This window comes from Campylobacter concisus (assembly GCF_015229955.1).
Taxonomy (GTDB): domain Bacteria; phylum Campylobacterota; class Campylobacteria; order Campylobacterales; family Campylobacteraceae; genus Campylobacter_A; species Campylobacter_A concisus_AT.
This window is the reverse complement of record NZ_JAAKYZ010000002.1, coordinates 167,519-225,189: the sequence shown is the minus strand read 5'-3', so window position 1 is coordinate 225,189 and position 57,671 is coordinate 167,519. Positions and strand designations below refer to the sequence as shown.

The 57,671-nt window shown below is 37.7% G+C and carries 54 protein-coding genes, 1 tRNA gene, 1 other RNA gene and 3 pseudogenes (2 of these 59 running past the window's edge); 16 read left to right on the top strand and 43 right to left on the bottom strand.

From position 1 onward, the window contains the following. A protein-coding gene (gene dcm, locus G6W45_RS05450) for a DNA (cytosine-5-)-methyltransferase (protein ID WP_194167777.1) crosses the window boundary here: on the top strand, positions 1-541 show its end. 641 nt of this gene lie to the left of the window's left edge; only the last 541 of its 1,182 coding nucleotides appear in the window; the start codon falls outside the window, past its left edge; the stop codon is at positions 539-541. A gap of 2 nt (positions 542-543) precedes the next feature. Here dcm and G6W45_RS10085 read toward each other — a convergent pair whose 3' ends face one another. From G6W45_RS10085 to G6W45_RS10075, 3 genes are all read right to left on the bottom strand, one after another. Next, positions 544-858 carry a hypothetical protein gene (locus G6W45_RS10085; RefSeq protein WP_009295470.1) on the bottom strand — a complete coding sequence of 105 codons (315 nt, stop codon included), beginning with the start codon at positions 856-858 and terminating at the stop codon, positions 544-546. Continuing rightward, positions 800-1,081 (bottom strand): DUF4368 domain-containing protein, encoded by a 282-nt coding sequence (locus G6W45_RS10080; RefSeq protein WP_430746637.1) that lies wholly within the window; start codon positions 1,079-1,081, stop codon positions 800-802. Before G6W45_RS10080 ends, G6W45_RS10085 begins: the two co-directional genes overlap by 59 nt. 121 nt (positions 1,082-1,202) lie before the next feature. Further along, positions 1,203-2,387, bottom strand: a complete 1,185-nt coding sequence (locus G6W45_RS10075) for a recombinase family protein (protein ID WP_194167776.1) — start codon at positions 2,385-2,387, stop codon at positions 1,203-1,205. A gap of 74 nt (positions 2,388-2,461) precedes the next feature. Between G6W45_RS10075 and G6W45_RS05430 the strand changes: the two genes are divergently transcribed. After that, entirely contained in the window at positions 2,462-3,457 is a 996-nt protein-coding gene (locus G6W45_RS05430; protein WP_430746636.1) for a Cj0814 family flagellar-dependent secreted protein, read from the top strand. A gap of 116 nt (positions 3,458-3,573) precedes the next feature. Further along, positions 3,574-4,410, top strand: a complete 837-nt coding sequence (locus G6W45_RS05425; RefSeq protein WP_194167775.1) for a Cj0814-related protein — start codon at positions 3,574-3,576, stop codon at positions 4,408-4,410. 80 nt (positions 4,411-4,490) lie between these two features. Here G6W45_RS05425 and G6W45_RS05420 read toward each other — a convergent pair whose 3' ends face one another. The 4 genes from G6W45_RS05420 to G6W45_RS05405 all read right to left on the bottom strand — a co-directional run bounded on the left by G6W45_RS05420 (position 4,491) and on the right by G6W45_RS05405 (position 9,582). Beyond that, on the bottom strand, positions 4,491-5,279 hold the full coding sequence (locus tag G6W45_RS05420; RefSeq protein WP_194167774.1) for a Cj0814-related protein: 789 nt from the start codon (positions 5,277-5,279) through the stop codon (positions 4,491-4,493). 13 nt (positions 5,280-5,292) lie between these two features. Beyond that, positions 5,293-6,474, bottom strand: a complete 1,182-nt coding sequence (locus tag G6W45_RS05415; protein ID WP_194167773.1) for a Cj0814 family flagellar-dependent secreted protein — start codon at positions 6,472-6,474, stop codon at positions 5,293-5,295. Between the two features lie 96 nt (positions 6,475-6,570). After that, a complete protein-coding gene (locus G6W45_RS05410) occupies positions 6,571-8,325 on the bottom strand; it encodes a response regulator (RefSeq protein WP_194167772.1) in 1,755 nt (584 codons plus the stop codon). 105 nt (positions 8,326-8,430) lie between these two features. Continuing rightward, positions 8,431-9,582 carry a Cj0814 family flagellar-dependent secreted protein gene (locus G6W45_RS05405; protein WP_194167771.1) on the bottom strand — a complete coding sequence of 384 codons (1,152 nt, stop codon included), beginning with the start codon at positions 9,580-9,582 and terminating at the stop codon, positions 8,431-8,433. Between the two features lie 421 nt (positions 9,583-10,003). Here G6W45_RS05405 and G6W45_RS05400 point away from each other — a divergent pair, with 421 nt between their 5' ends. Further along, the gene (locus tag G6W45_RS05400; RefSeq protein WP_103648543.1) at positions 10,004-12,145 is read left to right on the top strand and encodes a tyrosine-type recombinase/integrase; all 2,142 of its coding nucleotides are present in this window, start codon (positions 10,004-10,006) and stop codon (positions 12,143-12,145) included. Positions 12,146-12,604: 459 nt separating this feature from the next. Here G6W45_RS05400 and G6W45_RS05395 read toward each other — a convergent pair whose 3' ends face one another. From G6W45_RS05395 to G6W45_RS09930, 15 genes and pseudogenes are all read right to left on the bottom strand, one after another. Further along, on the bottom strand, positions 12,605-13,117 hold the full coding sequence (locus G6W45_RS05395; RefSeq protein WP_034965947.1) for a hypothetical protein: 513 nt from the start codon (positions 13,115-13,117) through the stop codon (positions 12,605-12,607). Between the two features lie 119 nt (positions 13,118-13,236). Further along, positions 13,237-14,310 (bottom strand): ABC transporter substrate-binding protein, encoded by a 1,074-nt coding sequence (locus tag G6W45_RS05390; RefSeq protein ID WP_009649437.1) that lies wholly within the window; start codon positions 14,308-14,310, stop codon positions 13,237-13,239. 17 nt (positions 14,311-14,327) lie between these two features. After that, positions 14,328-15,275, bottom strand: a complete 948-nt coding sequence (locus G6W45_RS05385; protein WP_009649659.1) for an aldo/keto reductase — start codon at positions 15,273-15,275, stop codon at positions 14,328-14,330. A 23-nt stretch (positions 15,276-15,298) separates the two neighbouring features. Next, positions 15,299-16,084 (bottom strand): ABC transporter ATP-binding protein, encoded by a 786-nt coding sequence (locus G6W45_RS05380; protein WP_009649680.1) that lies wholly within the window; start codon positions 16,082-16,084, stop codon positions 15,299-15,301. Continuing rightward, positions 16,081-17,103, bottom strand: a complete 1,023-nt coding sequence (locus G6W45_RS05375) for a FecCD family ABC transporter permease (protein ID WP_009649720.1) — start codon at positions 17,101-17,103, stop codon at positions 16,081-16,083. Before G6W45_RS05375 ends, G6W45_RS05380 begins: the two co-directional genes overlap by 4 nt. A gap of 73 nt (positions 17,104-17,176) precedes the next feature. Next, positions 17,177-17,407: pseudogene (locus tag G6W45_RS09820) on the bottom strand (IS3 family transposase); the annotation flags it as partial. Positions 17,408-17,508: 101 nt separating this feature from the next. Then, positions 17,509-17,811: a hypothetical protein gene (locus tag G6W45_RS05370; RefSeq protein ID WP_034965946.1), complete on the bottom strand. Its 303-nt coding sequence runs from the start codon at positions 17,809-17,811 to the stop codon at positions 17,509-17,511. Positions 17,812-17,908: 97 nt separating this feature from the next. After that, positions 17,909-18,807, bottom strand: a pseudogene (ttdA, locus tag G6W45_RS09995) (L(+)-tartrate dehydratase subunit alpha). After that, entirely contained in the window at positions 18,800-19,150 is a 351-nt protein-coding gene (locus G6W45_RS05355) for a ribosomal maturation YjgA family protein (RefSeq protein ID WP_242039069.1), read from the bottom strand. The pseudogene ttdA and the gene G6W45_RS05355 overlap by 8 nt, the downstream one beginning before the upstream one ends. A gap of 158 nt (positions 19,151-19,308) precedes the next feature. Beyond that, positions 19,309-20,055 carry a nickel pincer cofactor biosynthesis protein LarB gene (gene larB / locus G6W45_RS05350; RefSeq protein WP_103593795.1) on the bottom strand — a complete coding sequence of 249 codons (747 nt, stop codon included), beginning with the start codon at positions 20,053-20,055 and terminating at the stop codon, positions 19,309-19,311. Next, complete coding sequence (larE, locus tag G6W45_RS05345; protein WP_194167770.1) at positions 20,042-20,821, bottom strand: ATP-dependent sacrificial sulfur transferase LarE; 780 nt, start codon at positions 20,819-20,821, stop codon at positions 20,042-20,044. The genes larB and larE overlap by 14 nt, the downstream gene beginning before the upstream one ends. Then, positions 20,793-22,211 carry a nickel pincer cofactor biosynthesis protein LarC gene (gene larC / locus G6W45_RS05340; RefSeq protein WP_009649430.1) on the bottom strand — a complete coding sequence of 473 codons (1,419 nt, stop codon included), beginning with the start codon at positions 22,209-22,211 and terminating at the stop codon, positions 20,793-20,795. The genes larE and larC overlap by 29 nt, the downstream gene beginning before the upstream one ends. 53 nt (positions 22,212-22,264) lie before the next feature. Then, positions 22,265-23,155: pseudogene (locus G6W45_RS05335) on the bottom strand (lactate racemase domain-containing protein); the annotation flags it as partial. 156 nt (positions 23,156-23,311) lie between these two features. After that, entirely contained in the window at positions 23,312-23,587 is a 276-nt protein-coding gene (locus tag G6W45_RS09935; RefSeq protein ID WP_194167769.1) for a transposase, read from the bottom strand. After that, complete coding sequence (locus G6W45_RS09930) at positions 23,577-23,984, bottom strand: transposase (RefSeq protein WP_275944602.1); 408 nt, start codon at positions 23,982-23,984, stop codon at positions 23,577-23,579. Before G6W45_RS09930 ends, G6W45_RS09935 begins: the two co-directional genes overlap by 11 nt. Positions 23,985-24,036: 52 nt before the next feature. Between G6W45_RS09930 and G6W45_RS05320 the strand changes: the two genes are divergently transcribed. Both G6W45_RS05320 and G6W45_RS05315 read left to right on the top strand, forming a co-directional pair. Next, entirely contained in the window at positions 24,037-24,276 is a 240-nt protein-coding gene (locus tag G6W45_RS05320) for a restriction endonuclease (RefSeq protein ID WP_196780149.1), read from the top strand. Between the two features lie 303 nt (positions 24,277-24,579). After that, positions 24,580-25,794, top strand: a complete 1,215-nt coding sequence (locus G6W45_RS05315; RefSeq protein ID WP_194167768.1) for an ATP-binding protein — start codon at positions 24,580-24,582, stop codon at positions 25,792-25,794. A gap of 41 nt (positions 25,795-25,835) precedes the next feature. Here the strand turns inward: G6W45_RS05315 and G6W45_RS05310 are convergent, their stop codons facing one another. The 12 genes from G6W45_RS05310 to dnaG form a co-directional block, all read right to left on the bottom strand. Further along, the gene (locus G6W45_RS05310; protein WP_194167767.1) at positions 25,836-28,286 is read right to left on the bottom strand and encodes an aminotransferase; all 2,451 of its coding nucleotides are present in this window, start codon (positions 28,284-28,286) and stop codon (positions 25,836-25,838) included. Then, the gene (locus tag G6W45_RS05305) at positions 28,276-28,638 is read right to left on the bottom strand and encodes a plasmid mobilization relaxosome protein MobC (protein ID WP_103649243.1); all 363 of its coding nucleotides are present in this window, start codon (positions 28,636-28,638) and stop codon (positions 28,276-28,278) included. Before G6W45_RS05305 ends, G6W45_RS05310 begins: the two co-directional genes overlap by 11 nt. Positions 28,639-28,787: 149 nt before the next feature. Continuing rightward, positions 28,788-29,336 (bottom strand): hypothetical protein, encoded by a 549-nt coding sequence (locus tag G6W45_RS05300; protein WP_103649244.1) that lies wholly within the window; start codon positions 29,334-29,336, stop codon positions 28,788-28,790. Beyond that, entirely contained in the window at positions 29,314-29,616 is a 303-nt protein-coding gene (locus G6W45_RS05295) for a hypothetical protein (protein WP_103649245.1), read from the bottom strand. The genes G6W45_RS05300 and G6W45_RS05295 overlap by 23 nt, the downstream gene beginning before the upstream one ends. Before the next feature lie 973 nt (positions 29,617-30,589). Then, a tRNA-Met gene (locus tag G6W45_RS05290) sits at positions 30,590-30,666 on the bottom strand. Positions 30,667-30,771: 105 nt separating this feature from the next. Beyond that, a complete protein-coding gene (locus tag G6W45_RS05285; protein WP_194167766.1) occupies positions 30,772-31,761 on the bottom strand; it encodes an argininosuccinate synthase domain-containing protein in 990 nt (329 codons plus the stop codon). Positions 31,762-31,820: 59 nt separating this feature from the next. Next, positions 31,821-33,044, bottom strand: a complete 1,224-nt coding sequence (pepT, locus tag G6W45_RS05280; protein WP_194167765.1) for a peptidase T — start codon at positions 33,042-33,044, stop codon at positions 31,821-31,823. Positions 33,045-33,055: 11 nt separating this feature from the next. Beyond that, complete coding sequence (dcuC, locus tag G6W45_RS05275) at positions 33,056-34,366, bottom strand: C4-dicarboxylate transporter DcuC (RefSeq protein WP_194167764.1); 1,311 nt, start codon at positions 34,364-34,366, stop codon at positions 33,056-33,058. A 14-nt stretch (positions 34,367-34,380) separates the two neighbouring features. Then, complete coding sequence (gene pepE / locus G6W45_RS05270) at positions 34,381-35,079, bottom strand: dipeptidase PepE (RefSeq protein ID WP_194167763.1); 699 nt, start codon at positions 35,077-35,079, stop codon at positions 34,381-34,383. After that, positions 35,076-36,395, bottom strand: coding sequence for an amidohydrolase (locus tag G6W45_RS05265; RefSeq protein ID WP_194167762.1), 1,320 nt, complete (start codon positions 36,393-36,395; stop codon positions 35,076-35,078). The genes pepE and G6W45_RS05265 overlap by 4 nt, the downstream gene beginning before the upstream one ends. Before the next feature lie 10 nt (positions 36,396-36,405). Next, positions 36,406-37,641, bottom strand: coding sequence for a M20 family metallo-hydrolase (locus tag G6W45_RS05260; protein ID WP_194167761.1), 1,236 nt, complete (start codon positions 37,639-37,641; stop codon positions 36,406-36,408). Between the two features lie 104 nt (positions 37,642-37,745). Then, positions 37,746-39,422 carry a DNA primase gene (gene dnaG / locus G6W45_RS05255; RefSeq protein WP_194167802.1) on the bottom strand — a complete coding sequence of 559 codons (1,677 nt, stop codon included), beginning with the start codon at positions 39,420-39,422 and terminating at the stop codon, positions 37,746-37,748. A 55-nt stretch (positions 39,423-39,477) separates the two neighbouring features. Between dnaG and G6W45_RS05250 the strand changes: the two genes are divergently transcribed. The 4 genes from G6W45_RS05250 to aroC are packed head-to-tail and all read left to right on the top strand — an operon-like array spanning position 39,478 to position 42,665. Next, entirely contained in the window at positions 39,478-40,509 is a 1,032-nt protein-coding gene (locus tag G6W45_RS05250) for a tetratricopeptide repeat protein (RefSeq protein WP_196780144.1), read from the top strand. Next, positions 40,487-40,921 (top strand): ribonuclease HI, encoded by a 435-nt coding sequence (gene rnhA, locus G6W45_RS05245; protein ID WP_107695792.1) that lies wholly within the window; start codon positions 40,487-40,489, stop codon positions 40,919-40,921. Before G6W45_RS05250 ends, rnhA begins: the two co-directional genes overlap by 23 nt. After that, the gene (gene rnc / locus G6W45_RS05240; RefSeq protein WP_194167759.1) at positions 40,918-41,589 is read left to right on the top strand and encodes a ribonuclease III; all 672 of its coding nucleotides are present in this window, start codon (positions 40,918-40,920) and stop codon (positions 41,587-41,589) included. The genes rnhA and rnc overlap by 4 nt, the downstream gene beginning before the upstream one ends. An 8-nt stretch (positions 41,590-41,597) precedes the next feature. Next, positions 41,598-42,665: a chorismate synthase gene (aroC, locus tag G6W45_RS05235; protein ID WP_194167758.1), complete on the top strand. Its 1,068-nt coding sequence runs from the start codon at positions 41,598-41,600 to the stop codon at positions 42,663-42,665. 82 nt (positions 42,666-42,747) lie between these two features. Here aroC and G6W45_RS05230 read toward each other — a convergent pair whose 3' ends face one another. Beyond that, positions 42,748-43,338: an autotransporter outer membrane beta-barrel domain-containing protein gene (locus G6W45_RS05230; protein ID WP_194167757.1), complete on the bottom strand. Its 591-nt coding sequence runs from the start codon at positions 43,336-43,338 to the stop codon at positions 42,748-42,750. 261 nt (positions 43,339-43,599) lie between these two features. On the opposite strand from G6W45_RS05230, the gene G6W45_RS05225 reads away from it, so the two are divergent. Next, complete coding sequence (locus G6W45_RS05225) at positions 43,600-44,862, top strand: Y-family DNA polymerase (protein WP_194167756.1); 1,263 nt, start codon at positions 43,600-43,602, stop codon at positions 44,860-44,862. Beyond that, entirely contained in the window at positions 44,852-45,160 is a 309-nt protein-coding gene (locus G6W45_RS05220) for a YolD-like family protein (RefSeq protein ID WP_149714768.1), read from the top strand. Before G6W45_RS05225 ends, G6W45_RS05220 begins: the two co-directional genes overlap by 11 nt. A 31-nt stretch (positions 45,161-45,191) precedes the next feature. On the opposite strand, the gene G6W45_RS05215 is transcribed toward G6W45_RS05220, so the two are convergent. The 6 genes from G6W45_RS05215 to typA form a co-directional block, all read right to left on the bottom strand. Further along, positions 45,192-47,633, bottom strand: a complete 2,442-nt coding sequence (locus G6W45_RS05215; protein ID WP_194167755.1) for a molybdopterin-dependent oxidoreductase — start codon at positions 47,631-47,633, stop codon at positions 45,192-45,194. Between the two features lie 20 nt (positions 47,634-47,653). Then, positions 47,654-48,223, bottom strand: coding sequence for a hypothetical protein (locus G6W45_RS05210; protein WP_194167754.1), 570 nt, complete (start codon positions 48,221-48,223; stop codon positions 47,654-47,656). Positions 48,224-48,650: 427 nt separating this feature from the next. Beyond that, complete coding sequence (locus G6W45_RS05205; protein ID WP_194167753.1) at positions 48,651-49,340, bottom strand: tetratricopeptide repeat protein; 690 nt, start codon at positions 49,338-49,340, stop codon at positions 48,651-48,653. A gap of 19 nt (positions 49,341-49,359) precedes the next feature. Further along, positions 49,360-50,262, bottom strand: a complete 903-nt coding sequence (gene proC, locus G6W45_RS05200) for a pyrroline-5-carboxylate reductase (protein ID WP_194167752.1) — start codon at positions 50,260-50,262, stop codon at positions 49,360-49,362. Beyond that, positions 50,259-50,699, bottom strand: coding sequence for a ubiquitin family protein (locus tag G6W45_RS05195; RefSeq protein ID WP_242039068.1), 441 nt, complete (start codon positions 50,697-50,699; stop codon positions 50,259-50,261). The genes proC and G6W45_RS05195 overlap by 4 nt, the downstream gene beginning before the upstream one ends. A gap of 468 nt (positions 50,700-51,167) precedes the next feature. Next, the gene (typA, locus tag G6W45_RS05190; RefSeq protein ID WP_084109967.1) at positions 51,168-52,970 is read right to left on the bottom strand and encodes a translational GTPase TypA; all 1,803 of its coding nucleotides are present in this window, start codon (positions 52,968-52,970) and stop codon (positions 51,168-51,170) included. A gap of 161 nt (positions 52,971-53,131) precedes the next feature. Between typA and G6W45_RS05185 the strand changes: the two genes are divergently transcribed. The 3 genes from G6W45_RS05185 to G6W45_RS05175 are packed head-to-tail and all read left to right on the top strand — an operon-like array spanning position 53,132 to position 56,852. Further along, on the top strand, positions 53,132-54,529 hold the full coding sequence (locus tag G6W45_RS05185; protein WP_194167750.1) for a flagellar hook-length control protein FliK: 1,398 nt from the start codon (positions 53,132-53,134) through the stop codon (positions 54,527-54,529). 8 nt (positions 54,530-54,537) lie between these two features. Continuing rightward, entirely contained in the window at positions 54,538-55,245 is a 708-nt protein-coding gene (locus G6W45_RS05180; protein ID WP_021090228.1) for a flagellar basal body rod modification protein, read from the top strand. Positions 55,246-55,250: 5 nt separating this feature from the next. Then, the gene (locus tag G6W45_RS05175; RefSeq protein ID WP_194167749.1) at positions 55,251-56,852 is read left to right on the top strand and encodes a flagellar hook protein FlgE; all 1,602 of its coding nucleotides are present in this window, start codon (positions 55,251-55,253) and stop codon (positions 56,850-56,852) included. Positions 56,853-56,897: 45 nt separating this feature from the next. Here G6W45_RS05175 and G6W45_RS05170 read toward each other — a convergent pair whose 3' ends face one another. After that, entirely contained in the window at positions 56,898-57,323 is a 426-nt protein-coding gene (locus tag G6W45_RS05170) for a hypothetical protein (protein ID WP_072595304.1), read from the bottom strand. Positions 57,324-57,435: 112 nt separating this feature from the next. On the opposite strand from G6W45_RS05170, the gene ffs reads away from it, so the two are divergent. Beyond that, positions 57,436-57,533, top strand: an RNA gene (ffs, locus tag G6W45_RS05165) — signal recognition particle sRNA small type. Here ffs and G6W45_RS05160 read toward each other — a convergent pair. Beyond that, positions 57,520-57,671, bottom strand: the final stretch of a protein-coding gene (locus G6W45_RS05160; RefSeq protein ID WP_087586503.1) for an HD domain-containing protein. 1,084 nt of this gene lie beyond the right edge of the window; the window shows 152 of its 1,236 coding nt (coding positions 1,085-1,236); its start codon lies off the right edge, out of view — the gene reads right to left on this strand; the stop codon is at positions 57,520-57,522. The two genes, ffs and G6W45_RS05160, sit on opposite strands and share 14 nt — an antisense overlap.

The following is a 57,671-nucleotide window of genomic DNA, read 5'->3' as shown; positions in this document are numbered from 1 at the left end:
TGTTCATTCTATTATACTTAAAGCAAAAGACTTCGGTGTTCCACAAAATAGAGAGCGTATTTACATTGTTGGATTTGATAAGGATAAAATAGATAACTATAAAGATTTTTCTTTTCCAATTCCTCCCTGCCCAGATGTTTCTGTGGGAAATATTTTAGAGCAAAATGTTGATACTAAATACACCATTTCAAATGCACTTTGGCAAGGTCATCAACGACGAAAGAAAGAACATAAAATAAAGGGAAATGGATTTGGTTACACATTGTTCAATGAAAACAGTCCTTATACAAATACATTATCTGCAAGATATTATAAAGACGGGAGTGAAATACTTATTGAGCAAAAAGGAAAAAATCCACGAAAACTAACACCTCGTGAAGCTGCAAGACTTCAAGGCTTCCCCGAAAACTATATCATTCCTGTAAGTGATACTCAAAGTTACAAACAGTTTGGTAATTCTGTTGCCGTTACTGTTATCCATGCAATTGCAAATAACATAATTGATGTACTTGATACCTGTACTAAAAAAGAGATTGACTAACTTCAATCTCTTTTTTCTAACTTATTAACTTGTATACCTGCCCTTTTCAGAACCTTTAATTTTTCTTGTTTTCTCTGTTCTCTCCTTGCCTTATACCTTTCCTCATATTCCTGTTGTTTTCCATTTACTTTACGCTTTAAGTAGTTTTGATGAAGTCTGTCTTTTCTTTCCTTGATTTTTCTCTCTTCTTCCTCAATTTTTAATCTTTCTTCTTCTTCAGTCAATTCTTCTTTTGGTGGCTCATAGTTACCGATAAAATTAAAATATATCTCTATTTTTTTGCTTTGATGTTTGACTACCTTTTCTATTCCTTTCATGAACAATAATCTTTTCTACAAACTCATTTATCATTGTAGTTGTAAGTTCATCAAAATTTTCATATCGGCTTATTAGAGATATAAACTTTTTCGCCTTATCTGTTTCTTTTTCATATCTTGATATTGCAAACTCTAAGTCTTTAATTTCTTTGCTTAAAGCTATTTGCTCTGTTTCATATTGACTGTTAAGTATCTCATATCTATTACTTGGTATTTTTTTCAAGTATCATATCTTCGTAAATACGGCACATCAATCGTTCAAGTTCCTGAAGCCTGTTTTTACTTTCCATTAATCTTATTTTTTTCTTTTCTATCTCTACTTTTTCCTTTTCTTCCATTTCATTTTAAATGGAACGGATAAAGGCTTCGTGATCTTCATTAAGATATTTTTTAATGTCTTTTAAGGTTTCCTGTATAAGGTTTAAGACTGCTTCCGCTTTTATCCTGTGAGTAGATGGACAAAGCGTTCCACAGGGTACTTTCGTGTAAGCACTGCAAGTGTAATAGGGAATATTTTTGTAATTACTTGTTCTATGAACATACATTTTACTGCCACAATCTGTATAATACATAAGCCCAGTTAAAGGGTGATATTCTCCCCAACCATCGGGATACCTTTTTACATTTCCTCTTATCCTTTGCACATTATCAAAGGTTTCTTGGTCTATAATTGCCTCGTGGGTATTTTCAAATATCAGCCAGTTTTCTTCAGATACATATTTGCTTTTCTTATCCTTGAAATGCTTTCTTGTTTTGAAGTTTACAGTATGACCTAAATATTCCTGTTTCTTTAAGATACTTACAATTGTAGAACTGCACCAACGATAAGGATGTTCAAACACTTTGCTTTGATGTAGTCCATATCCTAATTTTTGCTGATGGTAAGCAGGTATATCTACTTTTTCACTTTCCAATATCTTTGCTATTCGATACGGACCATTGCCTTGCATGGTCAGATTGAATATTCTCCTTACTATCTCCGCTGCTTTTTCATCTACAATCCACTTATCTTTGTCTTTTTCATCTTTGATATATCCATAAGGTGGAGAGCTTGCCGTATGCTTTCCGCTTTCCCCCTTTGACCTGAATGTAGATTGTATTTTTCTTGAAGTATCTCTTGTATACCATTCATTCATAATATTTCTAAAAGGGGTAAAATCATCTTCTCTATAAAAGCTATCTACATTATCATTGATAGCAATGAGCCTAACTCCCTTTTGTCTTAAGATTTCCATACATTGACCGACTTTAAGATAGTCTCTGCCAAGTCTACTCATATCTTTTACGATTATACAACCTATTATATTACCTTGATTAACTCCGTTCATCATTGCCATAAAGCCCGGTCTATCAAACTGTGTTCCGCTTATTCCATCATCTGTAAAATGTATGATGTTGCTTAAATTATTTTTACCTGCATATTCTTCAAGGATTTTCTTTTGATTTACAATAGAATTGCTTTCTCCTTGAAGTTCATCATCACGACTTAATCTCTCATAGAGTGCTGTTATCTTTTCATAATTCCTCATTTTTACCCCCTTTCTCTTAGTTTCTTAAATAAAAAAGAATTAAGAAGTACATATTTCACTAATATAGTGATTAAGTGTTCTCCTTAATTCTATTACTCCAAGAGCCAGCTAAATTTACTTATACCACTTCTTCACAAAACAGCCTCATCTCTTTAATTTTCAGTGATCTTCAAGCTTACGGCTACACAGTGGATAAAGCTGGGTTTATGGGAGCTGATTTTAACAAAGCAGCCAGCTTGCCACAGGACTTTAAAATCCACAAAAGCACGCTTGATGAGCTTAGTAGATTTTCTGGGCGCAACCATGTGCTAAATCGCATCAAGAGCAAAGACGAGCAGATAAAGATCTTTGATAACATCGATATGGCCGACACTATAAAGCACTACTACAGACTATTTGATCAAATGACCTCTGCTTTAGGCGATTATAAAAAGAGCTACACCCTTGCAGATATAAGCAAACTACCAAAAGGTTACAGCACAAAAGGTACTCACTATGATGCCAAAGGACATTTGCTAAAAGATCTATCAAACTCTACTATCTCAAACATCTACTCTAGCACTGATGATCTAAATAGCGCTAAAACTCTTAGCAAGGAGCTTTCAAGTGCAGGCGTTAGGCTCATAGTAAAAGAGGTTGATTTTACGATGAGCGAAGCAGGTGATGAGTTTAGCTTTAACCCTGATATCTCTTTTTATAAGTCAGATGAAGGTTATAGTAAAGAGGCTCTTTTTATGGGATTTTTACGCAGTTCTAGACCGCTACCAAGTGATAGTGCAAAGACTAAGCTAAGTAGTGCTGCACTAAATGATATATCAAGCACTGGAGAGCATAAAGAGTACTTTGTGGATTTTGAAAAAATGGGTAAAGATAACGAGAGCATAAAAGCACTCATAAAAGAAAGACTTAAAGAGCTAACGTTTTTAATGTATGCAAGATCAAAGAACATTAAGGCAGAAAGTGCCACTTCAAACGAATATGAGAAATTTAAGCCAACTAGCGGGGATTTAAATTCTCTAGCAAATTCTTGGAGCGAGAGGATAAGTTCTATTAGTAAGACTTTTGTGTAGAGAGAAGTCATATATAAACTAAATTGTTAAAAGGTCGATTTACAAACTAAGAAAATTTCACTCAAACAAATTTTGAAAAATAGTTGAGTAGTTTAAAACTTACTAAGGATAGTAAAATGCAAATTTCTAGCTCACCATATCCTTATCTGTCTAGAGAACACATAGCTAGTGAGATGGGGTTTAAATTTAACGATATAAACGAGATACTTAGTAACGATATGGGATATGGTATGAGCTTTCCTAAATACGCAAGGCTTGATAGAAAAGCTCAAGCTGAGGCTTATGATAGGCACATATATCCGCTATCTGGCTTTACAAAAGGTGATGAAGCAAAAGTCACTATCATAGGAAAGCTTAGAGGCTATGATCCTGATTTTACAAGCGAGCAGTTATCAGATCTTAAAAATTTCATAAATGAAAGCAAGGGTTTATTTGTTGAATATATACAAGGTCAGCAAGCAAAACCAGACAACGATAAGCCAAAAATTTTAAGAGATACCCCATACACTGTAAATGAATTTTTAAATGAGTATCGTGGCAATCGCCAACTGCTATTTATGCAAAACTCAAGGACTGTTGATCTGCTTGATAGTGATATGAGCGTTGATGAGTTTAAAGAGGAGTGGGCTAAATATGCACTAAAAGAGCGGTTTAATATAACTTTATCTGGCGAAGATGCTAAAAATGCTGTCAATATACTAAAAGAGATGAATAAAAAGGGCTTTCAGGATATAGAGAGCGTTGAAGAAGAAAAAGACGACACCAAAGAGAAAAAATTTACTCCTATCCAGGCTGAAAGTAAAAACACTGAAACTTATGACATTACTAAGGATGAGAAATTTTCATATTTACTCAAGCTTCAAGAACTTGAGAGAGAACGAGGTATCGATGTGCTTCGCATTATGCAAAAACTTGAAGAAAATGGTAAAAAGGTTGTCGATAAAAAGGTTTAAATTATCTTTATATCTAGCACAAGCCGCTGCTAAGTTATCCTATGACAAGTTAGATGGTGATCCTCGTTCTGCTTTATCTATCAAGCCATCTTATTTAAAATTTGCTTCTTGTCTATCTTTTGCATAAGCTCTAAGACATCTATGCCTCTTTTTTCTTTAAATTTTAAAAGCTCTCTTGCAAAGAGAAATTTCTGATCCTTGTTTATATCATAGGTCTCATACTTCTTCTTAACCTGCATAGGTTTAAATTTTTTCTCAGACTGCTCTTTGGCAAAATTTGCATTATATTCTTGCTCTTCTTTGATTATCTGCTTTCTTTGTTCTTCAACATCTTTTGTTGCTTTTTCTCTTGCTTTGGCAAATAACGTTTTAAATTCATCTATGCTTAGATCGGTTCTATCTAAAAGACTAAGCGACTCCTTGTTATTATTTGGATAAAGGGAGGACATAGTTTCCATAAAAGCATCTAGTTCATCTTCTTCTTTTGTGCCAATACCAACCATCAGTCCAGATATTGTTGGTTTGCCATCAACAGAGTTGGTAAGCAACCAGTCCATGTGAGATTGTAATACATTGATTTCAAATTCCTCTAAGTTTTCTGGATATTTTGATAATAAAGCTCGCCTTTCATCAATGGTATAGCTATACTTTTTTGAAAGCATATTGTCTATCTTCTCTATGGTTTCTGTTATCCAGTTTTCACTACTTCTGTCTTCTTTGATGTATTTTTCAACATTATCAATTATTAAATTTTGCATATATGAATCAATTAGAGCCTTTTCTTGCTCCTTTGACATTTTTGCATTTTCTTTTTGGATAGTGTTATCTTGTATCGGTGTGTTGCTAAGTCCGTTTATGCTAGTTATCATTTCAGTTCCCCCTTTACGCCTTTATATCAACATCTCTTTTTATACCAAGCATATCTACTAGGTATTTTCCAGCTGGGTTTTCATTTAGCTCTTTTACTAAATTTAAAGGCGGCATACTAAATTTTAAAAAACTATCCATAAAGTCTTTGCTCTTTTTACCATCTTTGTCTATCTCACCAAAGAGTAGCTTTAGCATTTTTAGATTATGCTCCATCATCTTTTTAAATGAGAGTTCGTCTTCTTCATATCCCCTACGTCTATCTTCAGGAGTGCTCACAAAGCCACTTTGTAAGTCGATATAGACAAAGTCTCTTTTAGATCTGATGTAGTCTTGCATATATTTAGGCATGCCAGCTATGTCATTATCAGTAGCATTTATAAAGCCAGGTCCAAATTTCATCTCACCCATTAGATTAAACAGCTCAAATGCTCTATTAAATTCTTTACTATCTATGCTCTTATCATAGCCTTCTCTTTTGCCTTGTACTGTTGTCTCGCCCTCTCTTACATCAAGGTTGTTGTTTATGACGGCTGCTATAAGTCCGCCTTTGGTTATTGAGCCATCTTTATTAGTGTATTTCTCTCCATGCGGATCCATAAATACACCACTTCCCACACTCTCCTTGCCGCCATTGTTGTTGTTAAAGATATCTGTTGTTGGCTTTAGTGGCTGCCTGCCATCTCCGCCATCAAAGCTTGGGTTGAAAAAAAGCGTGCTTATCATCTGCTTATTTGACTCTTTGCCGTTAAAATCAGCCGCAGCCGAGCCAAATTCATGAATGGAGTTATGGATCTTGGTTACTTGCATACTTTGGCGGTTATACTCAAAGCCTTGAGAGAAATTTCTTATCTCATCTAAGCTAAAGCTATCTTTTGAGTTTAGTGTGTCTTCGCCAACTACTTGGGAGAGAACTTTGTAGGCATTATTTACAGTTTTTAGTATATCGATGCTGTCAAAAACCCTTTGCATATAGTCAGGCTGCGTCTCTATCCTGACTAAAGACTCCAGTGTGCTTGAGTGAATTTTATATCCGCTTGGTATGCCAGCTTGCTTATTAAACTCATCTGTAAAGTAGCCATCCTTATCTACCTTGTAGCCTAAAACCTCTGAGCTAGTTTGGTTGGTAGAAGCTTTGGTTGATACCTTTATGTTCTGCTCTAAATTCAAGGGGTAGCTACCAAGTGTGTTTATCATCTAATATCCTTTTAGCTTTAACTCACACCAAAGATATCGTCTTTTTTATGAAAAGATTTATTTTGCCAAGGCTTTTTAGTCTGCATAAATTTACTCCTAAACTCTCGTATCTACCTTTTTATAAAGCCTATCTTTGCTAGATAGTTCCTTAAATTTGAGGTCGTTTTCAAGATAAGTGATGTTATAAATTTCTTTAGTGGTGATGCTTTTGCCGTTTTCAAGTCCGATTAGGAATTTACTTGTAAATTTATCAGAGAGGTTTTTAACTAGCTTTGCTCCAAGCTCTTTTAGGCTAGATATCTTATCATCTTGCTTTATGCCTATATCCTTAAAGTCAAGTCTGTTTAGTTCTACATCATTCATGCTCTTAGCATCTAAATTTATACTTGCTCTTTTACTATCTTTGTCATCTTTGCTGATTAGCTTGCCAGTGTCGTTATAAATTTCTTTTACCTCTAGCTCTCTTCCGCTATCAAATTTAAGCGTGATAGTGCCATTTTTGTTTAGCTTCATAGCTATTACGCTATCTGTGTCCTTTAGAGCAGCTGCAGCCTTGCTCGTATCACTCTCAAAAGCATGCTTTACTCTTTCTAAATTTTCTAGGCTAAACTCAAGCCCAGTTGTTTTTTCAAACTCACTCTCCATAGCGATCATATAAGATGACTTTGTGGCTTTTAGCTTTGAGATGAGATCATCTGCGTCTTCTACATCATTTTCTTTTAAATTTTTGCTTATCCACTCTACGTCTTTGCTGTGAGCGCTAGACTCTTTTTGGTAGTCGTTATAAAATTTCATAAAGCTATCTTTTTGATAGCCTGCGTATGAAAAGCTCTTATCTTGTTTAGATCCAGATGGTTTTATGATAGGGTTAAACTCACTAAGCCTTTTCTTGCCATCAAAGCCAACTTTCTCATAGGCAAAGTTGTTTAAGCCGCTCTCTTCGTTAAATATCTTATTATCCCTAAGATCTACCCAGCCGTCTTGGTCTGCATGATCTTTGAAAAATTTATTAGTCTCTTCTTTGCCTATCTTTTGGTAGCGATACTCGGCTGAAAATAGAGTATAAGGGTTTGAGTTGTTTAAACTAACTCTATAATCAACCGTGTTTTTGCTAGCAAAGTCCATAGCCTCATGGCTTAAATTTCTAATATCTTTTTTAATAAAGTCGTTAAGGTTTATCTCGCTTACAACTTCGCTTAGTTTAAAAATTTTCTCATTTCCGTCTTTATCGTAGCCTCTAACCTTTAACTTATCAAAGTATTTATCACCAGAATTTATCACTCCGTCCTTGTTGCTATCAAAGTTAAATAAAAATCCATTTGCATCTAGCTTGCCTATGCCTAGTTTGTCATTATCGTCATAAAGATCCAAAAAGACCTCCATGTCACCCAGTGAGGTTTTTATCGTTTTTTCATAGGCGTAGTCATTTAAATTTGTAAATTTAGTATCTGCTGCTGCAATGGGCTTAATGGGAGTTTTTGAATTTATAGATGAAAAATAGGTGCTAGTTTGATCCACTTTCCTTAGTGCTGAGGCATCTTTGCCAAAGAGATATTTGTTTTCAAAGTCTTTTTTGTCCCAGTTTCTTCTTTGTATATCCACATAAGAAAAAGCATCGTTTGTCCCACTATCTGCTTTAGCATACTCTGACTTCACGCCACTGGTGCTAGCACCTTGGATGATAGAGTAAGTGCTATTTGAGATAAGCTTAGTAGCGATGTCTTTAAGCTCAGACTTTAAATTTGTATTGTCTAAAGTTTGCACTCTATCTACGCCAAGAAGGACCCTTGAATAGATCATATTTTTGGGTAAATTTATATTTATGGGCTCTAAATTTGGTGATATATTCATTTTAAATCCTTTTAAAATATATATCTTATATCGGCAAATATAAAAAATATTTAGTAGTATGGGAGCCAAAAGGGCTTAGAGCGAATGCCTACTATGTTATATATTTTATAGCTCTCTTGCCTTCGTCCTCTCATCAAATTCTTTTAAAACATCCATTATCTTGCTTGCTAGTCCCTCAAGCGTTTGATCTTTTTTAAGCTCTAAATTTCTAAGCTTTAAAATCCTAGCTAGTATATCTTTTAGATCTTTCTTGCCAGATAGTATCTCATCATAATAAGCCTTTGGTATGCCTATCTCACTTCTATCTTGTTTTGTAAGTATTAATGAACTTTTATACACACTAAGAGCCTCGTCAGTTATCCTTGTTGTGCCACCTTGTAGCACAAGACCTTGCTCGTTTTTTAAAAATGCGACAAAGATTTGCTCCTTTGTATAGCCTTGTTCGTTATCATATACAGACATATCAGGCTTGAAGTCATATCCAGCACTACTAACCCACATATAAGGGATAGTGTGCTCAGTTGTCATCACTTCTGGAGAAAAGTCAAGGAAATTTCCATTAACCCTTATATTTATATCTTTTAGATCATTCATTAGCTTACGTGCATCGTCTGCGTCTTGAGCTGTTCTAAATACATGAGTTATCTTTTCATTGCTTCTATCAGTTAGTCCATCTATCTCGTCACTTGTCATCCTACCCATTAGGTATTCGAAATGATCCATTTTTTTATCTTTTGAAAAGTAACCCTTTGGCATCTTTGCTAGATCTTCATTTGAGTAAAATTCTTTACCCTTGCTAATAACTCCAGCTGAAATTTGATCAAAAATTTTATAGTATTGCTTTATGGTATTTGCTAGATCGATATTTGCAAAACTATCCTCTCCAAAGAGTTGGTTATCTTTTTTTGTTTCCATTGAAAAATTTATACTATTTGGGTGTTTTTGATTGTGCAGCACTATCGCATCAAGTGTGCTTTTGTGGATTTTAAAGTCTTGTGGCAAGCCTGCTGCTTTGTTAAAGTCAGCTCCCATAAATCCTTTAGCATCTACACTATATCCATAGCCCTCTTGTGAAGTAAATTTGGCCTGGTAAAGAGAACCGATAGCGTTAGATGAAACAAAGTCGTTTTTGGGGATAATGGTTTGGTCTATCAAATTTATATTTGGAGTTTTAGGTAAGAAATTTACAAAGCCTTCGCTTTTTGTCTGTTTTTGGTAGTGCTGTTTTGTTAAGATGGAGTTATAAGAGACTTTCATAGCTTACTCCTTGAAATTTAGCTTCAAAGAGTAAGCAAAAGTTGTGCCGTAAAATTTAAGCTAGATAAATTTAAGTTTGCTCACTTTGAGATATAAATTTTATCTATCAGTAAAAATAAAAGCAAATTTATAGAAAGCATCTTGTAAAATAAAACAATCCTGAAAAAATGTACCGCTTTTTATAAAAAATGTACCATACTTTTAGGAAATTTTAAAGAAAGGGAAACTGCAAAAAGGGCAGTTAAAGTATCGATAAGTAGGACATCTATGGTGTCACGGGGGAGACTTGAACTCCCGACCTCCGGCTTATGAGGGTTTAAAAATAAACCTTGCGTAAGCACCAAAAAGACGTCACACAGCCAGTTTCACACTAAATATCTGCTACATTTTGCTACAAAGTTATATTGCATAGGTAACAAAGATGCAATATCTAGTCAAACGAAATGACATATACTACTTTAGAGTAGCTATCCCACTATATTTGAGGCCTTATTTTGGTAATAAAACCGAATACATAACCTCCTTCCTCACAAAACGCTTTGATACAGCAAAAAATCGTGCTAAGATCTACTCTATAATTTTTAACGCGATCAAAAAGGCATGGAAGATGAATTTGAGCAGCGAACTTATAGAGCACTTGGTGCTTATGCTTTTAAAAGCCAAGGAGGCCAAAAGTATCAAAGAGCATGATATGCTTGGCAGATATATAAATTTAGATGGACTACTATCACTAAATTTGTTTTTAAAACAGAGTTTAAAAGAAGATAGCTTACCCAGTGTCATATCAAAAGAGGTTGATGAGATCTGCAAAAAGCTATCTTGCGCTGACTCTCACACCAAAAAGCTTCTTGGCAAAAGAGTGCTTGAGGCAACGATAGATAATATAAATCACATATCATATAAGATGTGCAAAAACCAAAAGCTACTAAATGATAAGCAACAGGCATTTGTGCCATTTGGCAAAAAGCATAAGAGCACAAATTTAGATGATGGCACCAAAGACGAAATAGTAAAAAGCATTAAAGAGGCTAACATAGATAGCTATCAAGACGACATAGAAGCTTTAAAAAAGCAGGATTTGGTGCTGCCTTTTACTAAAAAGTCTTTAAAGCACTCTGTTTGCGAGTTAAGAGATTCTATAAATGAGCTAGCTAAGCAAAAAGGCGCACTCACACAAAACGATATCCTAAGAATATTTGGTTGTGAGTTATTGCCAGATGGAGATAATGAGCTAAGTGATGATCTAAAATTTGGGTATGGAAATTTAAATGATCCTAACTTTGGTGGTCAGGTAAAGTTATACAAGGCAGATAAATATGAAGATAAGGGCATAGTTTTAAGTGACATTGAGGCTAAAGACCTTGAGATAGATGATACAAGTGATGCTAGTGGCATGACCTTCAATGAAGCTATAAATTTCTTTCAAAAGCTCTTCTCAAATAGAGCTAAAAGTCTTAGATACAAACTAGACTCTTCTACTAAAAATGAGAGTAAAGCTAACTTGGTCACGCTAAATAGCGCATTTAAAAACTATATATCAAACACAAGCATTTCAAATAACTGGAGTGATAGCACATTTGGCCTTGTTAGACATGTAGGGCGGTTAATGTCTATGAAATTTGGCGACGAGCTAGACATCAAAAAGATAAAAAGAGATGACTTACTAAATTTTAGAAATGTCTTACTACAACTACCAACCAAGCTCTCTCAAAATAGTCTCTATAAAGATAAGAGCCTAGATGAGATCATAGCTTTAGCAAAGGATAGACCAAAAATTTCTAAATCAACCATCAAGAAGTATATTGTTAGAGTTAGTGAGTTTTTTAAATACTGCTACGATAGTGACTATATAGATAAGAATCCAGCTATAGATCTACAAATAAACATAAACCAAGATGATGTTACAAATAAAAACCCTTATGAAGATAGTGACGTAAATGTACTTTTGGATATTGTTAGTAAGATTAGATCAAGTGGTGACACTAAAAGTCAAAGGATTAGCAAAGATGAGCTATTTTTCGTTACTCATATAGCAGCTTACTCTGGCATGAGACTAAATGAGATAATACAGTTAAACACAGATGACATAGTTGAAAAATATAACATAGTATGCTTTAGTTTAAATACAAAAATAGATGTAAAAACAGGTAAGAGTAAGACTTTAAAGACTAGAAACTCTGTAAGGATAGTTCCTATCCACTCTAAGCTAAATAGCATTGGGCTATTTGAATTTATAGAGAATAAAAAGAAGCTAGCTAGGAAATGCGGCAAAGCAGTTAGGTTATTTAGCTGTGATAATAAAGACTTTTCTGAGTATTTTAGAAAGAAGATCAATACTAAAGTTATAAAAGATGATGATAAGACAAGGACATTTCACTCATTTAGACACACTTTCATAAACAAGCTCATTCAAAGTGGTCAAAGGGTTGAACATATAGCTGCCCTTGTAGGGCATGAACAACAATACAAGATCACCATGAACACTTATGGAGAGCCAGTAACTCCAAAAATTCTAAAGGATCTAGTTGAAGAGGTAAATTTTTATCAAGGAGGGGAAGGGTGAGCGTAGTAAACTATTTAGAATGATGGGATTGTTAACATAAATAGTAAAGGTTGATTTATAATTTAAGGTTATTTAAGATTCTGAAATTATGCTTAATTTTATGACTTTTTAATATTTTGCTATATGTTATTTTATTTATCTTAAACGGATCAATAAACAACGAAAAGCATAACCTGAACCAGCTTGCATATATATTCTATATATGGTATTTGCTATCAAAAAGCCATCTTGTATTTCATCTGGGCGAGGATACTTTTTGTCTGACAAGTCAGACAAAAACACCTCGTTAGGGATAATCCCTAAAACCCCATATTTATTATACAGCCTAAAAAATTACTGTATTTTTTCCATAAGAACCAAACACTAATAACTCAAACGCATCTTTATTTTCAAAAAAATACCCTCCTTACTGGTTTGTCCAGTAAAGAGGGCACATATCAAAACCCTTCTCTTTTTCTTTTATAGAACTTTTGCGTTATATACTTCTTCGGGCTTAGCGGCCAATAGTCTTGCTGCCATATCTTTTTTCATCTGAATCAAAGTAGTCTCTTCTTCTTCACTTCTATCTTCTTTTCTTGATAATTCAATAAATTCTTTTAGTACAAAACCTGGCTTTATGGTTATAACGACTGTTTTATCTCTATACTTGAATTTAAAATAATATCTTCCATGGGGACTTTCTAAGACTTCTTCAGCTTCTTTTAAATTAATATCAACGGAAATTCTACCACCTGTTACGCATCTTGTTACCATTTCAAAAGCATCTAGCCCTCCCGGTCCCGGAAATGCTGTAATAAGATATATCTCTCTTCTTTCTAATAATTTCCCATCATCTAAAAGTGGAAAGGCTCTACTCATGACTTGAAATGCATGAGCTACTCCCCCAGGATAACCTACACCATGATAGTTTAGTAAATCATCAAAGCTATATTCTAATTCATGTCCTTTTTCTAATACTTTTATTTTATCCATGTTTCTTCCTTTCTTGTTAAAACTACTTCCTCAATATTGTAGCAACTTCATCATCTGATAATTTGTAATCATATTTCTAATACTTTTATTTATCCATGTTTCTTCCTTTCTTGTTAAAACTACTTCCTCAATATTGTAGCAACTTCATCATCTGATAATTTGTAATCATATACATATTCAAAGAAATTCTTTAACTCTACTTCCATGTCCATATCTGAAAACAATTGTGGATACTGTATTTTTGCAGCCCATTTAACTGTAAGCGGAGTTTCAACCCCAGGAGGATCCCACCTATAAACACCTATAGGAATTTTGTATACTTGTTTGTTAGCTACAGCTTTAATTGTTGACCAGTCTCTACCTTCCTGCTTATTTTCAATAAAGTCTTCCGGCATTAAGTCTGAATGATTTCCTAAATAAATGATATCAGGGTTCCATACAATCATCTGCTCCATGTCCACTTCAGCCAATTTACCCTTAAGCTCGTGGGCCGGATTATAGGCTCCACTTGGTTTCATCCAATGGTCGTATGTTTTTACAGCTATTTTCATGTCACTATAAAACTCTATAACTTTTGGTTTATCTTCATCTTTTATTTCAGCTAACTTTGATGTTACTTCATTAATTCCTTTGTCCATATATTCAACTAATAAGTCGCCACGTTCTTTCTTTTGAAGTACTTCAGATATCATTTTTATATTTTCTTTTATACTGTCAAATTCTGCCCTCTTTAAAGCTACTACCTTAAGTCCTGCAGCTTCCATTTTTTCAATTTCTTTCTCAATATTCGAATAAATAAACACTACATCCGGTTTTAGCTTCAATAACTCTTCCACGTTAACAACTGAGTCTTTTGAACACCATTTAGTATTCGCATTAGCTAGTTGTGGATACATGTTTTTTAAAACACTTTCTTCAAAAGCTTTAATAGAAGATGGGTTGCATCCTACAATTTTATCTGTCTTTCCATCAATTGCATATATTATAGACGGAAGAGGCTTGTCCACCGTTGCAATTCTTTCCGGTGTTTTTTCAAATTTAATCGTTTTTCCTCTAACATCAGTAACCGAGTATTCGCTTTCTTTTACCTCTTTAACTTCTTGCACTTGACTAGCTTCTTTTTCGCTGCCGCCACAAGCATTTAAAATTAATGCTAGTACTAAAAATAATAATAAACTAATCCTTCTTTTCATTTTTCCTCCTTTGAAAATTATACACTTAGTGGATAAACTCCAAACAAATCTGCAACTTCTTCTCTTAATATATGAGGTCTTTGTCTAAGAGCTTTGCCAACTTCTATCTTTCTTTCTAAATCAACTTGATTAATTCTTTCTTTTAATTTTCCTTCTTGTTCACTCCTTTCTTTAGCAGAGTAAGGTTCTTGATATAGGGTTTTAATAGCTTCATTAATTTCATCTTTTGAATTAAAGGTTCCCAGTACAGAATCTATAAAAGGAAAGGACAGAATATATGCATATGCCGCTTGAACCAAAGTTTGGTCTTCTTTTATACGAATAGCGTTAAATATATCTTCATAAAGCAACAAGTCTCCTGTTGCCAGCGGATTCATAGCTATTGTCCCTATATCTTTTTCATGAGTCTTCATTATTCCTTTTAATCTGTATTTGGAATTAATTATATTAAAGCCCTGTAAACTATAATCAAATTTATACTCCCCAATCATCTCAATTAGTTCTTTATTTTGTAAGTGTGAAGAAAAAGTAATATGCTTAATAAGTCCTTCTTCTCTTGCTTTTTCCATCTCTCTTATAGCTCCATAGTTTTTAGCTCCTCTCCATTCTTCAAAAGATTTTACACCCCAAAGACAAGTAAAGGAGTCAATACAACTTATTCCTAAATTCTTCAAAGAATTTTCAAGATTTTTTCGAAATGTTTTAGAATCTCCGGCATGTGTCTTTGACATAATATAAAATGGTTTTTTATGCTTCTTCATTTCTTTTATGGCTGTACCTAATATAAGTTCTGAACAATTGTTTCCATAAGTATCGCCGGTTTCAAAGAAATTTATTCCTTGTTTATATGCATAGAAGAAATTTTCTGCATGTTTATCTATATCTTGGGGATTCTTTAAGTGATGACTTCCCATAGATATTCTTGAAATTTGTATGCCTGTAGATCCTAATTTTCTATATTCCATTCATTAACCTCCTTCTAACAGTTCTATATGGTTTTATAAGGTGCAACTGTTTTGTATTCAACTTCTTCTGCTTGAAAAACTAAAATTTTAGCTTTGATCTGAAAATACTTTTGTAAGTTATCTTCAGTAATGGCTTTCGAACTTTCATCAAAGGTTGTTTTGTAGTCACTACCGATAAACAAAGTTTTGTCAGATATCTGCAATGCATGACTAGGAAAATGAGTGTTTATTATGCAAGCAGATTTTTTATTTACATTTATATGTTTAATTGCCTCTATGATTCTAATTTGATTCTTCATATCCAGGTTTGACTCCGGTTCATCTAAAATAAGAAGTTTTGGATTAGAAACAAGAGCTCTCGCAATCATAACCATTTGAAGCTCTCCTCCGGATAGCTCATCACAGTATCTATTTGATAGCTTTTCAACTCCTAATTCTTTTAAAGTTTCATAAGCTTTATCATAATCTTCCTTCGTAGGGATATGGAAAAAACTGTTTTCCTTGTCTAAACCCATCACAACCATTTCTAAAACCCCATAACTAAACACACTTTTCTTAACTTGAGGAACATAACTTAAGTTTTCCCATAATTCTTTTTCTGCATATTCATTTATATCTTTGCCGAACAATAAGGCTTTTCCCGTGTCCCATTTTAAAAACCCCATAAGACACCTTAAGAAAGTAGTTTTACCCACCCCATTGGGTCCAAGAATGGACATTATTTCTTCTTCTTTTAAATCAAATGAAATATCTTTTAAAATTTTTCTCTTGCCATATGAAAAAGTACCTTTTTTAACTTGGAGTATCATCTTCTTTCTCCCAAATTTTTTCTAAGTATAGTTATGAATAATGGCGCACCTATAAATGCTGTTAATATTGAAATGGGAATTTCATTGCTTGTAGCTGCTCTTGCAAGGGTATCTATCAGTAATAAATAAATTGCTCCCATAACACAACAAGTTGGAATAAGGTACCTATTATCATTTCCGATAACCATTCTGGCCAAATGGGGAATTATTAAACCTATCCATCCTATAATTCCACATACAGAAACTGTAGTTGCAGTTATCAATGTTGAGAGTAAAATAACCACAATACGTAATTTTTTTACATTAATTCCTAAAGACCTAGCCTCATCAGAATCTAGAGATAAAAGATTCAATTTCCACCTTAATAGAAAGAAGCCGAAAATACAAGGTATTATTATTATTGAACAAATAACAAGGTCTCTATAGGATACACTTGCTAAACTTCCCAGCAACCACATAGTGATAGTTGGAAGCTTATCTTCCGGATCTGCTATATATTTAATAAATGATATTGAAGCATCAAATAGTGACTTTACAATTACTCCGGATAAAACTAACACATACAAATCTGTTCGTTTTTTTACTCTGGATAGGTTTAAAACTATATAAACTGCTAAAAGCCCCAGAAGCAAAGAAACTTGCTGAGTCACTATCATGTCTAGGGATAATAATATAGATAAAGCCGCCCCAAAACCTGCTCCTGAAGACACCCCTAGTAAGTCCGGGCTAACTAAAGGGTTTGAAAAAACAGTTTGATATGCTGCTCCTGCCAGTGATAGCCCTGCACCTACTAAAACTGCCATAAGTATTCTAGGTAGTCTTATGTCAATTACTACACTAGTTTCATGTACGCCTAAGCCGCTAACATCTCCGGTTATTGTTTTGTATATAATCATAAATGCTTCATAGGGGCTAACCGGATATCTTCCTAAACAAATAAAAGTTAGTATTAAAAGCAATAGCAATACAGAGAGAACCAATATGCATAATTTTTTATTCTTAAAGAAACCTTTTCCCATTTATCCACTCTTTCTAATTAATAGTAAAAATCTTTTATATAGTCTCCTATCCTCAATATAAAGAAGTTAACAAAATCTTTTTAGATATTTGCTCTAAATTAGGACTTAAGGATAAGTCATAAGAGATTATTTCATTTGTATACATATCAAGTATTGGTGAAATGTAGCATTTACCCCATGAAAAGTTAAATTGAGATACATCAGTACTCCATTTTTGTAACGGCTTATCAGCTTTAAAATTTCTGTCTATTATATTATCAGCAATCTTGCCTACTTTACCTTTGTATGAATGATATTTTTTTCTTTACACTATTAAGAATCCTATTATGAGTTACTTCATAATCTCCGTTTGCCATGATTTACCCTCCTTTCTTTAAATATAACTTAGTTATATTATAGCACTTGTTATATTTGAAAGTCAAGATATTGATACGCATATTCATCTTTAAAATGGTCATCATCATACTCTTCATATACATAATCATAATTTAACCTAAAATGCACATTACCAATGTACGCATCTACCATTGTTGTATTAGCAGTCGGTTTTTTAGTGTAGGCTTCGATAGTTAGGCTTGCTGGCAAAAAAGATTCTTGGTAAGTAAATTCACTTTTGGCAATAACACATTTTTCATTTAGGTATGAATTGCAAAATTCTAAAAACTTAGCTCCTAATTCATCTGCTAGCTCTCTTTGTGTGCTAGCCAAATCTACAAACTGATGTGCCCCGTGAGGTAGATCACGTCGCCGATCTTGATATCTGCTAGATCCTCGGCGCTTATAGGCGTGGTTAAAATTTTCTTACTCATAGCGCAAACTCCTTGTGCGATTTTACGTCGAAATTTAGATCAGCGTCCCAGACGATATGACCTTTGCGGTGCGACCAACAGCCCACATTTACAGCAACGGCTATGACGCTTGGATGGCGGGCGCAGTTTTCTATATGTACGCCCATAACCGAGCTTGCACCGCTCATGCCTTGTGGGCCCAGACCTATTTTATTTATGCCATCTTCTAGCAGCTTTTCGGTTAGTGCGGCACGTTCGTTTGAATTTTTAGAGCCAAGCGGCCTCATCAGCGCCTTTTTAGACAGCAAAGATGCCACATCGATCGAAGTTCCCACACCAACGCCCACTAGTAGTGGCGGACAGGCGTTTATGCCGTAGCTTGTCATTATATCCATAGCAAATTTAACGACGCCCTCATAGCCCAGCCAGGCATCAGCACGGTCGCCTTGCCAGGTAGGCTACAGCCGCCGCCTGCCATATATGTGTCTATCTCACACTCGCTGCTATTTGGCACGATCTCCCAAAACAGGCTAGGCGTGCCCTTGCCGACGTTTTTACCGGTGTTATACTCGTCAAATGTCTCGACACTGTTATGGTGCAGCGGAGCCTCGTGCGTCGCTCTCAGTACGGCCTCTCGAAGCAGCTCCTCAAGCTCTCCGATGAGCGGAAAATTTGCGCCACAACGGACGAAAAACTGGATCACGCCCGTATCCTGGCAGGACGGACGGTCTAGCTGCTTAGCTAGGCGCTGGTTTTCAAACATCGTTTTATAGATCTCTTTTGCCAGTGGTTGCGTTTCACGCTTACTAAGCTCAAGCAGCTTCGCCGTCACGTCATCAGGCAGCACCTTGCCCGTGTATCCAACAAATTTTGCCATAACCTCGGTCATCTTTTGCACGGCTTTTTCTTTATCCATCGCTTCTCATTTGCCAAATTTTACTTTCAAATTTTTCATAAGCGCCCGCTAGGACGCAGCCAACCGCGTAGCAGAGCAGATCGGCGAAATCAAACGTTCCGCCGATCATTACTTTTAAAATTTTATTTTCTATGCCTAGAATTTGCACGGCACCAAAATACTGCGCGAGCTCCGAGGCTGCCGCGAACGCGAAAATTTTAAGTGGCAAATTTGACGGCGGCGCGCTAAATGTAGCCCGCGTCAAAGCGTAAAGCAAGATAACCGCCAAAACGTCGCCCGTGTAGTGGCGCACAAAGCCGCCCTTTACGCAGATCGCGATGTAAATTTCTACCGCTAAAATCATGCCAGCCGCGGCTAAAATACTAGCCTAGTTCGCGCGCTTTGCCTTGTTTGCAGCTTTTGCATGCGCTTTGCAGCACTTTTTTGCTCGCTTAAATTTTCCTCTAGCAACGCTTTTCTTTTAAATTTAGCCGTTAAATTTGCCTCGCAAGCGGCGTAAATTCAGAGATGATTTATCAGGCTCGCGTTATACGCGGCGCCGAATCCGTTGTCGATATTTACGACGCTGACGCCGTTTGCGCAGCTGTTTAGCATCGCTAGCAGCGCCGCCAGTCCGCCGAAACTCGCGCCGTATCCCACGCTGGTGGGCACTGCGATCACGGGTACGCTCACGAGGCCTGCTAACACGCTAGCAAGTGCGCCCTCCATGCCAGCAACGGCGATGACGACCTTTGCACCACGTATCTCATCGAGCTTTGCGACCAGCCTATGTAGTCCTGCCACGCCTGCGTCGCTAAATTTACGCGTGTCGTTGCCTAGAAATCTCGCCGTTTCGTACGCTTCCTCCACTACCGCGCCGTCGGCGGTGCCTGCGGAAACTATCGCGATGTAGCTTTGCGTGAGCGCGGGCTCTTTAAATTTGACGCTGATGACGCGGCCACGAGCATTAAAATTTGCCTGCGGAAAGATCTCACGTATGCGTTCAAAAACATTCTCATTTGTTCTTGTGATTAGGATATTTTCATTTTTTTCGCCGATCACACTAGCAATTTGCAAAATTTCATCATCTGTTTTATTTGCCCCATATATCACCTCACCAGTACCATTTCGCAAAGCACGCTGAGTGTCGATCTTGGCGCATCCCACGTCGCTAAAAGGAAAATCCCGTAAAAACTCTATCGCTTCGCGCTCGCTTTTTTCGCCCGATTTTACGGTACGAATGAAATTTAAAGCCTCATCTCTCGTCATTTAAAATCTCCCCGCGAAGCCCTTTTAAATCAAGCAAAATATCATACTCGCCAAGCGAAGCAATCTCGCGTACGACGGCGCTAAAATCTCCCGCGCAAAAGCGCCTAGTCTCGCTCGCACCCATTTGCAGCCTAAAGGCTTTGCCGTCAAATCGCGCGCGAATATTTAAAAATCCGTGCGAGATTAGCAGATTTTCGGCTCGCTCCACGAGCGAAATTTCCTCCGCGGAAAACTCCCTATCGTGCGGTAAACGCGTCAGAAGGCACGCGTAGCTGGGCTTATCCGCGGTCGGCAGTCCAAGCTCGCGGCTAAGCTCTCTAATCTCTGATTTTTTGAGGCCTTTAAGCGGCGAAAGCACGCCAAGCTCGTCTTTTGCTTTAAGCCCCGGGCGGTATTCGCCAAGGTCGTCTAAGTTCGTACCGTCGGCGACGTTTGTAAAGCCTAGATGCTTTGCCAGCTTGATTAGCCGCGTAAAAACCGCCTTTTTACAGACGTAGCAGCGATCTTGCGGATTATTTTTTACCGCTTCGGGCGCTTCTAGCTCTAAAATTTCGTGCCTGATGCCGTAAGTACGGGTAAATTCCACCGCCTCTTTTATCTCGCGCCCCGACATATAGGGCGATTTTAGCGTGATAGCTACCGCGCGCCGGCCTAGCGTATCGGCGGCAACGCGCAGCAGTAGCGAGCTATCCACGCCGCCGCTAAACGCTACGGCTAAATTTTCCAGCTTTTTTATATCATTTTTTAGAATTTCTAGTTTCGTCATATTTTTTTAAAGTCTCGTTTCTAACCTCGCAGATCGTCGTTTGAAATCTCTGCGCGGCTTTTTTGCAGTCCTCGAATTCGGGCTTGATTTTTAAAATTTCGGGGTAATTTCGGGCTAAATTTTCATCCGTCGAATTTTGCTCGGCGTTAAAACCGTAAACCCGGCCGCGCGAAATTTTAAGCCTTATTTTGCCGTATTTAGTCTCTACTTCGCAAAACTCGCGCGCAAGCTCGGTTTTCCTCACGGCGCACTCTCTAACTCCGATCGCCGTCGTATGCGCGAAAATTAGCCCCTTTATCCGCGCGGCGTCCTGCTTGCGGCACAGCGCGTTTAGCTCAAAGCCCGCGCGCCCCTTTTTCATAAAAATAGACCTGCTAAATACGTCCAGCGCGCCGCTATCTCGCAAAATATCGCACGCAAAGGCAAAGCTCTCGGCGTCCATGTCGTCGATATTAGTGGAGATTAAAATCCGCTCGCAAAGCTCGCCATAGCCGATCTGCACGCTCAAATTTGGCTCATCTTTTAAGCCTAAATCCTCGCTCGTTTCGCAAAGTATCACGCGAAGTGCGTTGGCAAAATCTGCGACGTCTTTATCGCCAGCGCCGTAGCCCGTGCTTAAAATTTTAAAATTTCGCGGCGACTCGCGGCGGTCTTGCTCCCTTAAATTTAGTGCGCAGGCCTTTAAAATCGCCGCTCCTGTGGGCGTAGTCATCTCGAAATTCGCTCGCCCTAGGCTTACTTGCGCGCCTTTTAAAATTTCGCAAACCGCAGGCGCCGGTACGGTCAGCCTGCCGTGAGCGCAGTGCGCAAAACCGCCGCCAAGCTCGATAGGCGAAGCAAAAATTTGCGGCGCACCCAAGGCCTCCAAGCAAATAGCCGCACCCACTACGTCCGCGATGCTGTCCGCGGCGCCCACTTCGTGGAAATGTACTTGCTCTGCGCTAGTGCCGTGGATTTTGGCCTCGGCCTGCGCGATAACGCTAAAAATTTCGCTTGCCGTTTTTTTTACGAAAGCGCTTAGGCTAGAACCCTCGATAAGCTCTAAAATTTGCGTGAAATTTCGCGGACGAGGATGGTTTTGGGCGGGCTTATCTGCTCTAAATTCGGCGCCGTGAATTTTGCCGTTTAAATTTTGACGCGGGCTAAATTTAGCGCCTAAGAGGCCAAGCGGAAGCTGACCCCGATTTGCCGCGCAGACGACGTCTATTTTGGTTGCGGAGATACCGTGTTTTAGCACTTTGCGCTTGCGTAGGTAAAACTCGCTAGCTAAATTTAGCTTAGCAAGCTCGGCGCAAAGATAGCTAAAATCCGCGCCCAGATCCACCAGCGCGCCTAAATTCATATCTCCGCTAATACCGCAGCTAGCATCATAGTATAAAATTTTAGCCATACTTAAACCTTAGGCACAGTCATAGAGCCAAACGGCAAGATGACTATTTTTGCGTCCGCACCCTTTTGCGCCTGATAAAGGTCGACGTCCATCGGATAGGGCGCGACCGAGATCACGATATCTGCCTTGCGCGGAATATTTACGCAAAAGACCTCGTCTGCCTTTTTCACGCAGTCATAAAAACTATCGTTTAGATCGCCAGCACTTGCGTAATAGACGCCATGTTCGCTATCAAGCACGGTTTGTATAGAAAATACGTCGATATTTGAAAGCACCTTCATCGCATCGATCATATCTTCATGCACGGGGTTACCTTCAAGGCGCAGTGCCTGAGCGTCAGGACTAAGGGCTAGTTTGTGGTTTTGTGTGATGCTCTCGTATGATGCGGTGCCTGGCAAAAAGGCCTTTCTGCCGCCAGTATAGCCTGCAAAATAATGTGGCTCAACCGAGCCTATGACGATCACCTTTTTCGCCTCGGCCACGATTTTGTTTAGATACATCTGCGTGCCGTTTTTGCTCTCGCCTAAAAATACCATCTCATCATGCTTTGAGTCATGATCATGCACTTCATTTTTGGCTCTAATCTCAAGGTAAATTTCTTTAGAAAATATCATATTGTATTCGTCTAATGTTCCCTCTCTATGGCAGCCCGTGGCGATGATGAAAATTTTATTCTTATCGCGAATTTTTGGGTAAATTTGCTTTAAAATTTTAGCTGTAGGAGTCGGACGAGTGCCGTCGTTTACGATGATGACGATTTTTTCATCGCCAGCGATAAACTCATCAAAGCTTTTTTGATTTATCGGATTAGCTAGAGCCTTTGCGATGAGTGTCGTTTCGTCGAATTTAGTCACGGGGTTGGGGTTAAAAACTCTCAGTAAATTTTTTTCCGGAACGCTTAGGTCGATAATATCATCTTTGCCGTAGCGAATAGGAATTTGCACGTTTGCTCCTTAAGTATAATTATTAATTTTTTATCTTAGGATTATATATAAATTTTTCTTTTAAATGTATGTAAAAAGGGTATTCAATTTTTAAATTTATAGAGCGGATAAAATTTATTATGGTTCTTTGTCAATAGTGGGGGTGTAAAAACACCTCTATCTATTGCAAAGACGTAAATATATCAATTTTCTAAATCTTTCATAGTTTCTTAGTCCATAAGATACTCTTTTTATTACTTTTATTTTGTTGTTATTTCCTTCTACAAACCCATTGTTTATTTTATATTCTACTATATTTATTATCTCTTTTTTCCAACTTGTTATTGTATCTGCTAGTTTTATACTTTGCTTTATATTAAATACTCTCAATTTTTCAATTAATTGTTCTATTCTCCTTCTCATTGTCTTTACTGTCTTGCTCTCAAACATCATTGTAAAATTCTTTTATTATTCTATACATCTTTTTCAATGTCTTATCTACTTTTAATATCTCTTTTAATATTTCTTTTTGTCTTTGACTAAACTGACTTATTGGGCTTTTACTTAGTATTTTCCAATATTTTTTTAACTTCTTATACTTTTCATTGTCTTTGTTAAATAATTCTACTCTTAAATCTCTTAATGCCCATATCCCTTGTCTTATTACATGATATTTATCTGCTACTATTTGGGCCTGAACTATATTACTATTTATTACGCTTCTAAATGGCTTAAACATATCCATTACAACTACTTGTGGTTGTATTTCAAATTCGTTTATTATATTTTTTATTGTTTGTGAATGTCTATTTCTTAATATATCTACTAGTTTACGGTTTTTATCATACATCGCTAGCTGATATTTCTCTTTTTCTATATTTCCTTTAAATTCGTCTATATATATGACTGATGTATCTGGAGAGGTTTGTCTTTTTAGGGCGATTGCATTTTATGAGGGTGATATCAAGCACATTTATTTTGTCGCGGAGACTAAAGGGTCTATGAACTCTATGCAGCTTCGCCAAGTCGAAGAGTCCAAAATCCACTGCGCAAAGGAGCATTTTAAGGCTATAAGCAACGATAGCGTGGTCTATGACGTAGTGGATAGCTATAAATCACTACTGTATAAAGTTATGAGGTAAAAATTTATTGGGAAGTTAGGTCGCAATATAAAAGAGCCTGTGCAATATTCCAAAAATGGTTATTGTGCTGCTCCTTTTGAGGTAAAATTTGGCCACCATTTGTCAATATGAAAATCTGAGGTGATATTGCTTAAAACTCTACCAATAAAATACTCAGTGTGATGGAAAATCACAGTGACTGACTTAATCTTGCCAGTTTTAGTTCGAATTAAATTTAAATATACAATTATCTTAACCAAACCATCCTTGTAAATTTATATATATTGTAGTATTATACTCCTAAATATTTAAGGATAAAATACTATGTACATCAAACGAGCCGTAGCTGATGAGATAAAAGAGTATATGAAAAGCTTTCCTGTGCTTTTGATAAGCGGAGCTAGGCAAGTTGGCAAATCAACCCTTGCATTAAATTTAGATATACCAAACTACATAACGCTTGATGATATTAATATATATGAATCCGCAAGAAACGACCCAAAAGGCTTTATAGAACACTGCAATAAGCCTATCGTGATAGATGAGATACAAAGAGTTCCCATACTGCTTTTAGCTATAAAAGAATTTGTAGATAAAAACAGAACAAATGGTCAGTTCATATTAACTGGCTCTGCAAATTTAAAAGGCTTTAAAGATATTTCAGACTCGCTTGCCGGCAGGATAGGCATAGTAGAGCTATATCCACTTTCTCAAAAAGAGTTAAATCATAGTGATGAAAATTTGATAGATATTTTAAGTGGTGATATAAGCCATCTTGCACTAAAGAAGTATGATAATGAGGGCTTATCTGAAAAGATCATAAACGGCGGCTACCCAGAGATCACAAAGATAACCTCTGAAAAATCAAAATATCTCTGGTTTAGCTCATATATAAGAACATATATAGAATCAGACGCCAAAGAGATAGGCAACATCAGAAATATGGATAAATTTATCACCATGTACCGATTGTGTATGCTAAGAAGCGGCAATATCTTTAACAAAAACGAGCTATGTCTAGAGTCTGGGCTTGATAATAAGACGTTTGATAGCTATTTTAGCGTGCTGGAGCATACTTATCAGATCCAAAAGCTTCAGCCATACTTTAACAACGCTCTAAAAAGACTCATAAAAACTCCTAAAATTTTTGCTACCGACACAGGGGTGCTGGCACACTTACTTCAAATTTCATCAGCTCAAGATCTTGCAAATTCTTCATATAAAGGTGCCATATATGAGACATTTGTATTTGATGAACTACTAAAGGCAAATACAAGTAGCAAAAAACGAGCGAATATATACTACTACCGAACGAGCGATCAAAAAGAGATAGACTTTATCCTTGAGATATCGGGCAGACTCATAGCCATAGAGGTCAAATCCTCAAAAACTATCAGCAAAGATGACTTTAAACATATCTACCATCTAAAAGAAAATTTACAAAGTAAATTTGATAAAGGCATAGTCTTTTATGTTGGAGATACGGCCGTAAAACTAGATGATGATATGTTTGCTTTGCCGTTTGGTTTTATGGGGTGAGAGATGGCTAATAATTTGGTTCTATAACAGCTCATAATAGTCTATCTCTCCAAACTATCATACCCTGACTTTACATTTTGCTCTTTGCCCTCTATCTCATTTGATTGTTGTGTTGATTGCTCCACCCCAAAGTCCTTATCAAGTCCTTGATCGTGCAACTCTTGCTTTGTTATTTTTAGTGAGCCAAATGATATATAATCATTTATTAGAGAGATCTTATCTGTTTTATAACGCTCCTTTAGCTTATTAAAACCTTGCATATCTTGCCAATCTTTCATATAGGTTTTTATATTATAAATTAAGCCTTGATAGTTAATTTTAACTATATCTGGCAGGTATTTTTTAAAGCTTTCAGTTCTATTTATAAAAGCTAAATAGCATCTATTTATATCTAAATGGCCATCGATACCTTTTACGAAGCCTTCATATTCATTTTGTTTAAGTCCTAACTTTTTAATGACGCCATCATTTAAAAATCCGGTTTTTATCTTTCTGGCTGCTTCATAAAATTTATCTCTAATGTAGATATATGGAGTATAGTGTCTATTTTGGTTAAAAGAATAGGCTGTGTTTTCTTCTGGCAAGTATAGATATCTACTGTTATTATTAAAGAGTATTTGATAATCTTTATATTTTTTAACCACAGTATTCTCGTCAAAGTATTCTATTAGCTCTTTTATTGGAATCTTTGATGATATAGCTTGGTAGCTTGCTCTTTTAATATGCGAGTTGGTATCTTTTGGTTCATGACTAAGCTCATATTTTCTTAGATTTTGTAAATCTTCATATATGGCTTTAATATCCATATTATTAATATCTGTTTTTAAGCCAGCATCTTCAATGGCTCTTGTATTATCAAAAGTTTTTCCACTAATGCTTACAAGTTCAGATCCTGGCACTGGAGTGTAGTGAAATTTACTAGGATGCAAGCTGGAGTTATTTACTATGTTATATAGCCCAAGCTCTCTTGTTATCTCTTTTATGTATTCATCATATTCATTTAAGCTTGGAGCATCTGTTGTGGGTATGATGAGTTTAAATTTCTCTACTTTTGTGTCTGGTGTTTGATATGTGGTTGGGTATATGAAGCCTTTTATTCCTTTACTTTGTAGTAAATTTTGAGCATCATTTGCACTAAATTTAGAGTTATCTATATCATATATAAGCGTAGGAGTTATACTATCAATATTACCAGCTTCTTCACTTTTATCTTTAAAAGTTGCCACTGATATAGCTGAATAGTTTTTAAGTATTGATTTTAGATTGTATGGCTCTATTTGTATTGTTTTCCAGCTATTTAACACTTGAGTTTTTGGGTCTTTATTTGGCGTGCCAAAGTCACTACTTACACTTAATGTTATCTTTGGCTCATTTTTATTAGCTTGAAGCTCTATAAGCATTTGCTCTAGCTCATTAACTACGTGAAACAACGCTCCTTTTCTGCCATTATAGACTATCTTACACATTAGGTCAGTTAGATTATAAGTTCCCTTAAAACCATCCACTCTTACTTTATATTTGTCATTTACCATTTCAGGTTTTGCAGTGATGTTAAATTTTGCATTGATCATAGGCAAAAATTCCCTTATATCCACTGCATTAAGTCTCTTTGCCCTATCATAGTAGTCTTTTTTGAAACTCTCATCTTCTTCTATCATTCTTAATATATAATCAGCTGTAGAATTTTTAGCATCAGCTAGTAGCTCTTCAACACTTATATTGTGCTCTTTTATATTTGCTTTTGGCTCGATCACTACATCCGTTTCTATCTTCATCTGCGTATCTTTTTCTTTGCCTTTCTTAACCTTTTGTGCTGCACTTTTAAAGCTTTCATATTGCTTTTTTAGTTGGTCTTCATCCATACTTAAAGGCTCTATATTATTTAATCCATACTTGTTAGATAAGATGTCATTAACTACTCTTTTAAATTTCTCTGCTGATTTAGCCATAATAGCTTTTACTTGTTGCTTGGCTGCACCTTTTGTATATATTACTCCACCAGTTTTTACGCTATGAGTAAATTTCATATTTTCAAAAGAGACTATTAGATGAATATGAGGCTCTCTTTTTAAAGGTTCACCGTTTTTATGTTTCTTGTTTAATGTTCTATTTTCTAGCGCCCCTTCTGGACGAGGAATATATGGCTCTTCTTTTATTATAGGCAGATGAGCTTCAGCATAAAAAAGTAGCTCATCTATGTCGTGATTTGGGAAAGTTAGCCTCAAAAAATCCATTATAAGCTCATCTATATTGCCACTTTCATATAGTCTGCTCCACTCCTCTGAAGTAAATGACAAGGATATATGATAGTAGTTATGTTTCTTATTCTTTTTCTTTATCTGGTGCCTTTCAGACATCTCGATAAGATCTAAATTTCCAGCCAGTGGCAATCTATCATCTTTTTCATCTCTAGTTAGCTTTGAATCTCTTTTCTTGCCAGTTTTTAGATAATCGGCTATGCCCTTTTCTCCCTTTGAGATCTTAACTATCATATCTACTCCTTATTAGGCTTAAAATTTCAGTTAGCACTGATTGAGTTTTGTACAAATCTTCTTGTGCTCGCAGTATCACTTCTAAATCTATATTGCCACTGGTCTTATAAGCTATATTTAGTTTCTTTGCTATTTGATTAATGTTATTAAAAGGTCTAGAAAAATTTGCAAGGATTGCTGGATCTAGCTCCTTCTTTTTTATGGGTTCAGAGTTTGTAATTCCATTATCAATAAGATAGGAAATAATTTCTGATCTTGACATATCTAACTCTAGAGCTATTTTAGATAACTTATCATATTGTTGATAAGTTATCCTTGTGGAGAGCACTTTATCCTTAATGTTTTTTAGCATATGATATCCTTTCATAAAATTTGTTAGCGAGATGAAGCGTTTTAACGCTTCTTATATCTCGCATTGTAGCCCTCGGCAGAGCAAGATTATACAAGGTATGAAAACGAAGTGTCATACATTGTATGTGTCTTGCTATTAGAAAAATTTGCTTACTGCTGAACACTGCTGTCACCATTTGTGTTTAGCCATTTAGTAAAATCTTCGCTAGCTTTTTGGCTATCTTGGTTGTAGATATGAATGATAAAGCCTTTAAGATTAGACACGTTATAAAGTGCTTTATCTAGCTTATTTTGTAGTGCAGCTTTGGTTTCATTTGTCTTATGGCTATCATAAAACAAGTAGCCCAAAAAGAAGGTCGCTTCTATAAATAAAAAGGCAATTAATGCATATACTATCTTTTTCATCAAAGAGCTAAAAGATGAGTTAATCTTTGATATAGTTTTATCTGCACTCTTTAGAGTATTTTGAAAGTTGTTTCGGGCCTCTTTTGCTGCACTTATAAGTTCGGTATTTCCTTGCTTTATTAGCTCTATTTTTTCTTTAAAGCTTTTATCAAAGCTATCTGCGGTTTGATTAAAAAGTTCAATATTATTTCTAATATTTTCACTAGCCTTATTGCCCATTTCGATATGCTCTTGTAGAGCAATTACGGCATTTGCCGCAACTGCTGTATCGCTACTCTTGATTGTTAGTGCCATTGCTTAGCTCCTCATCGTTGTTTTTGTCTTCTTTAACCTCAGGAATTTGATCTGTATGAGAGGTTTGATGTGTGTCTTTTGCATCATACTCTTTCCTCCATTTGGAAAACTCCTTGTTTGATAGCTTGATGTTAAAACGACCTTCGATTACTAGCCTACACTCTTTGATCGTAGCTTGTCGTGGAAACAAGACTTCAAGGCATGCTTGTTTAATCTCCTGTTTTGTTTTATTTTTTCTAATAGCCTTTAAATCATTTAAAATAATTTTTTTACTAGTCATATTTTTCCTCCTATGACTTTTTAAAAATTTTATAAAGACAGCAATAGCTATCTCACCAAAATAGACATACTTATAGCGTGCCCAATAAACTCAATATGGTTGGTACTAATGAAGTTTTTTTATTTAAGTAGTTTAAAAGTAGAGAACGATTACAATAAGGGTTCTCGCAACTTATCGTAGAGGTTCTCTTTAACTAAATACTTAAATAGAACCTCTGCTTTTAATTAGTTTTATTCATGTTGGTTCCTTTTTAAATTAATATATTTTTAAAAATTGTGAGCATTATAATCTTTTTTTATAGCCGAGTCAATGAATTTGATAGTAAGTAGAATAAAAAAATGATTTTATGTTTTAAAAAGCACGATATATCAAGGGGTTTTTGCTTATAATTGATTGTATAGCATAAAAATACTTATAAATTACTTAATGCTAGTATTTATATGAGGAATCGAAACAAATATCTTAAAATTACCAAATAAAAATTATTGCATCATCATCAATTGCGCACCAAATACTCTCCAAACAAATTCTCAAATTTTGCCTTTAAATACTCTGACTCTTTTATCTTTATAAATGGTAGCCAGTATTTGACATACGCAGGATCTCGTGATGCTTATGCAGCCTATCTCTATTTTGTGTTTTATTGCTAGGAAATATGAATAAATCATAATCATCAAAAATATTTTTTAGCCCATATTCAATAGCTATAAACGCCATTTTTACTACACATCTATACTCATTTTATTTAAGTTATGGTAAAAATTTAACCCAGTAGAGTGACAGATTATATCATAGTAGATGATTCGTTAAAAAATTTTACTTGTTTTTTAAAATTTTACAAAAAACGTGTTAAAATTACTGCAAGCTTAAAAATTTGCTACATAAAATTTTATTTTGCTACAAACATTAAGCTATATTTCATGAAAGGTGACTGCAATATAATATTGTAGAAACATCGTAGTTTAGGTATTTATGGTGTCACGGGGGAGACTTGAACTCCCGACCTCCGGCTTATGAGACCAGCGCTCTAACCAGCTGAGCTACCGTGACACTTTAAAATAAGTTTCGGATTATATAATTTTTAAACTTATTTGTAGATAAAAACCATCTTTATCTACAAACACAAAGTAAAAGCACCAAGAATCAATAAAACGTCTATTTTACGAAATAATTTTGAGCTAGAGATTTATCCTCAGGTGTGATACTAAATTTCTCGCCAGCGATGCTAACTTCAAATTCATTCTCTCTGCTTGCTTTTGTATAAGCTAATGCGAGCCTTGCGGCCAGCTCTTTGTCAGCTTTACTAGCGTTTTTGCTTATGAAGCTAACGGCTCCCACGATATCATCGCTCTCTTTAAATTTCACCTGTTCAAATTTATCATTTGGATGCGCCAAAAGAGCGTTATTATCGCTCTCGTCACGTCCTATTATCATTTTTGCACCATCTGGCAAGCGCAGATGCCTACCAAGTTTTAGCCACGTTACATCGATATCTCGCATCTCTTTATCAAAATTTAGATAATCCTTTATCTTCACAGCAAAACTCTCGATCGTTAGCAAACACCCACCTCCAGGCATTGCAAAGTCCTCAAAGCCAAATTCCTTTGCCAAAGCAAGCTGTGGCTTTCTATCGCGCCCGCTTATATCAAGCAGCTTCTCTCTATCGACCCAGCCCTCTCGCTCTGGCTTAGTTGGTGGCAAGAGCCTAGCGCACATCGGACGAAGCACTAGATCATCCTCGTCATCAGCTAGGCGCTTAACCTGAAAGAGTGCGTCTCTTCGCTGACTCATCGGTCTTTGTCCCAGAACTTCGCCTGTGATGATAAAATTTGCATTTTCACTTTTTAGCATATTTAGAGCTGTTTTAAACATATATCCGTGGCAGTCAATACATGGATTAAACTGCTTGCCGTAGCCGTATTTTGGGTTAAAAAGTACATCACGAAGATACTCATTTCTCATATCAACCACTTTTAAGCTAGCTCCAGCCAAAGCTGCACGGCGTCTTAAAATTTCATGTTTTTCTTCATCTACGCCAAAACCAGTATCCATATAAAGTGCAACTACTTCGATGTTTTGATCGCTTATGATTTTGATCGAGAGCATGCTATCAAGCCCTCCGCTAAACAAAGCTAAAGCCTTCATTTTTATCCTGAAAGTAAAATTTAAAGCCTAAATTTACTAAATCTAGGCTTTTATGAAGTTTATTTAGCAGCGTTAATTACGATTTTTTTGATGACTTCGCTCGCGGCTTTTAGACTGCTAACTGGCAAATACTCGAAGATGGAGTGAAAGTTATTTGCCCCTGTGAATAAATTTAGCGTTGGCACACCTTTTGCAGATATCACAGCTCCATCATATCCGCCGCGCATCGGCTTTATATTTGGCGTGATATTTAGCTCGCTAAAGGCATCCTTTGCTAGTTTTATCGGAAGTGAGTTTTCGTCTTTTAAAAATTTAAAGACGTTTTCATAGCGTGTTTTTAGCGTGATCTCACAACGCTCACCATAAATTTTGTTAAAAGAATTTGCCATATCGCTTAAAAACTCAAGCCTTTTTTTAAATTTCACCTCACCAAATTCTCTTATGTCGATCTTGAGCGTCGTTTTTGCACTGTTTCCGCTAAGCTCTTTTACCCAGAAATAACCCTCTTTGCCCTCGGTACACTCTGGTACTTCGCCACCTGGCAAAAGCGAGATAAATTTATGCGCAAGAAGTAGCGAATTTACAAGCTTACCCTTTGCGTTCATCGGATGAGCCGAAACGCCTTTAAAGACCATTGTGCAGTCAGCCGCGTTCCAGTTTTCATATATTAGCTCGCCTATCTCGCAGCAATCTAAGCAGTAGCCAAAATCAGCTCCTAGCAAATTTACATCAAGTGCTTTTGCCCCAAGTAAGCCCTGCTCTTCATCTGGCACGAAGCAGATCACGATTTTACCGTGCTTTACATCAGGATTTTGCATAAAATAGCTAGCCATATTTACAATGCTAGCGATCGCAGCCTTATCATCAGCCCCAAGCAAGCTAGTGCCGTCAGTCACGACTATGTCGTCACCAACGTATTTTTTAAGCTCTGAGTTGTCGCTAAATTTTAGATAAATTCCCTCCTTTTCGTTTAGGCAGATGTCGCCGCCTGTGTATTTTACGATTTTAGCTTTGGTATCATTTTTTTGCTCACTACTTGTATCTAAGTGCCCAAAAAAGGCGATGCTTGGAGCATTTTCGCAGTTTGCAGGAATTTTTGCTATCAAGATAGCATTGTCTTGTAAGATAATATCTTTTATGCCTAGTGAGCTAAGTTCATCTTTTAAAAAACGAGCCAGCTCATACTCGGTTGGATTAGAAGGCATGACGCCTTTTAACCCATTTTCTTTATTTGTTGTGGTGTTAAATTTTGTGTAGTTTAAAAATCTCTCTACGATATCCATTTTTCATCCTTTTAGATGACAAAAAATGCAATCGCTACAACAGAGACAAACATCCCTAAAAATGTTCTTTTAGCGATTTCAACTGGACTAACCATCGCAATGCCTGCACAAACGATAGCAGCACCGGCAATCGGAGAAGCTGATCTACCTAAAGCACCAGCAATAGCTGCTGCCATACCAAGCTTATCTTGCTCAAAGCCAAGTGCAGCGGCATTTGTTGTGACAGCTTCGTTAAATGCAAATGTAGCAGCATCACCTGAACCTGTAACTATACCCATGATAAATGGCACAAATGTTCCGCCAAATTTAACGTAACTTTGATCTGTTTTTAGCCATGCGATGACCACATCAACGGCTCCACATGCCTTTAGGCCAGCGACAAAGACACCAGCTGCGATGATGATACCCGTAACATCAGCATAAGCGTGGCCCATTCCGTTAAAAAATTCTTTTGTGATCTTTTGCGGATTTGTAAGCGTAGCAAAAATAGCTATGATAGCACCTAGTATCATCGCCTCAGCAACGCCCATCTTTGTCCATGCAAGAAAGCTATAATCTTTTGCAAGGCTTGTTCCGCCAATAACCAAAATAACAAGTGGAACTAGAGGCATAATAGCGTAGATGAAATTTACTTTAAATAGCGACTTCTCTTCGCTAACAGCACTACTTTCAAGAGTGAAATTTGTATTTTTTTGATAGTCTTTAAGCAGTATTGCAACAATAACTAATGCGATCACTACGATAACAAGAGCAGTAAATGCACTTGGAATTTGCACTTTTATGACATCTTGAACTGTATAGCCCTCAACCGTTTTTTTAACAAGATCAGCTACATAGACGTTGTGAGCCGATCCCGGGCTTAAGACTCCACCAAATGTACCCGCAAAAACAGCAGCACCAGCCATAGCTGGGCGGATACCTGAAGCCATTAGAAGCGGTATAAGCGTTGCACCAACAGCAGCGGAACATCCTGCAGCTGAAGGGATAGCGATATTTATAAAATAAGTTAGCACGGTTGTTGCAGGGATTAGTATAAAGCCTACATTTTTAAGCGGCTTTGTAAGAAGTGCGACAAGGTGTTTATCACACATCGTGTATTTCATAACAAAAGCAAAACCCATACTTGCACAAATCGCTTTTATAAGCCCTGCTTTAGTCATATAGTCAGTAAAAGCACTTAGTGCCCCCATCGGTTTTAGTGCGATTATACAAAGCACTAAACCAACACCTATTAGCACCGTTCTTGTCTCCTTTTTTAAGACTAGAAGTGCTACAACAGCCGCGATGCCAAGAATGGCAGCAATTAGCTTAAATGTTTCCATACCTCTCTCCTTGTTTAGATTTTAAATTTAGTTCCAACTTCTATTTTTTCTATCTCTTTTTGATACTCAAATTTTAAAATTTCACTGTGTCCTATGACCTGGGCCTCGCTACCCTCTATGAGCAAAGCCGTGCCTTCAGGCAGTGCGTAAATGGTCTCTTTTGGATTAGCTATTAAAAATTCCTCCAATCTCTCCTCCCTGCTCTCGCCGTTATGGCCTGCTAGCTTGCCACTTATGAAGTGCGGATTGATCTGATATGGGAAGATATTTAAGCTATCAAAGGACTTTGGCATGATGATAGGCATATCATTTGTCGTCATCATCGTCTTGCCAGCGATGTTTGCACCAGCTGACCAGCCAAAGTATTTTGTGCCATTTGCCACAGCTTCTTTTATAGGCTCAATCAAATTTAGCTTATAAAGCATGTAAAGCAGCATAAAGGTATTTCCGCCACCAACTGCGATACTGCTAGCATTTTTGATAGCTGAAATTTTATCCTCGTAGTGATGGATTGATTTTATATTGCTATTTTTTAATCTATCAATTACTTTTTGCTCATACTCGTCATTTGTTCGCCTAACTCCAGCATAAGGGATAAATAAAATTTCTTCCTTGCCGCATTCACCTAAAAATTCCTTAACCCAGTTTTTGCAGTGTCTTAAGTAGCCAGTATCTTGGTAGCTTGAAGCGCTGATTAGTAAAGCATTTTTCATTTTTTTACTCCATTTAATTTGTAAGCAGATCTTAGATAGACATCGACTCCAGCCACCAAGCACTCCTCATCAAAGTCAAATTTACAGTTGTGATGGCCTGCTTTTAAATTTGTTCCTATCATCATATAGCCACTCTTTGCGCCCCTATCTTGCAAAGCTCTCATAAAATGAGCAAAATCTTCACAAGCACCAAAATCAAGCTCTTTTACGATCTTGTCATCATCTATAAATGGACTTTGCTTTGCAGCTTCATAGAAAATTTCTGTTACTTCTTTGTCGCTATCGGCTCCGTTTGTGCCACCAGTTTTTACGACTTTACTCTCTACGCCATAAATTTCGCTCACGCCTTTAACGATATCCATGCATCTTTCATACATAAAATCATTTAAATTTGTATCTTCACCTCTTGTTTCGCAAGCTAGATAGCCATTTGGCGCGATGACGTTTCTGCCCTCACCTGCTTTTAAAACGCCTACGTTTATCCTGGTCACGCCTTTTGCATGTCTTGTAATACCATGCATGCTTAGTGCCATTTGAGATGCAGCTAAAAGTGCATTTGCGCCATCTTGAGGTGCTCCTGCTGCGTGAGCTGAACGACCGGTGATATGTACGTCAAATTTTGAAGTTGCAAGTAGCTTATTTGTCCCGCAGATGATGCCTCTATTGGTTTTTGCTTGAAAGCCGATGTGACCACCCAGTAGATACTCTACACCATCAAGCACACCAGCAGCCTCCATAGCCACAGCGCCTCTTGTACCCTCTTCTGCTGTTTGGAATATAAATTTAAATTTGCCGTTAAATTCATCTAAATTTTCAGCTATAAGTTTTGCCACACCAAGACCGATAGATGCATGTCCGTCGTGTCCGCAAGCGTGCATGATACCAGCGATATCTGCGCCAAAACCCTCTTTATAAGGTCTGTGAGTAGGCTCATCACTCTCTGTCACATCAACACTATCAATGTCAAATCTAAATGCTGTAAATTTACCAGGCCTTTTCGTATCTATAAAGGCAGTTAGTCCAGTTAAGCCATATTTCATATAAGGAAGATATTTTGCCTCTTCAGGACTTAGGAGTTTTTTGGCTCTTTCTATTGCTTTTTCACATTGCTCTTTTGAACCAAGACCAAGCCTTGCATCAGCTTTAACGACCTTGTCGCCAAGGCTTATTTCATAACCAAGATCACTAAGCCTCTTTGCTAACACAGCGGTTGTAAAAAATGTAAACCAACCAGTCTCTGGATGCGAGTGAAAATACCTGCGATCCTTGATCAGCTCATCTTTTAAAGAAAGAGCCAAATTTGCTATCTTATCCATAGATTTCTCCTTATTCATTTGATAGTTTAATTAGTGCATTTGTTAAAATTTGTGTGGCTTTGAAAGCATCATCAAAATTTATAGCCTCTGCTATATTGTGACTGATACCACCAACGCAAGGTATAAAAAGCATGCCAACGCTACTTGCAAGTTTTGTTAGATTCATCGCATCGTGTCCAGCTCCGCTTGGCAAAGTAAGCGTTTTTATGCCCAGTTTAGCAGCCTCTTCGCTTAGTAAATTTATAGCATGCTCGCTAAGTTTTACTGGCTCATCACTACTTAGTTCTCTTATCTCATAACTAAAATTTAGCTCACCGCTTAGCTCTTTTATAAAATTTCTAAGCTCTAAATTTAGCTCCTCTAAGCTTGCCTTATCAATATCTCTTAGATCAACTCCAAGCCTCGCCTCACCTGGTACGACGTTTAAAACGCCTGGCTTTGCATGTGCGTAACCAACAGTAGCCACAGCTGTTTTTTTGTTTTTAGCAAATTTATTGGCAGCGATTATGATATGCGAAGCAGCCAGCAAAGCGTCACTACGCATATTCATCGGAGTTGCACCGCTGTGATCTGCCTTACCATGAATAATAATTTCAAATCTAATAGGAGCGGCGATCCCACTTACTACGCCAACGCTTATGCCGCTTCGCTCAAGCACTGGGCCTTGTTCAATGTGAAGTTCTAAATATGAATGAATTGAGTGTTCTTTTAAAATAGAATCATTTAAATTTTGCGGTTCAAGTCCAAATTTACTCATCGCTTCAAAAAGCGAAATGCCGTCTTCGTCTTTTAATTCATGAAGCCTTTGTAGGCCAAGTTTGCCGCTTATTATCTTGCTGCCAATTGTCGCTGTCTTGAACCTACTTGACTCTTCACAGCAAAAATTTATAAGCCAAAGTGGGCGTTTTAGTTTAATGCCAGCTTCTTTTATCGAGGTTAATGCTTCAAGTCCTGCCATGACACCAAGCGTGCCATCATAAAAGCCACCATTTGGCACACTGTCGATATGAGAGCCTACGCAAACCGGCTTTTCACCTGGCTCACAGCCATCGTCATATATGGCATATATGTTACCGACATTGTCAATTTTAAGTTTAAAGCCATTTTCTTCTATTAAATTTATAAGAAAATTTCTAGCTTCCAAGTCTTCTTTGCTAAATGCAAGCCTTGTTAGCCCTCCACCTTTTAATGCTCCAAATCTACTTATAGCACTAAAATTCGCCTCAAATCTTTTAAAATTTATCATAATAAATCCTTAAAAATAAAACTAATCTTAAAAACATTTATTACTTTGAACATTTTACATTTAGTTTTATGATTTAAAGCTGAATAAGTGTTAAATTTTGAAATCTAATTTTTTTGTAGTTTGTTGTGTAAGCCTTTAATAATCTCTGAAATTTTTTGCATTAATTCGATTTTATTTGGTTTTTGTGATTTTCTAGTATCTTCGCGAAACTTCTCATAGTATTTTAGTTTTAGCTTTAAAATGGCCTCTTTAAGGCTCTCTTCACTAGAAGCTACGTTTGAGCTTTCATCAACATAAATTTCTCTAACAAGTACCGCGTTATCTTCAATATTTGGCAATAAAACAGCCTGAAAATAATCTTTATGGTGCAAGAAGAATTTCTCCTCGAGCTCGTTTAAAACGATAGCTTCGTAATTTTTATTTGCTAGCATGCTCTTTAAAACGCTAAATTCCAAAATATCAGTTTTATCTTTTTTTTGAGCCGTTTGTTTATTTATTGCAGCATTTGTAAAATTTTGATCTTGTCTATTTATATATCTTTGCCCATGAAGACTAAAAGTATTTAGCTCTATTTTGAGTAAATTTGATACCAGTAATTCGTAGCTTTTTGCGATTATTGGCTTTAGAGAATTTGTAAATTCCACTATCTCTTCTAAGCATTTTTGCTTTTGCACTGGGCGCGTAATATCATATTTTTTTACAACTTGCTCAATATAAAACTCGCCAAGCTCAGTCCCTGAGCCAAACATCTCTTTTAGCTCGTCGCTTCTACCTGCAAAAACCATATCCGCAGGGTCTGCACCATCTTTTATAATGACAACACTTCCATCTATTTCGTTTTGTACCAAAAGACGAGATGATTTTATAGCGGCATTTATACCAGCCGAGTCACCATCAAAACAAAGCACTACACTTATCTCTCCCCTTTTTAAAAGTGGTAAGTGATTAGTCGTAAGCGCAGTCCCAAGCACAGCAACGGCGTTTGTAAAGCCAGCAAAGTGCAGCATGATAACATCTAGATATCCCTCTGTGATGATGATCTGCTTTTTTTCAAAAATGCTTTGTCTAGCTAAATGATAGCCGTAAAGTAGCTTTGACTTGTCAAAAACCATGCTTTGTGGAGAATTCACATATTTTGCAGGATGATCTGAGATCGTTCTGCCACCAAAGCCAACTAATTTTGCCGTGTGCGCATATATTGGAAATGTGATACGCTCGATAAAACTAGCATAAATTCCCTTCTCGTTTTGCTTTACAATGCCAACTTCAAGCGCCTCTTTTGGCTCAATATTTTCATTTTGTAAAAGCCTAATGGTACTAGCACTATCCCCAGCCCAACCAAGCTCAAATTTCTCGATCATCGCATCATTTATACCACGAGAATAGATATATCTCACAGCGGCTTCATGCTTGAAAAATTCGCTCCTATAAAAAGCATTTACCTTTTCTAAAATATGCTTATTTTCTTTTTGTGTTGGGGCTTTGTCACTTGTGTATTCGAGGCTAAAATTTACAAGGCTAGCTATTCTTTCGATAGCCTCAGGGTAGGTAAGTTTCTCATAATCCATTACAAATTTAATCGCATCTCCGCCGGCCTTGCAAGCAAAACAGTGAAAAATTTGCTTGCTTTGACTTATGCTCATGCTAGGATTTTTGTCGTCGTGAAATGGGCAGACGCATTTGTAGTTTGCACCCATCTTTTTGACTGGCAAATAGTGCTCTATAATGTCAACGATATCGATTTGATTTTTGAGTTTTTCTATGGATTTTGGATCTATCATAAGCAAAATTATACAACCGCTTTGTTATAATTAAAGTAAAATTTTATTACAAAGTATGAGCGTGGATATTTTTTTCATTGGGCACAGAGATCCGATATTTAGCCTTATTATTTTATTTAGCATTATATTGATGATAGCCGCATTAAGCTATGCTTGGGGTATCTTTTCAAGCAAAGATGAGAAAAAAAGAATCGAAAAATTTATAAGAAAATTTGATAGCAAAGACGGTATAAGTAGCGAGCATAAACAGATGCTACAAAGCCCAGAGATAGACGCTCAAAGCCTTTGCATGCTAGGGCAAACTTTTGCTAAAAATGGTGATTTTGAAAAATCAATTAGTGTTTATCTCATCGCACTTGGCAAAGTTAGAGATAAAAATGAAAAAGAATTTATTCTAAACGAGCTTGGAGAGGTCTATTTTAAGGCTGGATTTTTAAAAAAAGCTAGCGAAGTCTTTGAAAAAGTGCTTGAGTTAAGTCCAAGAAATGTGATTGCACTTCGCTTTTTAACGATGATAGATGAAAAACTTAAAAACTACAAAGAAGCCCTTTATGCACTAAATTCTCTTGAAGAACTTGGTGTAAATGTAAAAGATCAAAAAGCCTATATAAAGGCGATCAGCACGCTTGATGATAGAAATTTAAGTTTTAATGAAAAGGTAGAAATTCTCTCGCATCTTAGCCAAAATTTTGAGCTTTTAAAGCGCATGATCTTAGCCCTTTTCATAAGACACAATGAAAATTTAGAAAATTTAAAAGATTTTGCTCGTTTTGAAGATGTGATCGATCTGCTTTATAATCTAAAAACGCCTATAAATTTAAGCGACCAAAAATATAAATCGCTCTTTTATGCAAAGGGCGATATAGATGAGCCTTGCGAAATTTATGGCTTTGAGCTAAACGTCATCAAAAAACTAAAAGACGCTAAATTTGACGCGGCTGGGCTAAGCTTTAACTACGTTTGCAAGAGCTGCAAAAACTCATTTCCGATGCACTTTTACCGCTGTCCGGTCTGCCACGAGCTAGGAAGTGTCAAAATTTTATCCCACATCACAGAAAAACCAAGTGAAGATAGTAACACTTTTTAGCGACGGCTCGTGCCTTGGAAACCCTGGAGCTGGCGGCTGGGCATATATATTGAGATTTAACGAAGCGCAGAAAAAAGCAAGCGGCGGAGAGGCATATACGACAAATAATCAAATGGAGTTAAAAGCTGCGATAATGGGGCTAAAAGCGTTAAAAGAGCCTTGCGAAGTGAGACTATTTACCGATAGCTCATACGTAGTAAATAGCATAAATGAGTGGCTTGCAAACTGGCAAAAGAGAAATTTTAAAAATGTAAAAAATGTAGAACTTTGGCAGGAGTATTTGAAAATTTCAAAGCCTCACAAAGTCGTGGCAAGCTGGGTTAAGGGGCACGCTGGACACCCTGAAAACGAGGAGTGCGACCAGATGGCAAGAGATGAGGCATTAAAAATAAAAGATGAGAATGAAAGATGAAAATTTTAGAAGAATTTGAAGAGAATCTTAGATATAAATTTAAAAAAACTGAACTTTTAGAAGAGGCTCTAACTCACAAGAGTACCAAGCAGGCACTAAATAACGAAAGGCTCGAGTTTTTGGGCGATGCGGTGATGGATCTGCTTGTGGCTGAGTATCTTTTTAAGAAATTTAGCAAGATCGCAGAGGGCGACATGAGCAAGCTAAGAGCCGCACTTGTAAATGAAAAAAGCTTTGCAAATATGGCAAGGCATCTAAAAATGGGTAAATTTTTAAGGCTAAGCACGGCTGAAGAGAATAATGGCGGACGCGAGAAAGAAAGCATTTTAAGCGATGCGTTTGAGGCAGTGATGGGCGCTATCTACCTTGAGGCTGGACTTGATAAGGTGCGAGAAATTTCGATCGCTCTGCTTGAGCTTTGCTATCCACAGATCGACTTTGCACACCTCGAAAAGGACTACAAAACCGCTCTTCAAGAGGTCACTCAGGCCAGTCTTGGTGTCATCCCAACATACCAACTCATCGGCACGTCAGGCCCTGATCATAAGAAAGAATTTGAGATAGCCTTGCTACTAAATGGTAAAGAAATTTCACGTGCCGTTGGCAGCTCTAAAAAGCAAGCCCAACAGCTCGCAGCAAAAATCGCACTAGAAAAAATCAAAAAATAGGAAAAATTTTGAATACATTTGGCAAAAAACTAACATTAACAACCTTTGGCGAGAGCCATGGGGTGGCGATTGGTGGTGTGATAGATGGACTTCCAGCTGGGCTAAAGATAGATAAAGATTTCATTCAAAGCGAGCTAGACAGACGTCGTCCTGGACAAAGCAATTTTACAACCGCAAGAGATGAAGCCGATAAGATAGAAATTTTTAGCGGCGTCTTTGATGGCATGAGTACTGGAGCGCCGATAGGTTTTGCCATTTTTAACAACAATCAAAAGTCAAACGACTATGAAAATTTACGTGAAATTTTCCGTCCAGGCCATGCGGATTTTACATATTTCAAAAAATATGGTTTTAGAGATCACAGAGGCGGCGGACGCTCAAGCGCAAGAGAAACGGCCGTTAGAGTAGCTGGTGGGGCTTTTGCGCAGCTACTTTTAAATGAGTTTAATATAGAAATTTTAAGTGGAGTGCTTGGCATAGGCAAAGTTTTTAGCGACAAAATAGACTTTAACTTTGCTAAAAATTCTCAAATTTACGCCCTTGGCAACGAAGAAGCGATGAAAGAAGTGGTAAATAAAGCTAGAAGCGAGCACGATAGCGTGGGAGCTGTAGTTTTAAGCGTGGCTAGAGGAGTGCCAGCTGGTCTTGGTGAGCCACTTTATGATAAGCTAGATAGCGCGTTAGCAGCGGCTTTGATGGGCATAAATGGTGTAAAGGCCGTTGAGATAGGTGCTGGCGTGAATGTAAGCTCTATGCTTGGCTCAGCAAACAATGACGAGATGGACGAGCTTGGCTTTTTGAGCAATAACGCTGGCGGGATACTTGGGGGCATAAGCAGTGGCGCTGAAATAGTGCTAAAGAGCCATTTTAAGCCTACGCCTTCGATATTTAAAGAACAAAAGACACTAAATTTAGCTGGCGAAGCAGTGGACTTTGAGCTAAGGGGCAGACACGATCCTTGCATCGGTATACGTGGCAGCGTCGTTGCAACCGCAATGATAAGGCTAGTTATCGCCGATATGTTACTACTAAATGCTAGCACAAAGCTTGAAAATTTAAAGAAAATTTACGGTTAAATCTATAAAAATGAGTGAAATTTAGTGGCCTAAAAGCCACTAAATTTTAGAATCTATAAGCAAACTGAAGTTTTGCGCTGCTTTAATCTTTTTTACCAAAAGATTGTGCTATGCCAAAATTTATGAGTGTTTCATAAGTTGGCGTATATCTTAGACCGACCTCAACCTCTGAGCTTGTGCCTTTTTGAGTTAGGCTGATCTCCTCGTCTTCTTGGATCACTGCTATTTTTGACTTGGTGTTAAATTTATACTCAACGCTAATTTTTCCATAAGGATTAAATTTACCAGCATCATAGACTATTTTTGAGTAAATTTTAGCTCTACTTGATGTAACGCTGCTAAATTTTAATGTGCTTTGTCCGATATCTGCCTCATCGCTACCAACATAAGAGAGTGCGTAGTTTAGCCCACTATCAAGCATAAAACTATCAAATTTTATCTTTTTGCCGACGCCAAAGATAGCATTGTAGTATGGCATCGAGATTTTATAATCAACATTTTTCGCATCAACCTTAGTCTTGCTCCTACCAGCTTTTGCCATGAGATCTATATAAAAATCACGTGGTAAATTTAGCCTTGAAAAAATACCAAGTCCATAGTTTCTAACTCTGCCATCTATTTTGGCATCTTCATCGCTGTTATCAAATATTGGTATAGCAAAAGCTCCAAGCATAGACTCGCCATTTTTATTTTTACTTTACTAAAATTTACATCACTTCTATCTGTTAAACCGATATAAACACCTGATTGTCTACTTTTTTCGATATTAGAACCAATTATATTAACTTCGTTGTGCGTTGCATTTACTCTAACTCCACTATTAAAATTTATCCATTTTACTTATTTTGTTTCTAAAAAATTTTATTAGAAATTTTAGCCTTAAGATCAATCTTTCAAAAACGAACTTTTACTAATTTTCATCTATAATCACTCCATGAAAAACGAAGCACAAAAATTTTATGCCGTCATTGATCTAAAGTCCTTTTATGCCTCAGTTGAGTGCGTAGAGCGAGGACTTGATCCGTTTAAAGCCGATCTAGTCGTAGCTGACGATAGCCGTGGCAACGGAAGTGTTTGTCTAGCCGTTAGCCCAGCTCTTAGAGCCAAAGGTGTGAAAAATAGATGCAGGCTTTTTGAAATACCAAAGGCTATAAAATTTATCATCGCACCACCTAGAATGCAGTTTTACATCGACTATGCGGCTAAGATTTATGAGATATACCTAAAGTATGTCTCAAAAGATGATATCTATGTCTATTCTATCGATGAGGCCTTTATTGATCTTACTTCTTATGTTAAATTTTATAATACCGATGCAAAATCCATAGCCAAAAAGATAATGGATGAAATTTTAAAAACTACTGGCGTGACGGCCACTTGTGGCATGGGTACAAATTTATACCTTGCAAAAATCGCCCTTGATATCTTGGCTAAGCACAGTGATGATGGGATTGCATTTTTAGACGAGCAACTTTATAAAGAGCGTCTTTGGACGCATCAACCGCTAGATAACTTTTGGCGTATCGGTAAGCAAACTAGGCTAAAGCTGGAAAAACATGGAATTTTTTGTATGAAAGATATAGCAAATGCTCCGCGAAGCTTGCTTGAGAAATTTTTTGGAGTCGATGCCTATATAACGATAGATCACGCAAATGGCATAGAACCAACGACAATAGCTGATATAAAAGCATATAAACCAAGCACAAAATCCTACTTTAGCTCTGAAATTTTACCAAGAGACTACGAGCGTTGTGAGGCGGTAGTCATACTAAAAGAGATGGCTGATAGGCTAGCGCTTAGGATGATCAACAAAGAAGTAATGGCAAGTGGAATAACGATAAATATAAAATTTGCTGACAAGCTTGAGCCATTACAACGTGCAAGCGTTCGGTTTAAAACACCAACAAATGTCTCAAGCACGCTAATGAGCGTGGCTGAGGAGCTGCTTTTAAACAAGATAAAAAATATTGGGCTGATTAGGCAAATTAGTATCAGTGCAAACGACGTAGTAAAAGAGAGTCTAGCTCACTCTAGTCTTTTTGAGGATGATACTAAAGAAAAGGCAGTTTTAAAGTCCCTAAATCTCATAAAAGAAAAATTTGGTAAGAACTCGGTGTTAAGAGCGATCGATTTACTACCAGAAGCCACTGGGCAAGATAGAAATAAAAAGATCGGAGGGCACAAAAGTGGCGAGTAAAGATAGAGCAAAAATTTTTAGCTCGTTTAATCCTCTCTCAACCTTAGAGCGAGCCCTGCGACAAAAAGAGCGAGAAAAATGCGAAAAACTAGAGCTTGATGAAAGCAAAGTCGATGAAATTTTAAAAAAGATAAGCGAGCTAAGGCCGGCTGACGAAGTATATGTGAGCTATCATGACGGCTACACCTATACAAGTGCTAGCGGACTAATCTCTGACGTAAATTTCAAAAATAAAACTCTTATGGTTGTAAAAACTAGGATCAAATTTGAAGATATAAATGACCTAAAAATAATTTAGCCCCCAAGCGAGGGCTAAATTTATTTAAATTCTACAAAGATTGTAAAATTTTTGGTTTAGAAAACGCAGTTATTGGTTTGATCTCGCCTTTATATTTTTCAAGATCAGCTAGTATCGTATGTCCGCAGTTGCTTTGAGCGATGCTAGATGTGCCTTTGTCGCGTGTTAGGACATTGATGCAGCCATGCTTACAAAGGCTTCTTTCGCCAGGCACTTCAGGATCGTACCATGCACCCTCGCAAATAGCGATGACACGCTCTGGGATGATGTCAGTGACAAGCGCTCCTACTAAAATTTCGCCCCTGTCGTTAAAGACTCTCACTACATCACCAGTTGCGATGCCTTTTTTCTTAGCGTCGTTTGTATTTATTAGCATCGGCTCTCTAGCACAAACTTCAGCGTAGTTTCTGATTATTGAGTTATTTAGCTGAGAGTGGAGGCGATATCTTGAGTGTGGGGTTGTGATGCTAAATGGATATTTCTTAGCTTTTTCACTACCAAGCCACTCAAACGGCTCGATCCAAGCAAAGTGTGGAGCAAAGTCTTTGTAGCCAAATTTAGCAATAGTTGGAGAGTATATCTCTATCTTGCCTGATGGCGTACCAAGGCGATTTTTGTGCGGATTTTCTCTAAATGCACTAAGTCTTGTGTAGTATTTTGTCTCTTCATTGTCTTTGTCAAATTTGACATAGCCCTCTTTCCAAAACTCATCAAAGCTTGGCATTTTAAGATCTAGTGCTTTGGCTTGTTCCACCGCATCTGCGTAAAATTCTTTTGCCCAGCCAAGCTCATCTTTACCCTCAGTAAAGACCTCTTCTCTGCCCCAGCGTTTGCAAATTTGTGAGCATATCCAGTAGTCGCTTCTACTTTCTCCCATTGGCTCAACTACTGGCTTATAAGCCACGATGTATTCGCTTGATGGGACACTTTGGTTGATGTCATTTCTCTCGACTTCTAGTGCCACTGGTAAGACGATGTCGCTTAGTTTAGCTGTGCTTGTCCAAAATGGCTCAGCAGTTATTACAGTGTCAAATTTACGCCATGCTTTTACGGCGTTATTTACGTCCTGATGCCTTGTAAACATCGATCCAGACGCCATGTAAGCCACTCTCATATGTGGAAGTTTGATCTTAGAGCCATCATAGTCTATCTCTTTGCCAGGATTTTGCAAGGCTTCTATTGATCTTGAAGATGGGATGGTTACATTTTTAAATTTTTTCCACGGAGCACCATCTACGTTTTCATATTTCTCGCTTATCCTAGTACTGATACCTTTTAGAGCAGGTGCTATCTTGTCGGTGCTACCGTTTCCGTAGTAGAGGTTAAACTCAAATCCAAGACCCTCTTTACCGATATGGCCAAGCATCGCACTAAGAGTTACGATACCCCAAAAGCCCATCTCGCCGTGATCTTGTCTTTGAAGAGATCTGCCAGCAATGATAGTGCTTGGCTCTTTTGCAAGTACGGTAGCAAATTTTGCAATCTCTTCAGCTTTTACACCACAAATTTTACTAGCCCAGTTTACGTCTTTTACCACTTTGTCGGTTGTACCAAGCAGATAGTCTTTAAATTTATTAAAACCAACTGTGTATTTTTTGATAAATTCCTCGTCATAAAGCTTGTTTTCATAAAGATAGTGGCACATGCCAAGCATCATTGCTACGTCAGTGTTTGGACGAACGATGATAGTTTCAGAGTCAAGGTATCTTGTGGTATCATTTTTAAAGACGCAAACACTATAAGTTTTTATGCCTGCCTCTTTTATCTTTTTGATGCCAAGATAGCCATCGTGTGTTGGTGGCTGCCATGAAATTTGACCAGTTACGAGCGGATCAGTACCCCAAAATACGATGTTCTTAGCATTTTTAACCATGGCTTCCCATTTTGTAGGAGCGTCATAAACCGCACTATTTCCAAGGACATGAGGCATGATGACAAGGCCAGCTCCAGTTGAATAGTCACCGCTCTCTTCGACGTATCCGCCAAGCACTTTTAGCATCCTGTGACCAACAGTTCTGCCCCAGCTGATCTTACCGCTGCCGCCCCACCAATAGCATTCGCCGTAGATACTCTCGGGGCCATATTTGTCAAAATTTTCTTTTAGGGCTTTTGCTGCTAGGTCAAGTGCTGTGTCCCAGCTAACACGCACAAATTCTTCTTTGCCACGAAGCTCACTTTTTGCCGCGCCTTTTGCCTTTAAGTAGCTTTTTCTTACGTACGGATAGAGTACGCGACTTTCATTTTGGATGAGGTCTGGCAAACTATTATTCATTGTATTTGGAAATTTATCGCCCTCAAATGGATCGACAGAGACGATTTGGTTTGAGTTGGTATTTGCCCAAAATAGACCAAATCTATTTGCTCCAAAAGTTTTGTTTTGGTCAAAAATGGTTTTTGTCACGCCCTCTATCTTGTTTGCCTGCGCCGCAGTGGCTGCAAGTGCAGAAAATTTTATAAAATCTCGTCTTTTCATATTTTCTCCCTTATGAAAATTTATTTTACTTTTTTCGCATTGTGTTGTAAGTATTTGAGCACTAAATTTAGGTCGGTTTCGTCTAGTGCTACAAATTTTGCATCGACCATTCCAGCTAAATTTGCTGGCCACTGAGCCGCTGTAAAGCTATTTGGCTCATGAAGTCTATGACATGCGGAACAAGTCTCTTCGTAAATTTGTTGTGCTTTTACGTAAAGCTTTTTTGTGTCGCCACCAAGTGCGTCATTTGGCACTTCATAAACGCCCTCTGCTTGGTACCAAACCTCGCCGTAGTCATCTTCAAGCTCTTTTACTTTTTTGAAATTTGCCTCGCTCTCGTCATTAAAAGCTACAAAAACTTCAGGATCTTCTATACTTCTTTGAAGTTGGGCCAAATAGTTTGCCGAAACTACGCCATTAACCTTGATCTTGCTCGTTTTATCGCCTTTTTCGACGACTTCAACTGGTGTTAAAACCTCGATCTTTCCGATCATCTTGCCATCTAGCGTTATATTGGCATCTTTTGCGATGACATCGGCACTAAAAGCAAGACTACATGCTAAGACAGGGGCTAAAAATAGCATTTTCATGTTGCAATCCTTAAAAATAAAATTTAAAAAAATTTTATAACCTAATGACTTAAAATTACATTGTTATATTTAGCTTTATTTAAGAAAGTTAATATTCATTTTTATTAAAAATAAGATTTAGCAGAAAATTTATCAATAAGTTTTATTGGATGGCTTAATTGCTGAAGGTATAAGTAAAATTTTTCTAGCTTACAAGCTCTGTAAAAATTTTAATTATGGATCTAGTGAAGTAAAAATTCAACTTTACTTCGCTAACTACTATAAAAAAGTATGGCAAAGCTTTTATAAACTTAAAAATATAAATTAGTAAACTTCTTACAGCATTTATAAATATGCTAAAAGTTACTACTCTAAATTGCTAGCTATGTTAAGACTTTCTAGAGTTTTATCGTTTTAAAAATTTTTATCAAAATGCCTTATTGTCAATTTAGCAGCTTTGCTTATCGCCTAGCTCGCACGCCTTTTTTCGCATTTGCTTTGCCTTTTTCGCGTCTTTTTTTACTTGCTCGTATCTGTTTTCGTTGAAATTTCCCTCATACAACCACGCCGCCCTCTCGCAACCGCCTGCGTAGCCTAGCTTACACGAGCGCTCGTAATACTCCACCATCTCGCCTATATCGCCTCCCGTTCGTTCTATCATCCAGCCCACGTTGTAGCATCCGGGAGCGTATTTTTTGTTGCATAGGGTATTGTTTATCGCAAACGACTGCGCCTCGTCGCCCAGCTCTTCTTGCATGAAATTTGCTAGCGCCAAGCAACCGGGTAAATACTCGTAAAGGACGCAGCCAGCCTTGTAATACGCGCTAATCTTGGTCTCGCGCTCGCTCTTATCCGCGGCTTTTACCAGGTTGTTTTTATAAAGTTCGCCCAGATAAAAGCAGCCCTCGCCGTCTCCTTTGGCGCAGGCTAGGCTAAATAGACCCTCCGCCGCACCGTAGTCTTGCTTAGAGTTAGCCGCTACCATGCCCGCTTGCACGCACTCTTTGGTAGAGTTTAGGTCGGGATTTTTGCATTTTTTGACCTTTTCTAGCGTATCTGCGGCTAGCAATGGCGAAAGGCCGGGCTCGCTAGCGAATAAATTTAACGCTACAAAGAGCGCAAATAATAAGATTCTCATTTTTATCCTTTAAATTTACCTAACCATGCGCTTTGGCTATGCAAGCGGCGATAGCCTGCATCAAAGCTCCGCGAAATCCGCCGTTTTCAAGCGCGGCAAGTCCCTCGATCGTGGTTCCCGCCGGCGAACAGACCTCGTCTTTTAGCGCGGCAGGGTGCTTGCCGCTTTGGATCAGGCGCGCCGTCCCTTCTACGGCTGCGCAGACGGCGTCGTAGCAAAGCTGCCTAGGCAGTCCGCCCCGCACGCCCGCATCGGCCGCAGCCTCGATAAAGGCGCACGCATACGCGGGTAGGCTTCCCGCGATGCCCGTAAATGCGGCAAACCCGGCCTCGTCTATCTCGTAAATTTTACCGATTTTAGCGATTATCTCGCGCACGGTCTCTTTCTTAGCCTCGCTAAATCCCGCGTCAAAGCAAAGAGCCGTGGCCGACGCGCCGATGCAAGCGGCGATATTTGGCATCGCGCGAGCGATATAAACGCCCTCGCCTACGATTTGCCTAGCGCGTTTTATGTCAAAACCCGGTGCTAAAAGAAGCAAAATTTTGCCCGCAAGCTCGGGCGCGATCAGGCGCAAGATAGCCTCGTAGCTAGCGGGCTTAGTAGCCAGCACGACCGCGTCCGCTTCGCGCGCTAGATCCGTTTCGTTCGCGGCTATTTTTACGCCGAATCTTTGCCGCAAGGCTTCGTTTTTACTTCTGGCGCAGGCTATGATTTCAAATTTCGTCTTTTTTTCGCATTCGCGCTGACTCGCGTTTTTATCCGTTTGCGCTAAATTTCCCGCCCTTTGCGTCTCGCTGCCGCCGCTGGATTTTCGCTCGCCCTCGGCCGAGCTTGCCCCGTCGGGTTGCGCGCGCCAAAGCGCCTCTATCATCGCGCCGCCCATATTTCCGCCGCCGATAAAGCCTATTTTTACGTTTTTCATTTCGCCGTCTTTTTTAGAGTACCGATTTTGACCGCTTTGCCCGCGATCGCCGTATTTACCGCCGCGCTATCCGCCCAGATCGCGCCCGTAACCTGCCCAGGCGCCAAGGTATAAACGCCGCCCGTTTGCGCCTCGTCGCTCGCCTTAAACTCGTTGCCCACGACCAGCTCATAAACGACGTTCGTGTCATTTTCAAATTTGATCGCCGCTTTTAGCGTCGGCTCCATTTTCTGTTTAGCCGCGCCCGCGTACTGCTCGAGTATGTTTTTGCTAAGCTTGCCGTAGACGTCGCCGTCTTGGCTTAGATATATCCGCACGGCGCGCTTATCCGAGTTTTTGCCGCCTTTTTCGCCCTTGCCGACGCTAACGCTCATCTCATAGGCGGTTTCTCCGGTCGGAAAGTCCTTAAATTTAGCGTCCGGGACGAAAACCCGCACGTTGTCCGTTACCGTTTTCGTCTCGTGCGTCTGCGGCGTTATACCCGTTAGCACGATCGTGGATTTCACGTCCGAGCCTTTGTCCGAAACAAGCGCGGAGATCGGTACGCGCGTAAGCAGCGTCGTATCGTAGCAGCCGCTAAAAATAAACGCGGCGGCGAGAGCAAAGATAAATTTTAGTTTTTTCATCGGTTTCCTTTAAATTTTCGCCGATTCTAGCATAAACTAAGCATTTTTGTATTGATTACATTAAAAGCAAAAATAGAAAAGTAAGTATGGTATTTTAAAGTAAAAATGGTTTTAAGGTTGATAAATTTTAGATGAGAGAGAGTGGCTCTATTTCGTCTTGAACAAAGCCAACTTAAATAAATAATGCAAAAAAGTATGAGAAATTTATATAAATTTTTTGCTGTTTTTAGGGTTTAATTATTAGCCCCTTTACAAAGGGGCTAAAATGATAAAATTTGATTAAAGTTTTGCTTTTCTTTTGCGCTCTGTTGGGTCTAAATAGCGCTTGCGAACGCGGATATTTATAGGCGTAACCTCGACTAGCTCGTCATCTTCTATCCACTCTAACGCACGCTCAAGGCTTAGCTTTCTAGGTGGCACAAGTTTGATCGCATCGTCGCTACCGCTTGCACGCACGTTTGTTAGGTTTTTGCCCTTGATAGGATTTACGTCAAGGTCGTTTGGACGGCTGTGCTCGCCGATGATCATGCCCACATAGACTTTTGCCTGCGGATCAAGAAATAGCACGCCACGATCTTGCAAGTTAAATAGCGAATAAGCAAGCGTTACGCCGTTTTCCATAGAAACTAGCGCGCCGTTTGTTCTGTGCTCGACGGTGCCGCTTAGTGGTCTAAACTCCAAAAAGCTGTGGTTCATAACGCCCTCGCCTTTTGTATCAGTCAAAAACTGGCTTCTAAAGCCAATAAGTCCGCGCGCTGGGATCTCAAATTCGATCCTTGTTTGACCGTCGCCTGTTGGGTTCATAGAGACCATTTCAGCTTTTCTTTTGCCTAGTTTTTCTATGACTGTGCCTGTCGTATCATCAGGCGCGTCGATAACCAAAAGCTCGTATGGCTCGCATTTTACGCCGTTTATCTCTTTTACGATGACCTCAGGTCTGCCAAGTAAAAACTCATAGCCCTCGCGGCGCATATTTTCAGCCAAAATGGTAATCTGAAGCTCGCCACGGCCACTTACTTTAAATTTGCCCTCGCCGATGTTTTCGTATTTCATCGCAATATTTGTCTTCATCTCGTTTGCAAGGCGCTCATCGATCTTATTTGATGTGACATGTTTGCCCTCAGTACCTGCCAATGGGCCGTCATTTACAGAAAATACAACGCTAAGTGTTGGTTCTTCGATGTGGAGAGGATCTAGTGGATGAGGGTTGTTTGGATCAACGACACTATCGCCAACGTCAAGCGCATCAAAACCAGCGATCGCTACGATGTCGCCAGTACCAGCTTCGTTAATATCAGTTCTTTCAAGACCCATAAAGCCAATTAACTTTGAAATTCTACCAGTTGTCTTTGTGCCATCAGCCTTTGCAAGCATGACATTTTGGTTTTTTGATATCTTGCCGTTAAAAATTCTTGCAATGCCGATCTTGCCGACGTAGTTGTCATAATCAAGAGTAAATACTTGAAGCTGAAGTGGGTTTTCATCACTACCGCTTGGAGCTGGTACGTGAGCCAAAATAGTCTCAAAAAGCGGCTGCATATTTACATTTTCATCACTTAGTTTTAGCTTTGCATAGCCATTTTTAGCAGCTGCATAAACGACTGGAAATTCTAGCTGCTCATCATTTGCGTCAAGTGCGACAAAAAGGTCAAAAATTTCATTTATAACGCGGTCTGGATCGCCTGCAGGTTTGTCTATCTTATTTACGACGACGATTGGACGAAGCCCTAGTGAAAGTGCTTTTTTGACGACGAATTTAGTTTGTGGCATAACGCCTTCTTGCGCATCGACAAGTAGCAAAACGCCATCAACCATCTTAAGAACACGCTCTACCTCACCACCAAAGTCGGCGTGGCCTGGGGTGTCAATGATGTTGATCTTTGTATCTTTGTAGCGAATGGCGGTATTTTTAGAAAGAATCGTGATGCCACGTTCTCTTTCGATGTCGTTGCTATCCATTACACGCTCGCCAAGGTTTTGATGCTCGTTAAATGTTCCTGACTGTTTCAAAAGCTCATCAACCATTGTTGTTTTACCGTGGTCGACGTGTGCGATAACGGCTATATTTCGTATCTTTTCCAAATTTTTCTCCGTTTATTAGTTTACTATTTTTCGTTTGTCAGTTTTAAAATAGGGGCAGATTATAGCTAAATTTTTATAAATTTTAAGCTGATATCAAGAAGTTAATTTTTGGAATAGATTTTGCATGTTTGGCATTAAGTTTAAAAATTTGAAAGGTTTAAATGCAAGCTTATACAGCGAAAAATAACGTAGATTTGCTGGCTCCTGCTGGGAATAAAAAGCCCTCTGTTTCTAAAAAATCTCAAAACAACGGCGAATTTTTATCGATGGTTTTAGATGCAGCTGCGAGCAAGGCAAATAGCGGCCAAAAAATCACTGAAAAAGATGTCAAAGAGATAGTAAAAACGGTTACTACTCAAAAAGAGACATTGCAAAAAGCTCAAAGCGAAAGCGCGGCAAAAATTTCAACTGCACTTGAAGAAAATTTAGACGAAACCACGAAAAATGAGCTCTATGAAAATGCAAATTTTATGCAGCTTTTGCAAGTTTTAGAAATTCTAAATGGCAATGAAAAAGTAAGTAAATTTCCAAATTTCAGCGACAAGATCGCAAATTTCTTAAGTGTGCCTGAAAATGTCGAAGAGCTTAGCAATGTTAAAAGCGTTAGCGATCTTATCGACCTTGCTAAGAAATTTGACCTTGGCCTTGAAAATATAGAAATTTCAAACGAAGATGTGCCAAAACTAAATGAGATGTTTAAAAATTTAGGCAAGAAAGAATTTTTCAAACCGATAAAGACCGAAGAGAAGCCTTTTCACCTAAAAGAGCTAAAAAATGAAGTCGAGCAAACCATCATCAAAAATGAACCAAAAGAGGTCGTAAAGCTTGATACCTTATTAAAAGAGGTAGTGGCAAATCCAACTAATGAAGTTAAAAATTTAGTAAAAGAAGAGCCTAAAAAGCTAGATAGTGAAGTAAAGCTTGATGATGAGATAGTGGATGTTGAGCCAGAGGAGCAGCTAAAAGAGCCTAAAGTAAAGGTAAATTTACACGAGCAAAAGGCGCAAAAAGCTCCAACTTTAGAGTCGCTACTATTCCCTGAAAGAGAGCAGATGACCAAGAGTGAGCCAACTGAAGAAACCTTTGCAAGTGATAATAAATCAGAACTAAATCAAATGGTAAAAGATATCGCTAGTAGCGCTAAACACCAGCTTCAAATAAAGGCTGAGATAAAAGAGACGCTTAGTAACTTCTCTTCTACACTAAAAGAGCAGGTGCAAAATTACAAAGCTCCGATCACTCGTTTTAACATAACGCTTAATCCTCTAAATTTAGGCGAGGTTGAGATCACAATGGTAAATCGCGGCAATAACTTACATGTAAATTTTAACTCAACCACGGCTACGATGAATCTCTTTTTGCAAAATCAAGCCGAGTTTAAAAATAGCCTTGTAAATATGGGATTTACCGAGCTTGAGATGAATTTCTCAGATCAAAATCAAAGACAAGATAAAAAAGAACAAGCAAAGAATAAATACAGCTCAAATCAAAGCGATGAGAGCGAAAACACTCAAGCGGAACAAAGCTTGCTTGAGCTAGTAATACCAAGATATATTTAGGAGAGATCATGGCTTCAGTTTCAGATATAACTACACAAACAACACAACAAAAAAATGCCGAGAAAAAGGCAAAAGCAAAGCAAGATGCGGCAGCTGGTACAGGAACTAACCCAAATGCACAGCTAGATAAAGATGCATTTATGAAGTTACTTTTAACAGAGCTTCAGTATCAAGACCCAACAAGTCCTATGGATACTGAAAAGATGCTCACACAAACTAGCCAACTAGCATCACTAGAGATGCAACAAAATACAAACTCAGCTATGAAAGAGCTTGTAAATCAGTTAAAATCAAATGCAAATGCCTACGCCATATCAGCCCTTGGCAAAATGGTCTCAACTGGTTCAAACTCAGTTTTACTAACAGATGAGCAAAAAACTGTAAATTTTGCACTTTATTTTAAATCAGATCTTGCAAATGGTAAGCTTGAAATTAAAAATGCAAATGGAGAGGTCGTTCGTTCAATCGATATAAAAGATCTAAAGTCAGGAGTTCGCAGAATATCTTGGGATGGCAAAGATGATTCTGGAAAACAATTACCAAACGGAGCATATACAGTCTCTGTTAATTACACCGGAAAAGATGGTAATTCATACAAAACTCAAGTAGGTAGCTATCCGGTTGAAGCAGTAAAATTTGTAGATGGTAAAGCCATGATAAAAATCGCAGGCGAATATGTCCCAATGGATAAAATATCTGAATTTTACGAAGGATAAAAGCCATGATGAGAGGTTTTTACAACGGAATTAGTGGCATTAAAACACAAAGCTTTGGCATGGATGTTTGGGCAAATAATATCTCAAATATCAACAACGTAGGTTTTAAAGCTTCAATCCCTGAGTTTAAAAATTTAATCAATCAACATATGGCTTCTGCTGGAAGTGGTCCAACTAACAATCAAGTAGGTCTTGGAGCTACGAAACAAACGACAGCTTTAAAGATGACAAATGGTAGTTTTCAAAATACCGATAATAACTTTGACCTAGCCATAGGCGGTAAAGGCTTTTTTGGTGTCGTTGATAAAAATGGTAGAAACTACTACACAAGAACAGGTAGCTTTGATATAGACGCAGCTGGAAATTTAGTAGATAATAAAGGCAACTTACTTCTTGGTACGTTAACAAGTTTTACTCCAGTCACCCCAAGTGCTAATGCTCTTAGAAAATATGGTCAAACAAAAGGTACCACGCAGGCATTTACAGCAAAAGAAGAAGATCTAAAACTAGGCGATACTGGCTCACAAAAAGGCATAAATTTACCTCATTTTTTATATATGCCAGCCAAGCAAACAAAAAATATAAATTTAAAAGGCAACCTAGACTCAAGCCTTATAACAGATAAGCGAACAACAGCCATTGATGCGGCAAATTTTAACTATACACTCGATAATACAAACAAAACTATCTCACTAAATGGACAAATCCCACTAAGTCAGACAAGATTTGGTGCAAAAGCAGGCGATAGCGTAGTGGTAAAAGTAAAAGACGGTGATGGTAAATTTAGTGAGTTTTCAACCACACTAGAGAGCGATGGCAGCTGGCATATAAACAATAAAAGCCTAAAATTTATGAATTTTGCTAGCTTAGATGTAAAAGCTGAAGTTACATCACTAGTTGAAGTAGCTAATAAAGAAAAACTAAGTTCAGAAATATATAACAGCGATGGTACAAAGAGCTTAGTAACTATAAATTTTACAAAGCAAATCCCTCAAGGTAGCAATCAAACTATCTGGAATGCCACAGCTACGATAACTGATGCTAATGGTGTTGTACAAAATACAGCTATGGGAATACTTACTTTTGATGGTAGCGGCAGGCTTGTTACAAATACATTAACAAGCGTTGGAAACGTGGCTTTAAATTTTCTTGGCGATGGAGATGTAAATGTCTATAATGGCATAACAAGCTCAGCCAATTCAAAAAAAGACTTTATCATAAAAGCAGATGGCTACGCCGAAGGAAATCTCACAAAATATAGCGTTGATGATCGTGGAAATATCATGGCAAATTTTGACAATTCTCGCTCATTTATAGTTGCAAAAATAGCTCTATTTCACTTCCAAAATGAACAAGGAGTATCAAAAGTGGGTGATAATCTCTATGAAGCAACTCCAAATTCAGGTGAGGCATTTTTTTATAGAAATAAAGCTGGTGAGACTATTTATGGCTCACAAATCCTTGCAAATAAACTTGAAATGAGTAATGTCGATCTTGGTCAAGCGCTAAGTGAGGTTATAGTCACGCAAAAGGCTTATGAGGCTAGTGCAAAAAGTATCACAACAAGTGATGAGATGATCCAAACTGCTATTCAGATGAAGAAATAATTTTTATGCTAGTTGATGATTAAAAATTTAAAATGAATGATAATTTTAAGAATAGAGTTTAACTTCGTTTATTAAAAACTCATAAACTCTTTGCTGAACTAAAATTTCTTCCTCACAGCCACTCATCAAGCGACGAAGGTGAGAAAAATCTATCTTTTTGGCATATCTTTTGTGATCTTTTAGGTCTTTATCAATGCTTAAAAGTAGTGCATCAAGTGTGATCCTATCGTTTCTTTTAACTCTTGCTACATACTCTTTAACAGTTTGGATTAAAAAATCTTTTCTGGTTTGGTCATTTTCATAAATTTCATTTGTAATGTCATTTAAAACAAAAAAATCATCTTCGTCTGGGTCAAATTTAGCAGAGATCATAGCGGCAAAAATTTTGGCACGAAATTCTAAAGATTTGTGATGATAGATAAAAAAATCTCTAAAAGCTGATAAAAAACGAAGTTTAAACTTTCCAGACATTACTCTACTTTTTATGAAATTTTGGCTGATTATATACTTTTAAAGCTAAATTTTTAAAAATGTAACTATAAAACTAAATTTAAGTATAGTTTCTGTATGATTGCGAAGCTCCTTCTTAGACCTGTGCAATGCTTTTTATGAGCACCGCTTCAGGGTGGGAACACAGCAGAGCACTTGTATTAAGTGTGTGCCGCAGTCATCTGAGAGGGGGTCTTTCTAAACCAAAATGTTCATTAAAATCATCACAAATTTCTAAAAAATCCACTCCGTCGATCTTAGGTTTTTCACTAAAAAATTTATACATATTATTAAAGCCGTCAGTTAGCTCTTTTGACTTGACACCGTAGC

What these genes read in the sequence shown, in the direction of transcription:
- G6W45_RS09935 (WP_194167769.1), bottom strand. Translation starts at nt 23,587, where the DNA reads ATGATGTTTGAGAGCAAGACAGTAAAGACAATGAGAAGGAGAATAGAA.
- G6W45_RS05390 (WP_009649437.1), bottom strand. Translation starts at nt 14,310, where the DNA reads ATGAAAAGAAGGATTAGTTTATTATTATTTTTAGTACTAGCATTAATT.
- G6W45_RS05310 (WP_194167767.1), bottom strand. Translation starts at nt 28,286, where the DNA reads ATGATAGTTAAGATCTCAAAGGGAGAAAAGGGCATAGCCGATTATCTA.
- G6W45_RS05185 (WP_194167750.1), top strand. Translation starts at nt 53,132, where the DNA reads ATGCAAGCTTATACAGCGAAAAATAACGTAGATTTGCTGGCTCCTGCT.
- G6W45_RS05405 (WP_194167771.1), bottom strand. Translation starts at nt 9,582, where the DNA reads ATGAAAGTCTCTTATAACTCCATCTTAACAAAACAGCACTACCAAAAA.
- G6W45_RS05300 (WP_103649244.1), bottom strand. Translation starts at nt 29,336, where the DNA reads ATGGCACTAACAATCAAGAGTAGCGATACAGCAGTTGCGGCAAATGCC.
- G6W45_RS05380 (WP_009649680.1), bottom strand. Translation starts at nt 16,084, where the DNA reads ATGATACTCCAAGTTAAAAAAGGTACTTTTTCATATGGCAAGAGAAAA.
- G6W45_RS05415 (WP_194167773.1), bottom strand. Translation starts at nt 6,474, where the DNA reads ATGATAAACACACTTGGTAGCTACCCCTTGAATTTAGAGCAGAACATA.
- G6W45_RS09930 (WP_275944602.1), bottom strand. Translation starts at nt 23,984, where the DNA reads ATGTATGATAAAAACCGTAAACTAGTAGATATATTAAGAAATAGACAT.
- G6W45_RS05260 (WP_194167761.1), bottom strand. Translation starts at nt 37,641, where the DNA reads ATGATAAATTTTAAAAGATTTGAGGCGAATTTTAGTGCTATAAGTAGA.
- G6W45_RS05315 (WP_194167768.1), top strand. Translation starts at nt 24,580, where the DNA reads ATGTACATCAAACGAGCCGTAGCTGATGAGATAAAAGAGTATATGAAA.
- G6W45_RS05425 (WP_194167775.1), top strand. Translation starts at nt 3,574, where the DNA reads ATGCAAATTTCTAGCTCACCATATCCTTATCTGTCTAGAGAACACATA.
- proC (WP_194167752.1), bottom strand. Translation starts at nt 50,262, where the DNA reads ATGAAAAACGTAAAAATAGGCTTTATCGGCGGCGGAAATATGGGCGGC.
- G6W45_RS05400 (WP_103648543.1), top strand. Translation starts at nt 10,004, where the DNA reads ATGCAATATCTAGTCAAACGAAATGACATATACTACTTTAGAGTAGCT.
- G6W45_RS05385 (WP_009649659.1), bottom strand. Translation starts at nt 15,275, where the DNA reads ATGGAATATAGAAAATTAGGATCTACAGGCATACAAATTTCAAGAATA.
- G6W45_RS05375 (WP_009649720.1), bottom strand. Translation starts at nt 17,103, where the DNA reads ATGGGAAAAGGTTTCTTTAAGAATAAAAAATTATGCATATTGGTTCTC.
- pepE (WP_194167763.1), bottom strand. Translation starts at nt 35,079, where the DNA reads ATGAAAAATGCTTTACTAATCAGCGCTTCAAGCTACCAAGATACTGGC.
- G6W45_RS05210 (WP_194167754.1), bottom strand. Translation starts at nt 48,223, where the DNA reads ATGAAAATGCTATTTTTAGCCCCTGTCTTAGCATGTAGTCTTGCTTTT.
- G6W45_RS05250 (WP_196780144.1), top strand. Translation starts at nt 39,478, where the DNA reads ATGAGCGTGGATATTTTTTTCATTGGGCACAGAGATCCGATATTTAGC.
- larE (WP_194167770.1), bottom strand. Translation starts at nt 20,821, where the DNA reads ATGACGAAACTAGAAATTCTAAAAAATGATATAAAAAAGCTGGAAAAT.
- G6W45_RS05395 (WP_034965947.1), bottom strand. Translation starts at nt 13,117, where the DNA reads ATGGATAAAATAAAAGTATTAGAAAAAGGACATGAATTAGAATATAGC.
- G6W45_RS05175 (WP_194167749.1), top strand. Translation starts at nt 55,251, where the DNA reads ATGATGAGAGGTTTTTACAACGGAATTAGTGGCATTAAAACACAAAGC.
- G6W45_RS05215 (WP_194167755.1), bottom strand. Translation starts at nt 47,633, where the DNA reads ATGAAAAGACGAGATTTTATAAAATTTTCTGCACTTGCAGCCACTGCG.
- dcuC (WP_194167764.1), bottom strand. Translation starts at nt 34,366, where the DNA reads ATGGAAACATTTAAGCTAATTGCTGCCATTCTTGGCATCGCGGCTGTT.
- G6W45_RS05265 (WP_194167762.1), bottom strand. Translation starts at nt 36,395, where the DNA reads ATGGATAAGATAGCAAATTTGGCTCTTTCTTTAAAAGATGAGCTGATC.
- G6W45_RS05410 (WP_194167772.1), bottom strand. Translation starts at nt 8,325, where the DNA reads ATGAATATATCACCAAATTTAGAGCCCATAAATATAAATTTACCCAAA.
- G6W45_RS05180 (WP_021090228.1), top strand. Translation starts at nt 54,538, where the DNA reads ATGGCTTCAGTTTCAGATATAACTACACAAACAACACAACAAAAAAAT.
- G6W45_RS05420 (WP_194167774.1), bottom strand. Translation starts at nt 5,279, where the DNA reads ATGATAACTAGCATAAACGGACTTAGCAACACACCGATACAAGATAAC.
- G6W45_RS05170 (WP_072595304.1), bottom strand. Translation starts at nt 57,323, where the DNA reads ATGTCTGGAAAGTTTAAACTTCGTTTTTTATCAGCTTTTAGAGATTTT.
- larC (WP_009649430.1), bottom strand. Translation starts at nt 22,211, where the DNA reads ATGGCTAAAATTTTATACTATGATGCTAGCTGCGGTATTAGCGGAGAT.
- G6W45_RS05295 (WP_103649245.1), bottom strand. Translation starts at nt 29,616, where the DNA reads ATGACTAGTAAAAAAATTATTTTAAATGATTTAAAGGCTATTAGAAAA.
- rnc (WP_194167759.1), top strand. Translation starts at nt 40,918, where the DNA reads ATGAAAATTTTAGAAGAATTTGAAGAGAATCTTAGATATAAATTTAAA.
- G6W45_RS05230 (WP_194167757.1), bottom strand. Translation starts at nt 43,338, where the DNA reads ATGCTTGGAGCTTTTGCTATACCAATATTTGATAACAGCGATGAAGAT.
- G6W45_RS05225 (WP_194167756.1), top strand. Translation starts at nt 43,600, where the DNA reads ATGAAAAACGAAGCACAAAAATTTTATGCCGTCATTGATCTAAAGTCC.
- pepT (WP_194167765.1), bottom strand. Translation starts at nt 33,044, where the DNA reads ATGGATATCGTAGAGAGATTTTTAAACTACACAAAATTTAACACCACA.
- G6W45_RS05305 (WP_103649243.1), bottom strand. Translation starts at nt 28,638, where the DNA reads ATGCTAAAAAACATTAAGGATAAAGTGCTCTCCACAAGGATAACTTAT.
- G6W45_RS05285 (WP_194167766.1), bottom strand. Translation starts at nt 31,761, where the DNA reads ATGAAGGCTTTAGCTTTGTTTAGCGGAGGGCTTGATAGCATGCTCTCG.
- G6W45_RS10085 (WP_009295470.1), bottom strand. Translation starts at nt 858, where the DNA reads ATGAAAGGAATAGAAAAGGTAGTCAAACATCAAAGCAAAAAAATAGAG.
- G6W45_RS05355 (WP_242039069.1), bottom strand. Translation starts at nt 19,150, where the DNA reads ATGATTTTAGCGGTAGAAATTTACATCGCGATCTGCGTAAAGGGCGGC.
- G6W45_RS10075 (WP_194167776.1), bottom strand. Translation starts at nt 2,387, where the DNA reads ATGAGGAATTATGAAAAGATAACAGCACTCTATGAGAGATTAAGTCGT.
- G6W45_RS05320 (WP_196780149.1), top strand. Translation starts at nt 24,037, where the DNA reads ATGACTGATGTATCTGGAGAGGTTTGTCTTTTTAGGGCGATTGCATTT.
- larB (WP_103593795.1), bottom strand. Translation starts at nt 20,055, where the DNA reads ATGACGAGAGATGAGGCTTTAAATTTCATTCGTACCGTAAAATCGGGC.
- dnaG (WP_194167802.1), bottom strand. Translation starts at nt 39,422, where the DNA reads ATGATAGATCCAAAATCCATAGAAAAACTCAAAAATCAAATCGATATC.
- G6W45_RS05205 (WP_194167753.1), bottom strand. Translation starts at nt 49,340, where the DNA reads ATGAGAATCTTATTATTTGCGCTCTTTGTAGCGTTAAATTTATTCGCT.